The following is a 55,596-nucleotide window of genomic DNA, read 5'->3' as shown; positions in this document are numbered from 1 at the left end:
GCCGTCACCGGCGCCCGGCTCCACCTCGTGGAGCCGCTCGGGTTCGACCTGTCCGAGGCGAAGCTCAGGCGTGCGGGGCTGGACTACCACGACCTCGCGGTGATGGACGTGCATCCCTCGTTCGACGCCGCCCTCGACGCCCTGCCGGACGCGCGGGTCTTCGCGTTCACGGCGCACACGACGACGTCGTACACGGACGTCGCCTACACCTCGGGCGACGTCCTGCTCTTCGGCCCCGAGCCGACAGGGCTGCCGGAGGAGGTGATGCGCCACCCGCGCGTCACCGACCGGGTCCGGATCCCGATGCTGGCGGGCCGGCGCTCGCTCAACCTCACCAACGCCGCGTCGATCGTCGTCTACGAGGCGTGGCGGCAGTCGGGGTTCGCCGGCGCCGCGACGTCCTAGACGGAGCCGGCACGCCCCTCGGCGGCCGGTGCCTCGTCGCCCTCCCCGGCCGGGCCGGTGACGCTCTCCGACCGCCGCCGGTCCAGCGCGACCACCGTGACGAGTCCCGCCACGGCGCCCAGGAGCGCCGGCGTGGTGACGGCGAGCCCGGCGGAGCCGGTGAGGGCCACGGCGAGCAGCGCGGCGGTGAAGGGCAGGCGGAGCACCGCGGCGGTCGCGGCCGCCATGGCCGCCGCCGCCAGGGCGGGCATCGCGGCGCCGTCCACGACCTGTGACGCCGCGACCGCGACCCCGAGGCCGACCGTCACGGCGGGGAAGACCGGGCCGCCGCGGAACGCTCCGACGCACAGCGCGTAGGCCGCCGTCTTCGCCAGGACGGCGACGACCACCAGGGACAGCGACGTCTCCGTGAAGAGCGTCGGGATGGCGTCCTGCCCGGAGAAGAGGACGAGGTCGTAGGGGACGCCGGCGAGCCACTGGGCGCCCACCGTGACTCCCGCGGTCCCCAGGGCCGCGACGACCAGCGGGAGGACCGCCGGGCGGCCGGACCCCCAGGCGACCAGCCGCCGCCCGACCGTGAGCACGCCCTGCATGAGCAGGGCGACCACGACGCCGAGGGCGAGCGCCAGCCCGAGATCCTCCGCGCGGATGTCCGTGTAGGCGGGGAGGTCGGGCACGGTGATCGCGACCGTGCCGAGACCCGGCCAGTCGGCGATCCCCACCTGCACCACGTACGCGAGCCCGAGCGTGACGGCGACGGGCGCGAGCGCCACCGGCCGCACGCCGGCACGGCGCGAGACCAGGCCGGCCTCGGCCATGAGCAGCGCGAGGACCAGGGGGTTGCCGAGGATGGCGGAGAACGCGGCGAGGCCGCCGCTGAGCATGAGCACCGAGCGCTCCGCCTCGCGCGCCCCGCCGGACCGCGGACCGCCCCAGGACGCCACGTACCCGAGCGCGGTGCCGACGGCGAGGGCCACGGCGCAGGGGCCCAGGACGGCGCCGAACGCGATCGTCGCGAGGCCGGCCCCCAGCACGGAGAACACCTCGCGCAGCCCCACCGAGAAGTTGAACCCGTCCACCGCCGGCGGCCCGCCACCGCCGGGCAGCCGCATGAACAGCGCGCACAGCCCGGCACCGACGAGCAGGAGCACGGGCACCCACCACGCGGGGGCGGTGTCGTACCCCATCCAGGACGGCACGGTCGTCCACAGCGCGTTCTGCGTGTTGGTGGTCAGCCGCACGAAGCCCGTGGCGGCGAGGGCGGCGGCCGGCCCGAGCACGGCCGCGCGCACCAGCAGGAGCAGCAGGGTCCGCCCCGGTCGTGCCGGCCCACCGGCGGCGTCGGCCCCCGCGAGGGACGCCATCGCCTCATCGTCGGAGGCCCCGCGGGGCCCGGCAAGCCCGGCGGGCCCTGTCGCCGGGTGATTCCGGCACGGATCCGGGATCGTCGTGCAGGCGCCCGAGGGGCAGCACCCGCTGCCGACGGAGCAGCAGCGGGCCGGCTCAGCCCAGCAGCCAGGTCGCCGCCCGCAGCAGCAGGTCGGCGTGCGCCGGCGAGTCGTAGCTGCGGGCGTCGTGGCCGAGCGCGCTGTACACGGTGCGCCCGCCGTGCCGCTCCGTGACCCACAGGGCGGGCTGACGCTCGCCGTCGTCGTCGGTGAGCCAGCCCAGCACCTGCGACGTCGGGGCGACCCGCAGCCCGCAGTAGCGTTCGTCGAGCACGTCGACGGCGCCGGGCGCACCGGCGACCATCGGGTGCCCGCCCGAGGCGAGCGCCAGGCGCGCCTCGCCGAAGGGCGGGTGGTACGACGTGCCCGGCACCCACCGGCCGCCGAGCACCTCCTCCCACTCGGGGCGGTCGCCGAAGGTGTTCGCCGACTGGTGCACGGCCAGGATGCGGCCGTCGTCCCGCGCCCAGGCGTCCAGGGTGGCGTGGAACGGCTCCCAGGCGTCGTCGTCGGGCCCGATGCCGGCCTCGCGGAACCCGGGCCACGGCGTGCCGGCGTTGACGACGAGGAGGTCGACGTCGTCCAGGTCACCCAGCGCGTCGGGGAACGTGGAGCGCACGACGACGTCGGACGGCCTCCCGTCGACCTCCAGTCCGGCGAGCAGCAGCGCGAGCCGGTGGCTGGTGGCGGCGTGGTCGTGCCAGGGGTCTTCGTGCCGGCCGCGGCCGGTGAGGATCAGGATGCGCGTCGTCACGGGACACCATCATGCCGTGTCGCCGAGCACGACATGGAGGCCCTTACCCGCTCGGGTGGCGACCCCCAGGTTGTGCTCGGCGGGAGGAGTCGTGCGCCTCTCGCACGTGCCCCAGCCCGTCCCGGATGGCGCGCAGCTGCTCCCCGGTCAGGTGGCGCCCGAACTCGGCCTCGATCGCCGCGAGGTAGGTCGGCGCGACGCGGCGTTGCCGGTTCGCGCCCTCCGGCGTGAGGACGGCGTAGGAGACGCGCCGGTCGTGCGGGTCGGGCTCCTTGGCGACCAGCCCGGCTCGCGCCATGTCGTCGACGACGCGGCTGACCCGGGTCCGGCTCAGGACGACCCTCTCGCCGAGGTCCTGCATGCGCAGGCGGCGCCCGGGCGCGGCGCGCAGCTCGAGCAGGACGTCGTACCAGGACAGCGGGAGCCCGCTCGCGCGCTCCACGACGGCGGCCACCCGGGGCACCACGACGGCGTAGGTGCGCAGGATCTCTCCCCAGGCGTCCGCCCCGAGCCGCTTCTCGCCCTCGCTCACGACGCACAGCCTACTTGCGGACCCGGCAGGCAGGGTCCACACTTATGTGCGTGCGCACGCAATTTCCATCGACCCAGGAGAGTCTCATGACCAGCACGTCCGTCGAGTTCCAGGTCCTGTCCACCGAGGAGACCGCCGCACGCATCGCGACCGGTCACCCGATCGTCGTCGAGGCGCTCGGACCGGAGTACTACCGCGCCGAGCGCCTGCCCGGCGCGATCAACATCCCGCACACCGAGGTGGACCGGCTCGCGCCCGAGGTCCTGCCGGACAAGGAGGCGGAGATCATCGTCTACTGCGCCAGCGGCCCGTGCCAGAACTCCGCCGTCGCCGCCCGCCGCCTCGTCGAGCTCGGCTACCGGAACGTCTTCGACTTCGCCGGCGGCAAGGAGGACTGGATGGCCTCGGGGCGCCCGCTCGTGTCCTGACCGCCACGAGGAGCGGCGCGGTCGGCGCGGGCCGGTCGGCACGCCACCGTGCCGGCCGGCCCGCGCCGGCCGCGCCGTCCCTCACGCCTCCAGCAGCACCGCCGAGCCCTGGCCACCGCCGCCGCAGAGCGCCGCCGCCCCGACGGCACCGGAGCCGAGGGCGGCCAGCCGCCGGGCCAGGTGACCGACCACCCGGGCGCCGGAGGCGCCGATCGGGTGCCCGAGCGCGATGGCGCCGCCGTTCGTGTTCACCAGGTCCGGTTCGAGGCCCAGCCGGTCCACGGACGCGAGGACGACGACGGCGAACGCCTCGTTGATCTCCACCGCCGCCAGGTCGCCGGCGTCGAGGCCGGCTCGCCCGCAGGCCGTCGCGATCGCGTTCGCGGGCTGGTGGTGCAGCCCGACGTCGGGGCCCGCCACCAGGGCGTGCGAGCGCAGGCGCGGCCCCGTCACGCCGCGGGCGGCGGCGACGTCGTCGCTCATCAGCACCAGGGCCGCCGCGCCGTCGGAGATCTGGGACGCGTTGCCCGCCGTGATCGTGCCGTCGGGCGCGAACGCCGGGCGCAGCCGGCCCAACCCGTCGACGGTCGAGTCCGCGCGCACGCCGTCGTCGGCGTCCACGACGACGGTCCCCCGCCTGCCCGACACCTCGTACGGCGCGATCTCCTCCTTGAGCAGGGGCGCGGCCGCCGCGGCCCGCTCGTGCGACGCGACGGCGAACGCGTCCTGCGCCTCCCGCGTGGCCCACGCCGCGCCGCCGAACGGCTCGCCGTGCCGCTCCGTGCTCAGGCCCATCGAGTCCCGCTCGAACGCGTCGGTCAGCCCGTCGTGCGCCATCGTGTCGAGCAGCTCGACCGGGCCGAACTTCTTCCCCGACCGCGACCCGACCCACGCGTGCGGGGCGAGCGTCATCGACTCCATCCCGAGTGCGACGACGACGTCCGCCTCCCCCGCCGTGATGACGCGGTGCGCCTGCACCACGGCCTCCGCGCCGGACAGGCACACGGCGTTGAGGGTCACGGCCGGCACCGTCATGGGCACGCCGGCCCCGACGGCGGCCTGCCGCGCCGGGTTCTGGCCGGCGCCGCCCTGCAGCACCTGGCCGCCGAGGGTGAGCTCCACCTCGGCGGGCTCCACGCCCGCGTCCGCGAGCGCCGCCGCCACGGCGTGCGCCCCCAGCGCCGTCGCCGGCACGGACGCGAACGCCCCGTTGGCCTTGACGAAGGGGGTTCGCCGGTACCCCGCGACGGTCGTCATGACGCCACCTCCTCGCTGCTGTCCTCGAGGTCGACGACGAGGTCCGCGTCCGTGGCCTCGCGCACCTCCTCCACGCTCACGCCGGGAGCGACGCGGCGCAGCACCAGCCCGTCCGTCCCGACGTCGAGCACCGCCCGGTCGGTGATGATCCGGTTCACCACGCCCTCGCCGGTGAGCGGCAGCGTGCAGGCGCGGCGCAGCTTGGGTGAGCCGTCGCGTGCCACGTGGTCCATGAGGACGACGATCCGCCGCGCCCCGACGACGAGGTCCATCGCCCCACCCATGCCCTTGACGAGCTTGCCGGGCACGGTCCAGCTCGCGAGGTCGCCGGTGGCAGAGACCTCCAGCGCGCCGAGGATCGCGAGGTCGATGTGCCCGCCGCGGATCATCGCGAACGACTCCGCGCCGTCGAAGAAGCTCGCGCCCGGCATCGCCGTCACGGTCTGCTTGCCGGCGTTGATGAGGTCGGCGTCCTCCTCGCCGTCGTACGGGAACGGCCCGATGCCGAGCAGCCCGTTCTCGCTCTGCAGCGTGATCCGCACCCCGGGTGGGACGTGGTTGGCGACCAGGGTGGGGATGCCGATGCCCAGGTTGACGTAGTCGCCGTCGTGCAGCTCGCCGGCAGCCATGGCCGCCATCTCGTCGCGTGTCCAGGTCATGACGCACCTCCCGCCGGTGCGGGGGCCTCGGCCCGCTCGCGCACCGTCCGCTTCTCGATGTCCTTGACGCGCTCGCGCGCCGCCACCAGCCGGTGGGTGTAGATGCCGGGGGTGACGACGACGTCGGGGTCGATCGGCTCGTCGGTGATCTGCTCGGCCTCGACGACGGTCACGCGCCCGGCCGTGGCGATCACGGGGTTGAAGTTGCGGGCCGTGTACCGGTAGACGAGGTTGCCGTACCGGTCGGCGCGGCGGGCGTGCACCAGCGACAGGTCCGCCACGACGGCCCGTTCGAGCACGTACCGGCGGCCGTCGAACTCCTCGACGGGCTTGCCCTCGGCCACGGGTGTGCCTACGCCGGTGGGTGTGTAGAACGCGGGGATGCCGGCGCCCCCGGCGCGCAGGCGCTCGCCGAGCGTGCCCTGCGGCACGAACTCGACCTCGAGCTCGCCGTCGAGGTACCGCTGCGCGAACAGCTTGTTCTCCCCCACGTACGAGGCCAGCACGCGCCGCACCTGGTCGTTCTCCAGCAGGATGCCGAGGCCCTTGCCGTCGACGCCCATGTTGTTGGACACCACGGTCAGGTCCTTCACGCCGGAGTCCCGGACCGCCTCGATGAGGTCGTTCGGGTTGCCGCACAGCCCGAACCCGCCCACGGCGAGCGTCATGCCGTCGTGCAGCAGCCCGTCCAGGGCGTCTCGTGCGTGGCGATACTCCACCGTCATGGTCGTTCCCCGTCCCTCTCGACAGTACGCCCGGCGGGCACCCCGCCGGGCCGTGCGTGCGTGTGCTCGCCGAGGCTCTCACCCGCACGCCGCAGCACGGCCTCGGCGTGCCGGAGCGCGGGCGCGTCCACCATCTGCCCGCCCACCGTCAGCACGCCCGGGTCGGCGCCGGGCGTGCCGTCCTCGGCCTCCGTGAGCGCCGCCGTCCGCCCGGCCGCCGCGGCGAGCACCTCGCGGGCGCGCTCCACCTCCGCCTGCGACGGCGCGTAGGCGGCGCGCAGCACGGGCACGTGGGACGGGTGGACGCACATCGTGGCGGCGAAGCCGCACGCCGCGGCGTCCAGGGCCTCGTCGCGCAGGCCGTCCAGGTCGTCCAGGTCCAGGTGGACGGCGTCGATCGCGGCCTTGCCGGACGCGGCGGCGGCGAGCAGCACCGCCGAGCGGGCGTGCCGCGCGACGTCCCTGTACAGGCCGTCGGCCCCCCGGCTGGAGGTGCCGCCGAGCGAGGCGACCAGGTCCTCCGCGCCCCACGCCAGCGCGACGACGTCGGGGCGGGCGGCGAGCGCCGGGGCGGCGAGCACCCCGGCGGCCGTCTCGCACAGGGCGACGACGGCGTACGGGGCGCCGTCGGGCGCGAGCAGCGGGCCGACGAAGTGCCCGTCCGCCTTGGGCAGCATCACCGTGCGGTAGGTGGTGCGGGCGAGCGCCGCGAGGTCGGCGTCGTGGTCGGGCGTGCCGACGGCGTTGACCCGCACCACCACGCGGGCCGGGTCGAGCGCCGTGCCGACCAGCGCCGCGCGGGCGGCCTCCTTGCGCCCGACCGCGACGGCGTCCTCGAGGTCGAGGATCACCGCGTCGGCGCGGTCCAGCGCCTTCGCGTAGCGGTCGGGGCGGTCGGCGGGGCAGAACAGCAGCGCTGGGCCGAGCGTGAAGGGCGCCGGGCTCACGTCGTCCCTCCCTCCTGCTGTGCGTGGCCCTCGCGGGTCCACATCAGCACCGTGCGGGTGGCGCGCGCCACGACGTCGCCGTCCTGGTTGTGCCCGGTGTGCTCCAGGGTGACGACGCCGGTGCCGGGCCGCGACGCGGACAGCCGCCGGCCGGCGACCGTCGTCGAGCCGTACAACGTGTCGCCGTGGAACATCGGGTGCGGGAACGCGACCTCCGTGAAGCCGAGGTTGGCGACGATCGTGCCGCGCGTCAGGTGCGCCACCGACAGCCCCACCAGCGTGGCGAGCGTGAGCATCGAGTTCACCAGCGGCTTGCCGAACGGCTGGGTGGCGGCCCACGCGGCGTCCAGGTGCAACGCCTGCGGGTTCATCGTCACGGACGTGAACAGCACGTCGTCGGCCTCGGTCATGGTGCGCCCCGGCCGGTGCACGTACCGCACGTCCGGCTCGAGGTCGTCGTAGTACAGCCCCTGCTGCACCTCCTCACGCATGGTGCTCCCCCTCCGTCCCGCCGGGCGCTGCCCGGGTCATGACGCCAGCCCCAGGTCGCGGGCGATGACCATGAGCTGCACCTCGGTGGTGCCCTCGCCCACCTCCAGCACCTTGGAGTCGCGGTAGTGCCGGGCCACCGGGTTCTCGTTGAGGAAGCCGTACCCGCCGAAGATCTGCGACGCGTCGCGCGCGTTCGCCATCGCGGCCTCCGACCCGACGAGCTTCGCGACCGACGCCTCGGCCTTGAACGACATGCCGCGGGTCTGCTTGAGCGCGGCGTCGAGCCAGCACAGGCGCGCCGAGTGCACTCGCGCCTGCATGCGCGCCAGGGTGAACGCGACGTGCTGGTGGCCGCCGATGGAGTGCCCGAAGACGTGCCGCTCGCGCGAGTACCGCAGCGCCTCCTCCAGGCAGCCCTGGGCGGCGCCGGTCGCCAGGGCCGCGAACGCGATCCGGCCCTCGTCCAGCGCGTGCAGGAAGTTCGCGAACCCGCGCCCGCGCCGACCGAGCAGGTTCGACTCCGGTACGCGCACCCCCTCCAGGGTCAGCGGGTGCGTGTCGGAGGTGTGCCAGCCGACCTTGTCGTAGCTCGGCCCGACCGTCAGGCCGGGCGTCCCCGCGGGGACGAGGAAGGACGAGAGCTCCTTGTGCACGGTGCCGTCCGCCTCGACGCGCTCGGCCGTCACCGCGGTGACGGTGACGACGCTCGTGATCGGCGTGCCGGAGTTGGTGATGAACTGCTTCGACCCGTCGATCACCCACTCGCCGGCCCCCTCGTCGAGACGGGCCGTCGTCCGCGTCGCGGCGGCGTCGGACCCGGCGCCCGCCTCGGTCAGGCCGAACGCGGCCAGGGCCCGCCCGGTCACGAGGTCGGGCAGCCACCGCTCCTTCTGCTCCTGGGTGCCGTGGCGGAAGATCGGCATGATGCCGAGGCCGACGCCGGCCTCCAGCGTGACGGCGATGGACTGGTCCACGCGGGCCAGCGCCTCGACGGCGAGGCACAGCGAGACGTAGTCCTTGCCCTGGCCGCCGACGTCGGTGGGGAACGGCAGCCCGAACAGTCCCGTCTCGCCCATCTGGGCGATGATCTCGACGGGAAGCCGCCGCTCGGTGTCGTACCGGTAGGCCGCCGGGGCGACCACCTCGTCGGCGAACTCGCGCACCGTCGCGCTGAGCTTGCGCTGCTCGTCGGTGAGCACGGTCGAGTGGGTCTCGCTGATCATGTCGCTCCTCGGGTGGCGGGGTCGGCACTGGGGTGCGCTCCCGCGGCGGCGGGGTGTGCCGCGGCGGGCGCGGAGGACTCGGGCGCGGGGTGTGCCGCGTCCGAGCCGTCGGAGGTGTCAGGGGCGTCGGAGGTGTCGGCCGGCTCGACGACGGCGACCACCTGGTCGCGCCGCACCTGGTCGCCGGGGCGCACGGAGTGGTGGACGACGCCGTCCGCTGGGGCGACCAGGGCGTGCTCCATCTTCATGGCCTCGACCACGACGACGGTCTGCCCGGCCGTGACGGCGTCGCCGTCGGCGGCGGGCACGGCGGTGACGGTGCCGGGCATGTCGACGCGCACCTGCGTGCTGGCCGGCCCGGCGCCGGACGACCCGGCGGCGTCGCGCCGCTCGGCCGCGCGCGCCGCCCGGTCGAGCACCGTGAACGACGCCGTCCGCCCGTCGACGTGCACCCACACCTGCGTGGTGGGTACGGAGGTACCCACCACGACGCGGGTGGTGGCGTCGAGGGTGAGGGACCAGCGGTGGTCGCCCGGGGCGGGGCGCACGGCGGCGCGCACCGGGTCGCCCTCGTCCACCGTCACCTCGGCGCCGTCGGGCCGGCCGCGGACGACGACGTCGTGCTCGGTGCCGTCGGCGTCCCGCAGCACGACGGTCCGCGCGGCGGCGGGCGCGTTGAGCCGCCAGCCGTCGGGCGCCCACGGCCCGCGACCGCCGTCGTCGGACCCGGCGAGCGCGAGCAGCGCCGCCGCCACGACCGCCGAGTTGTCAGGCTCAGCGCGAGGCATACGTCGCGCAGAGCCTGACAACTCGGGGGCGGAGGCCAGGTGGCGTTCGATGAGCCCGGTGTCGAGGCGCCCGGCACGCACGTCGGGGTCGGCGAGCAGGTCGCGCAGGAACCCGGCGTTGGTCTCCACGCCGAGCACGACGACGTCGCCGAGCAGCCCGTCGAGGCGGGCGAGCGCCTGCTCGCGGTCCGCGCCGTGCGCCACGGCCTTGGCGAGCATCGGGTCGTAGTCCCCCGTCACCTCGGACCCGGCGTCGACGCCGCTGTCGAGGCGCAGCGGCGCGGCCCCCGGTCCGGCGCCCGCACCGGCGTCGTCGTAGACGGCGACCCGCCCGGTGGCGGGCAGGAACCCCCGCGCGGGCGACTCGGCGTACAGGCGGGCCTCGATCGCGTGCCCGGTCAGGCGGACGTCGTCCTGGGCGAACCACAACGGCTCGCCCGCCGCGACGCGCAGCTGGGCCTCCACCAGGTCGACGCCGGTGACGAGCTCCGTGACCGGGTGCTCCACCTGCAGGCGCGTGTTCATCTCGATGAACGCGAACGAGGCCGGGTCGTCGGCCGGGACGAGGAACTCCACGGTGCCGGCCCCCACGTACCCGACGGCGCGCGCCACCTGGCACGCGGCGTCGCCCATGCGGGCGCGGGTGGCGTCGTCGAGCGCGGGCGACGGCGCCTCCTCGACGACCTTCTGGTGGCGGCGCTGCAGCGTGCACTCACGCTCGCCCAGGTGCACGACGGTGCCGTGGGCGTCCGCGAGCACCTGCACCTCGACGTGCCGGGGGCGGTCGACGAGCCGTTCGAGCAGCAGGCCGTCGTCGCCGAACGACGACGCCGCGACCCGCCGCGCCGAGGCGAGGGCGTCGGGCAGCTCGGCAGCCGACCGCACCACGACCATCCCCTTGCCCCCGCCGCCCGCGACGGGCTTGACCAGCAGCGGGAGCCCGACGTCCTCGGCGGCGGCCAGGAGCGCGGCGTCGTCGAGGCCGTCGTCGCCTCCCTCTTGCATGGTGCCCGCGAGCACGGGCACGCCGTGGTCGGCGACGAGCCGCTTGGCCGCCGCCTTGTCGGCCATGGCCGTCATCGCCGCGGCGGGCGGCCCGACGAACGCGATCCCGGCCCGCTCGCACGCGCGGACCAGGGCGGGGTTCTCGGACAGGAAGCCGTACCCGGGGTGGATCGCCTCGGCGCCCGTGGCGACGGCGGCCGCGACGACGGCCTCGACGTCGAGGTAGCTGCGCACCGCGAGGGCCGGCCCGATCCGGACGGCGACGTCGGCCTCGCGCACGTGGCGGGCGTCGGCGTCCGCGTCGGAGTGCACGGCCACGGACCGGACGCCGAGGCGCCGCAGCGTGCCGATGACGCGGCAGGCGATCTCGCCGCGGTTGGCGACCAGGACGGAGCTGAACGGGGTCGACACCACGGCGATCACATCCGGAAGAGTCCGAAGGCGGGCTCGGTCAGGGGGGTGCGCGAGCACACCGCGAGGGCCATGCCGAGCACCCGGCGGGTGTCGGGCGGGTCGACGATGCCGTCGTCCCAGAGCCGCGACGTGGCGTGGTACGGGTCGCCCGCGGCCTCGTAGTCGTCCCGGATCGACGTGCGGAACGCCTCCTCCTCCGCGGCGTCCCACTCCTCGCCGCGACGGGCGAGCTGGTCGCGCTTCACGGTGGCGAGCACCGACGACGCCTGCTGCCCGCCCATCACGGAGATCCGCGAGCCGGGCCACGACCACAGGAAGCGCGGGCCGTACGCCCGCCCGCACATGGCGTAGTTCCCGGCGCCGAACGAGCCGCCGACGATCACGGTCAGCTTGGGCACGCGGGTGGTGGCGACGGCGGTGACCATCTTGGCGCCGTCCTTGGCGATGCCGCCGGCCTCCGCGTCGGTGCCGACCATGAACCCGGAGATGTTCTGCAGGAACACCAGGGGGATGCCGCGCTGGTCGCACAGCTCGACGAAGTGCGCGCCCTTGAGCGCCGACTCGCGCAGCAGCACGCCGTGGTTGGCGAGGATGCCCACGGGGTGGCCGTGGATCCGCGCGAAGCCCGTGACGAGGGTGCTGCCGTACTCGCGCTTGAACTCGTGCAGGTCGCTGCCGTCGACGAGGCGGGCGATCACCTCGCGCGGGTCGTAGGGCTGCTGCACGTCGGTGGGCACGGCGGCGTACAGTCCCGCGGGGTCGACGGCGGGCTCGACGCTCTCGGCGACCTCCCACGCGGGCTCCGGGTCGGGCGGCAGCGTGGCGACGATGTCGCGCACGATGTCGAGCGCGTGCTCGTCGTCGTCGGCGAGGTGGTCGACGACGCCGGAGCGGCGCGCGTGCAGGTCTCCCCCGCCGAGCTCCTCGGCGGTGACGTCCTCGCCGATGGCGGCCTTCACCAGCGGCGGGCCGCCGAGGAAGATCGTGCCCTGGCCGGCCACGATGACCGTCTCGTCGCTCATGGCGGGCACGTAGGCCCCGCCGGCGGTGCAGGAGCCGAGGACCGCGGAGATCTGCGGGATCCCCGCCGCCGACAGGCGCGCCTGGTGGTAGAAGATGCGCCCGAAGTGGTCGCGGTCCGGGAACACCTCGTCCTGCCGGGGCAGGAACGCCCCGCCCGAGTCCACCAGGTAGACGCACGGCAGGCGGTTCTCCAGCGCGATCTCCTGCGCCCGCAGGTGCTTCTTCACCGTGAGCGGGTGGTAGGTGCCGCCCTTGACCGTGGCGTCGTTGCAGACCACCATCACCTGCCGCCCGGCGACGACGCCGATGCCGGCGACCACCCCGGCGCCCGGCCACTGACCGGCCTCGCCCGGGTCGGCGTCCACCCCGTAGGCGGCGAGGGGAGCGATCTCCAGGAAGGGGCTGCCCTCGTCGAGCAGCCGGTCGACCCGGTCGCGGGGCAGCAGCTTGCCGCGGCCGGTGTGCTGCGCGCGGGCGCGCTCGGTCCCGCCCGCCGCGGCGATCTCGGTGCGCTCGCGCAGCCGGTCGGCCAGGCCCCGCTGGGCCGCCTCGTTGGCCCGCGCGGCGTCGGCGCGGGCGTCGACGGCGCTGGTCAGGGCGGTCATGCGGCACCTCCCTCGGTCGTGACGTCCCCGCCGTGCAGGAGCGCGAGCGCCGGGTCGGCGAGCAGCCCGCCGAGGTCGGCGAGGAAGCGGGCGCCCTGCTCGCCGTCGACCACCCGGTGGTCGAACGTGAGGCTCAGCGTGGTCACCTGCCGCAGCGCCACCTGCCCGTCGTGCTCCCAGGGGCGGCGGACCACCTGCCCCAGCCCGAGGATCGCGGGCTCGCCCGGGTTGAGGATGGGAGTGCCGGCGTCCACGCCGAACACCCCGACGTTGGTGATGGTCAGGGTGCCCCCGCTCAGCCGCTCCGGGGCCGTGCGCCCGGCGCGGGCGGTGGTGACCAGGTCGCCGAGCGCGGCGGCGAGGTCGGGCAGCGCCATCGTGTCGGCGGCGGGCACGTGCGGGACGACGAGGCCCCGGTCGGTCGCCACGGCGATGCCGAGGTTCACGTGCGCGGGCCGCACGATCTCGGCGCCGCCGTCCGGCAGGTCCTCCCACCGGCTGGTCAGCGACGGGTGGTCGGGCAGCAGCACGCACAGCGCGCGGGCGACGAGCGCGAGCACGGTGACCCGGGTCCCGCGGGTGCGCGGGTGGTCGCGCAGCCGCTCCAGCAGCTCCATGCTGCGAGTGACGTCCACGGTGAGGAACACCGACGCCTGCGGCGCGGTCCGCACGCTGTCCACCATCGCGGCGGCGGTGTGCTTGCGCACGCTCCGCACGGGGGTGCGGGTCTCGGTGGCCCCGTTCGACGACGACTCCGGCGCGGGCACGGCCGCCTCGACGTCGGCCCGGGTGACGCGCCCGTGCGGGCCCGAGCCGGCGACCGACGCGAGGTCGATGCCGCGCTGCCGGGCGAGCGTGCGCACGACCGGGGTCGAGCGGGGACGCTCACCGGCGGCCGGCGCGGGGGCGAGGGTCGCGGCCGCTGCGGCGTCGGCGTAGCGGCGCGGACGACGGCGGGGCCGCCCCTGCCGCTCGGGCCGGGCGCCGTACCCGACGAGGTTCGGCTCGCCCGGGCTCTCCTCCCCCGAGTTGTCAGACTCTCCGCGAGGTATCTCCCGCGCTGGACCTGACAACTCGGAGGCTGTGGAGTTGTCAGACTCAGCGCCTGGTATACCCCGCGGAGAGACTGACAACTCGTCGGCGGGGAGCTCGAAGGTGACCAGCGGCTCGCCGACGTCGACGGTCTCCCCCGCATCGGCGTGCAGCGCCTGCACGACGCCCGCGACCGGGGACGGCAGGTCGACGATCGCCTTGGCGGTCTCGACCTCCGCGATCACCTGGTTCAGCTCGACGGTGTCGCCGACGGCGACGCGCCACTCGACCACCTCGGACTCCGTGAGGCCCTCGCCGAGGTCGGGGAGCCGGAAGACCCGTGTCGTCGTCATGCCCCCACCTCCGTGCGCTGTGCCCGGGCAGGCAGCGCGACGCGCCCCAGCGCGCGGTCGACGCCGTCGAGGATGCGGTCGAGGTCCGGCACCTGGTGTCCCTCCAGCTTGGCGGGCGGGTACGGCACGTCGTGGCCGGTGACCCGCACGGGCGCGGCCTCGAGGAACTCGAAGCAGCGCTCGGTGATCGTCGCGGCGGCCTCGGCACCGAGCCCGGCCTGCCGCGGCCCCTCGTGCACGACGACGAGGCGCCCGGTGCGCCGCACCGACGCCGCCACCGCGTCGTGGTCGATCGGCGACAGCGACCGCAGGTCGATCACCTCGACGCCCACGCCCTCGTCGGACGCGGCGACGGCGGCGTCCAGGGCGGTCGCGACCTGCGAGCCCCAGGTGACGAGGGTGACGTCGTCGCCGTGCGCCGCGACGCGCGCGGCGCTCATCGGGTCGGCCGTCGCGAGGTCGACGTCGGGGTCGACCTCGCCCTTGACGTGGTACCGCCGCTTGGGCTCGAAGAAGACGACGGGGTCGTCGCAGGCGACGGCCTGGCGCAGCACCGTCGCGGCGTCCTGCGGGGTCGCGACGGACACGACCCGCAGCCCGGCCGTGTGCGCGAAGTAGGCCTCGGGCGACTCGGAGTGGTGCTCGGCCGCCCCGATGCCGCCCGCCACGGGGATGCGGATCGTCACCGGCAGGGTCACGGCCCCGAGGGTGCGGGCGCGCATCTTGGCGAGCTGGCTGACGATCTGGTCGAACGCGACGTAGACGAAGCCGTCGAACTGGATCTCCACCACGGGCCGGTACCCGCGGTACGCGAGGCCGATCGCGGTGCCGAGGATGCCCGACTCGGCGAGCGGCGTGTCGACCACGCGACGCGGGCCGAACTCGGCCTGCAGCCCGTCGGTGACGCGGTAGACGCCGCCGAGGCGGCCGATGTCCTCGCCGAGCACCATCACGGACGGGTCGTCGGTCATGGCGCGGCGCAGGCCGGCGCCCAGCGCCTTCGCGAGCGTCATGGTCGTCGTCATCGGGCACCTCCCTCGGCCTCGGCCGGCGCCTCGTCGCCGAGCGTCGCCAGGTAGTCCGCGTACGCGTCCCGCTCCGCGGCGAGGGCCGCGTGCGGCTCGGCGTACACGTGCTCGAAGATCCGCGACGCCGGCGGGTCGGTCAGCGCGAGGCACCCGGCGCGCAGCTCGGCGGCGGTCCGGTCCGCCGTCTCGCGGACCTCCTGCTCGACGGCGTCGGTGAGGGTGCCGCGGGCCCGCAGCCAGGCGGCATACCGCTCGATCGGGTCGCGCCGGCGCCAGGACTCGACCTCCTCCGTGCTGCGGTAGCGGGTGGGGTCGTCGGCCGTCGTGTGCGGGCCCATGCGGTAGGTGACCGCCTCGATGAGCGTCGGGCCGCCGCCCGTGCGCGCCCGGTGCAGCGCCTCGCGCGTCACGGCGAGCACGGCGAGCACGTCGTTGCCGTCCACGCGCACGCCGGGGACGCCGAAGCCGGTGCCGCGCTCCGCCAGCGGCACGGGCGCCTGCAGGGACACCGGCTCGGAGATCGCCCACTGGTTGTTCTGGCAGACGAAGACGGTGGGCGTGGACCAGGTGGCCGCGAACAGCAGGGCCTCGCTCACGTCGCCCTGGCTCATCGCGCCGTCGCCGACGTACGCGACGGTGGCCGCCGTCCCTCCGTCGGGCACCCGCCCCGGGTCGCGCTCCGCATCGCACAGGATCCCGAACGCGTACCCGACGGCGTGCAGCGCCTGCGCGCCGATGATGACCTGGGGCGTCGCCATGCCGACGTCGTACGGGTTCCATCCGGAGGCCGCGACGCCGCGCCACACGGGCGTGACCTGCTCGGGCCGCACACCGCGGATCATCGCGACCGCGTGCTCCCGGTAGCTGGAGAAGACGAAGTCGTCGTCCCGCAGCGCGCGGGCCGACCCGACCTGGGCGGCCTCCTGGCCGAGCAGCGGCGGCCACAGGGCCAGCTCGCCCTGCCGCTGCAGGGCCGTGGCCTCCGCGTCCAGGCGCCGGGACACGACCATGTCGGCGTACATGCGCCGCAGCAGCGTCTCGGCCGCCTCGTCGCCGGCGTCGACGTCGGCCAGCCAGCGGTCGAGCGCCGGGTCCGGGTGCCGGGCCCCGGTCCGGTCGAGCAGGCGCCGGACGTCGTCCGTCCCGGCGGGCGCGCCCGTGTCGGTGTCGTCGTGGACCGCCGGCGTGCTGGTGCGCTCGCCGGCCTCGTGCTCCCGCGCCGTGCCCGCTCGTGACGGGTCGACGCGGGCCTTCGAACCCATGGTGCTGGGCATCGTCGCCTCACCTCGCGTCGGGTGGTGCGCTCGTCGTCGAGCGCCCGATACGGCGAACGTAACGCCGCTCACAGCCACCGACCAGCACTCCGCTCCCGGCTGCGCGGTGTGCTCAACCGGGCGCCGCTACGCTGAGCGATGTGCCCCGCTACGACGCCGTGGACCTGAGGATTCTGACGGCCCTCGCCGACGACCCGCGAGCGCCGATCGCCGCCCTGGCGGAGCGGCTGCGGGTCTCGCGCAACACGGTGCACGCCCGCCTCGCCCGGCTGGAGGAGGCCGGCGCCTTCCTCGACTTCGACCGGCGGATCGACCCGCACTACCTGGGGCACCCGCTCGCCGCCTTCATCGAGGTCACGGTGCGTCAGCAGCAGCTCGCCCGGATCGTCGAGGACCTCGCCCGCATCCCCGAGGTCGTCCAGGCGTACGGCCACAGCGGCGCCGCGGACCTGCGCGTGCACGTCGTCTGCCGCGACACGGACCACCTGTTCCGCATCGACGCCGCCATCCTCGCGATCGAGGGCGTCGAGCGCACCGAGACGTCGCTGTCCATGGGCGAGCTCATCCCCTACCGCATCCGCCCGCTCATCGAACGGGCGCAGCGGGACCTCTGACCGCGCTCCGCGCCACCGGTCGTTCAGGTTCGATCGTTTCCGTGCACCGTCGGCCGGCAGCCCGTACGCTCCCTCGCCATGGACGACCGAGGAGGAGCGCGGCTCGCCGCCGAGCGGCACGAGATGATCCTCAACGAGGCCCGGCTGCGCGGGTTCGTCAAGGTGGTCGACATGGCCCAGCGCCTGGGTGTCTCGGTCGTCACCGTCCGCCGGGACATCACCGCGCTGGTGGAGGCGGGCGAGCTCGCGCGCGTGCACGGCGGCGCCACCCTGCCCGCCGCACCCGCGGCGGGCGCGGCCCGGCGCCCGCTGGCCACCGTCGGGATGATCCTGCCGGCCTCGCGGTACTACTACCGGAGCGTGGTCGCCGGGGCGGAGGAGGCCGCGTCCCGGGCGGGGATGCGCCTCGTCCTCGCCGTGTCGCACTACGACCCTGCCGAGGAGGAGCGGCTCGTGGGGCGCATGCTGCGCGCCGGCGTCGACGCGCTGCTGGTCGCGACGGCGGAGCCGCCGCGTGACGCGCCGCCCGGGTGGCTGGGGACGGTCGGGGTCCCGACCGTCCTCGTCGAGCGCCGCTGGGACGGCCCGGAGGCCGAGTACGTCCGCTCCGACCACGGGGCGGGCGCACGCCTGGCCGTCGAGCACCTCGCGGCGCACGGTCACGCCCGTGTCGGGCTTGCCGTGCGCACCTCGACCCCGACGTCGCCCTGGCTCGTCCAAGGTTTCCGCGAGGCGACGGGGCCCGGCGGGCCGGCCGCCGCCGGCTTCGACCCGGTCGACCTGGTCAGGCCCGCGGACGGTGTCGCGGTCCGGGACCGCGGCCTCTCGGAGCTCCTGGACCGCTGCGGCGCGACGGGCACGCGGGCGGTGCTGGTGCACACCGACGAGGACGCCGTCGCGCTGCTCGGCCTCGCGAACGACCGCGGGCTCCGGGTGCCCGAGGATCTCGCGATCGTCGCCTACGACGACGAGATCGCGGCGCTGGCTCCGGTGCCGCTCACCGCGGTCGCGCCGCCGAAGCGCGACGTCGGGCGGGCGGCCGTGGACCTCGCGGTCCGGCGCCTCTCGTCGTCCGGGGACCTCGCGACGCAGCAGGTCACGCTCCTGCCACGGCTGGTCGCGCGCGACTCCGTCACCGGATGACCGGTTCTGTTCGCTCTGGTCGATGCGGCTTGACCGTGATCGGGTCGCCCGACGAACAATGACGGTCAGCCGGCGACGACGAGGAGCAGCCATGCCACGACCCAGCACACGCCCCACGGTGGCGTTCGCGATGGCGCCCGGCCTGCGGGGACGGCTGTTCGCGCCCGCGGACCTGGCGCGGCTCGCCGAGCTCGCGGAGGTCGAGGACGGCGTGCTGGACGAGTTCGGGTCCGCCGCCGCGCGCGCCGTCCTGGCGCGGACCGAGGTGCTGGTGACCGGCTGGGGCAGCCCGTCCGTGACCCGCGCGGTGCTCGACGGCGCGCCCCGGCTGCGCGCCGTCGTGCACGCCGCGGGCTCGGTGAAGCACCACCTGCCGGACGAGTTCTGGGACGCGGGCGTCGCCGTCAGCACGGCCGCGGACGTCAACGCGGTCCCCGTCGCGGAGTACACCGTGGCCATGATCGTGCTCGCCAACAAGCGCGTCGGCGACATGGCACGGCGCTACCGCGAGCACCGGCGGGACGAGGACTGGAACGGCCTGTTCCCCGACGCGGGGAACTACCGCCGGACCGTCGGGGTGGTGGGCGCCTCGAAGATCGGGCGCCGCGTCCTGCGGCTGCTGGCCGCGTACGACCTGGACGTGCTGCTCGCCGACCCGTACGTCGACGAGACGGAGGCCGCCTCCCTGGGTGCGCGGCTCGTGGACCTGGACACCCTGGCCGCCGCCAGCGACGTCGTCTCGCTGCACGCCCCCGCGCTGCCCGAGACCGAGCACCTGGTCGACGCCCGCCGGCTCGCCCTCATGCGCGACGGAGCGACGCTGGTGAACACGGCGCGCGGGTCCCTCGTGGACACGGCGGCCCTCACGGACGCCGTCGTGGCCGGGCGCCTGCACGCCGTGCTCGACGTGACGACGCCCGAGGTGCTGCCACCCGACTCCCCGCTGTACGACCACCCGCACGTGGTGCTGACCCCGCACGTCGCGGGGTCGGTCGGTGCCGAGCTGCACCGCATGGGCGCCTTCGCCGTCGACGAGGTGGGCCGGCTCGCGCGCGGCGAGGCGCTCGCCGCGCCCGTGGACGCCGCGTCCCTGCACCGCACGGCCTGACCACGCCGGCCCGTCAGGGTGGCGGCTGCATGCTCCGACGCTCCGTGGGGAGGAACAAGCCGACGAGCCCTGCCGTCGCGATCAGTCCCGCCATGACGAGAAAGGCCTCTTGCCCCCCAGGCGGTGCCGGAAGTGCGACGAGAGCGGCGAGCCCGATCGCTCCGCCGAACTGCTTGGCCGTGTTCATCAGTCCAGCGGCCGCACCCGCGTCGCGCCCGCCGACACCGTGCGTGACCGCGGCCGCGAGCGGGGTACCGAGCAGCCCGCCGCCGGTCCCGACGAGCAGCGAGGGGACGAGGACCGTGACCGGATAGCTCGTCACGGGCACGAGCCCCTGGACAAGGAACCCGAGGGCGGCGATGCCTGAGCCGGCAGCGACCAGCGCCCGCACCGAGCAGCGCCGCAGCAGCCACGGAGTCCCCCATGTGGTCACGGCCAGCATCACGACCGTGAGAGGGACGAATCCCAGGCCGGTCGCTGCCGCCGAGAACCCCATGCCCTCCTGCATGAGGAAGGTCAGGAAGTACCAGACCGACACCTGGAGACAGGTGCCCGCGAGCAACGTCGCGGCGTTGCCCGTCAGGACGGTTCGGTTGAGCCACAACCGCAACGGCACCAGCCTTTCCGACGCGGCGCGCTGCTGGAGCGCCAAGGCGACGAACAGCGCGGCCCCGACGGCGACCGACGGCACGACCTCGCGTACCGCCCCACCGTCACCGAGGCGCGACACCGCGTAGGTGACCGCCGTGAACGCGCCCACGACGAGCATCGACCCCAGGGCGTCGACGCGCCCCCGCACCGTCTCACGACGACGGACCAGTCGGCGCGAGCCGACGAGCACGACGAGACCGATCGGCAGATTGACGAGCAGCACGGCGCGCCACGAGACGTACTCGGTCAGCACCCCGCTGAGGACGTTCCCGACACCACCGCCCGCCAGGCTCGCACCCGTCCAGATCGCCATGGCGCGCACCCGCGGCGGCCCCTCGGCGAACCAGATCGTCAGGAGCGCGAACGTGGCGGGCGAGACCACCGCGGCGGACACCCCCTGCACGGCGCGCGCCGCCGTCAGGACACCCCCGTCCGGCGCGACACCGCCGAGCACGCCGGCGGCGGTGAACGCCCCGATGCCCCAGACCAGCGCTCGTCCCGCGCCGACGACGTCGCCGAGGCGCGCGCCGGCCAGGATCGTCCCGGCAAACCCCAGTGTGTAGGCCAGCGCCACCCACGACGTGCCGCTGTCGGTCAGTGTCAGCTCGTCCCGGATCGCGGGGAGAGCGACGTTCAGCACGGACGCGTCGAGGACGACCAGCACCTGCGCCACGCAGGCCACCCACAGAACCGTGTGCTCCAATGAACGTCTTTGATACACCTGTATCATCGTGCGACCGTATCAACAGCTGCGAGGGATGTCGGTGAGCGAGCAGGAACGTCGGTCCCAGATCGTCGAGGCGGTCGAGCGGGTCATGGCGCGCGACGGCGTCGACGCCGTGACCATGCGAGCCGTCGCGGCTGAGGCGGGGGTCTCGCTCCGCCTGGTGCAGTACTACGGGAAGTCCAAGGACGAGCTGCTCCTGACCGCGCTGCACCACATGTCCGACCGCAGCGTCAGGCACTGGCACGACTTGATCGCGGCCGCGGGGGACGACTCCCGAAAGGCGCTGCGAGCCTTCTTCGACGCGGCGCTGCCGACCGACCCTCAGAGTCGCGCCTTCCACCGCCTGGGCGTCTCGCTCGAACAGCTCGCGATCGCCGACCCGGACGGTGTCGGCGCCGTCTATCAGAACCACCTGCGTCAACTGGCCGACGCGCTGGTCCCGCACCTCCGCACCACCGAAGGCCTCGGCCGGGAGCGGGCGTACGAGGTCATGGCGCTGTCGCACGGCCTCGGCACCCTCGTCATGACCGACGTCCTGACGCCCGAGCAAGCGCGATGGGTCGCGGCCGCCTACCTGGACCGCTGAGCGTCCGCGGGACCCCCCAATCGCCTCGGGCCCGTGCGTCCACCCGCCGGTCTCGAACTCCGGAGCGGGTCAGGCCCCGGACCGCTGGGGGGCCGGCCCTCCCCGACCACGAGCAGGTCGGCGGCGTCGCGGGTGCGGGCGATCAGGTCCGCGTTCGCCTGGTCCGAGCCGCGCGCCCACCGGTGGGCGTCGTCGGGGCTCTTGCCGAAGGCGCGGTGCCGCTCGGTCAGCCGCGCGAGGCGCACGTCGTCCGGCACGTCGACGTACCAGACCTCCGCCATGCGGGCGCGCGCCCGCGGCCACGCGCCGGACGCCGCGAGCAGGTAGTTGCCCTCCGTGACGACGAGCGGCACGTCCGCGCGCACCTCGACGCCGGCCGCGACCGGCTCCTCGATCTCGCGGCGGAACACGGGGGCGTAGACGGGCGGGTCGCCCGGGCGCGCGTCGGCCAGCCGGTCGACCAGCGCCGCGTACCCGGCGTCGTCGAACGTGTCGATCGCGCCCTTGCGCTCGCGGCTGCCGTGCGCGGCCAGGACCGCGTCCGACAGGTGGAAGCCGTCCATGCCGACCTCGACGGCGCGCTCCGGCCCGAGCACGTCGACGAGCGCCCGCGCGAGCGTGGACTTGCCCGCGCCGGGCGGGCCGGTGATCCCGAGGACCGCGCGGCGGCCGGGGACGGCGAGCGCGCGGGCGCGCCGCACGAGCTCGTCCGGGACCGGGGTGCCGCCTCCGAGGACGCCGTCGGGGCTGCCGCTCATCGGATGGCCGCCGGCAGGTGGTCCAGCCAGGAGCGCGGGCCGACGTGCGCGACCCGCGCGGACGCGACGCCGGCGGCGACGGCGCACGCCTCGGGCAGCGCCTCGCCCCGCGCGAGGGCCGCGGCGAGCGCTCCGTGGAACGCGTCGCCGGCGCCGAGCGTGTCCCGCGCCTCGACGCGCGGCACGTCGACCGTGCCGGACCGTCCGCCGGCGGACCACTCCACCGGGTCCGGCCCGTGCGTGACGACAACCTGGCGCGCCCCGAGCGCGCGGGCGCCCGCCGCGGCGTCGTCGTGGCCCGGGACGGCGAACACCGCGGACAGCGCGGCGACGTCCGCCGCAGGCAGCAGGTCGGCGAAGACGGGCCGCCACCGGCCGGCGTCGAGCACGACACGGGGCCGGGACTGCGCCGCCTCGCCGACCGCCAGCACGGCGCGCGCGAGGGCGGGATGGTGCCCGTCCAGCAGGACGACGTCCGGGGCGGGCAGCGCGGCGAGGCCGCCCGGGGCGGGCGCGGGGGCGGTGGCGAGCGCCGCGTCGGCGGAGACGACGGACCGCTCGCCCGTCGCGTGGTCGACGAGCACGGCCGAGACCGCCAGGGGGAAGTCCTCGCCGGGCGCGACGACGTCGTGCACCCGGACGCCGTGCGCCTCCAGGTCGCCGCGGGCGGCGGTGGCGACCGGGCCGCTCCCGAGCGCGGTGACGAGCACGGCGTCGGCGCCGAGCGCCGCCGCCGTCACGGCCGCGTTGGCGGCGGGGCCGCCCGCGGCGACGTCCTGCCGCGTGGCGGTGACCTTCTCGTCCCGCCCGGGCCGCGCCGGCGCGCGGTGCACGACGTCGAGCGTCGTCAGACCGACGCACCAGACGACTGCCATCAGCTCTCCTCCTCTTCCTTTGCGGGCGCCCACAACATCTCAGCGGCCGGTGCCGTCCACGGCGTGCGGCTCGATGGCGGCAATCTCGTCCTCCGTGAGCGGCCCGGCGGCGAGCGCGCCGACGTTGTCCTCGAGCTGCGCCACGGAGGACGCGCCGATCAGCGCGGACGTCACCCGCGGGTCGCGCAGCACCCACGCGAGCGCGAGCTGGGCGAGCGTCTGCCCGCGGCCCTCCGCGATCTCGTTCAGCGCGCGGGCGCGGGCCAGGTACGTCTCGCTCAGCGCCTCGGCGGACAGGAACGGCGAGTCGCTGCGTGCGGCGCGCGAGCCGGCGGGCGCCTCGCCGGAGAGGTACCGGCCGGTCAGCAGGCCCTGGGACAGCGGGGAGAACACGATCGTGCCGACGCCCAGGTCCTCGACGGCGTCGAGCAGCGACTCGCTCTGGCGCCCGTCGTACGGGTCCTCGCGGTCGGCGATCTCGACGTGCCGGTTGAACATCGAGTAGCTGGGCTGGTGGATGAGCATCGGGGTGCCCAGGTCCTCCAGGATGCGCGCGGCCTCGCGGGTGCGCGACGGCGAGTAGTTGGACACGCCCACGTACAGCGCCTTGCCCTGCTGGACGGCGGACGCGAGCGCGCCCATCGTCTCGGCCAGCGGCGTCGACGGGTCCGGCCGGTGATGGTAGAAGACGTCCACGTGGTCCAGGCCCATGCGGGTCAGCGACTGGTCGAGCGAGGAGAGCAGGTACTTGCGCGACCCGTGGTCGCCGTACGGGCCGGGCCACATGTCGTAGCCGGCCTTCGTGGAGATGACGAGCTCGTCGCGGTAGGGGCGGAAGTCCTTGGCCAGGTGGCGGCCGAAGTTCTCCTCGGCGCTGCCGTAGGGCGGGCCGTAGTTGTTCGCCAGGTCGAAGTGCGTGACGCCGAGGTCGAACGAGCGGCGCAGCACCGCCCGCTGGGTGTCGAACGGGTTCACGTCGCCGAAGTTGTGCCACAGGCCCAGCGACAGCGCGGGCAGGTCCAGGCCGGAGCGGCCGGTGCGGCGGTAGGTCATGGTGTCGTACCGGCCGTCGTCGGCCAGGTAACGAGGAGCGAGAGGCATGGCCCCATCCTGGCAGCACTCACCGACGGGCACGGGCCGGGACAGGTGCGACGAGTCGAGGCGCCGGGGCCGGCCCGTCCCGGTGGGGCCCCGTGCCCGCCGTCGGTCATCATGGGAGGCGACGCGGGCCCCAGTCCCGCACGACGTGCGGGAGGACCGGGTGGACGACGACCGGGGGGCGCGCCGCGACGCGCCCCGCACCACGGAGTGGGCGGTCGCCCTGGGCGTCGCCGCGCTGGTCTGCGCCCTGCTGCCGGTGGTGGGCGACTGGGTGTCGGGGCCGCTCGGCGTCGTGGCCCTGGCGCTGGGCACGCTCGGCGTGCACGCCGCCGAGCGGGACGGCCGCCCGGGGGTCGCCCGGGGGCTCGTCGGGGCGACGCTCGGGCTGGTCGCGGTCGCCGTCGTGGCGTTCTCCGTGGTGGCGGGCCTGGGGCACGACGGCGGCGTGTGAACCGGCCGGGACGGTCCGCCGTCGTCACCGCGCCGGCGGCACGGGGAAGTTGGCCCGGAACACGTTGTGCGGGTCCCAGTCGCACTTGACCTCGCGGAGCCGCGAGAGCGTCGGCTCGGGGAAGGCGTCGGCGACCCGCTCGGGGCGGGTGTCGGTGTCGAACGACAGGTAGAGCCCGTCGGTGTGCGGCGCCATGGTCGTGTCCCAGGCGGCGTCGAGCCGCCCCTGGTCGGCGGCCATGGCCGACAGCAGGAAGCTCTGGTGCCGGTGCGCGTAGGCCGTCGCGGCGGGGTCGACGTCGTTCCCGGCCCCACCCGTGGCCCGGATCTGCAGGAAGTAGGCCTCGCCCGACAGCGCGAGCCGCTCGAATGCCCGGGCGGTCGCGGTGTCCAGGTGGTCGACGAGACCCGACCGCACGGCCGGGTCGCCGCCGCCCGCGTGCTGCTTGTCGCCCGCCTGGACGACGCCCGCGTACGGCAGCAGGTACGCCTGGTGGCCGAGCAGCGGGCCCGTGGCCGCGAGGCGCTCGAGCTGCTCGACGGCGGCGTCGGTGTCGTCCCCGGCCCAGACACGGTCATGAGCTGGGCGACCGGGCCCTGCTGGTCCGACCGGCCGTCGCTGCCGTCGGCCAGGCGGCCGCGGCGTCCCGGCGACAGGATCAGGAAGCTCGTCAGCTCGCGCGGCGCGGACTCGACGGCCGCGCCCCAGCGCTCCAGCAGCCCCGCGACGTCGCCGGCGTCGAGCGTCATCTGGGAGAAGACGACGTCGCCCAGCTCCATGGCCTCGATCTCCACCCACGTGACGACGCCGAGGTTGCCGCCCGCGCCGCGCAGGCCCCAGAACAGGTCGGGGTGCTCGTCGGCGGACGCGCGCACGACGCGCCCGTCGGCCGTGACGACCTCCGCGGCGACGACGTGGTCGATCGTCAGGCCGTACGTGCGGCCGAGGAAGCCGACGCCGCCGGCCGTGGCGAGCCCGCCGACGCCGACGCCGCCGTAGTCACCGGAGCTGATCGCCCAGCCGTGCGGGGCGAGGGTCTCGGCGACCTGGCCCCAGGTGGCCCCGGCGCCGACCCGGACGCGGCGGGTCGCCTCGTCGACGACCTCGACGGCGGCCAGCGCCCCGAGGTCGACGACGATGCCGCCGTCGTTGGTGGAGCGGCCGCTGATCCCGTGCCCGCCCGAGCGGACGCCGAGCGGTACGTCCTGGGTGCGCGCCCAGGTCACGGCCTGGGCGACCTCCGCCGCGGTGCGCGGGCGCAGCACGAGGCCGGGCGCGCCGGAGCGCAGGTAGTTGTGGCGGACGGCGTCGTACCCGCGGTCGCCGGGCTCGACGGCGGTCGCGGCCAGCGCGGCGGGCACGGCCCCGTAGTCGATGCCCGGCCGGCGCAGCGCGACGGCCCGCTCCCCGCGCCGGGTGGCGGCGGGGGCGGTCCCGGCGGAGGCCCGCTCGCGGGCGACCGCCTCGCGCACGGCCGGCGCGATCTCGTGGCCGTAGACCTCGATGAGCCGCGGGTCGTCGGCGGCCAGCACGAACGTGCCGGTGCCCTCGGTCAGCGCGAGCTCGGTGAGCTCGTCGACCCACTGCTCGACGGGCCCGCGGAGGTGGCCCTCGCGGCGCGGGGTGACCGCGCCCGCGACGTTCAGGAGGCGGCGCACCTCGGCCGGGTGCCGCCCGGCGCCCTCGGCGGCCTCGTCGATGACGGCGTTGCCGCGGGCGAGGTCGCCGTCCTTCAGGTACGCCAGGGACGGGAGCCATCCGTCGGCCTCGCGGCCGATGAGGCGCAGCATGCGGGGCTTGAGCGCGCCGAGCCAGATCGGGACGTCGTGGGCGGGTGCCGGGCCGCGCTTGGCCCCGGCGACGTGGTGGTGGGTGCCGTCCACCCGCAGCCCGCGCCGCTCGGTGGTGTCCCACAGGCCGCGGATGATCGCCAGGGCCTCGCCGAGGGCGTCGACGGACTCGCCCGGCGTCAGCCGGGTGCCGCCCATCCCGACGATCGGGTCCCAGAACCCGCCCGCGCCGAGCCCGAGGGCGGCGCGCCCGCCCGAGAGCAGGTCGAGCGAGGCGACGGCGCGGGCGAGCACGGCGGGCTGGCGCAGCGGCAGGTTGAGCACGTTGCCGGCGACGGTGACGTGCTCGGTCCGCGCGGCGACCCACGACAGCAGCGTCCAGGTGTCGAGGAAGGCCGGCTGGTACGGGTGGTCCTGGAACGTGACCAGGTCCAGCCCCGCCGCCTCGGTGACCTGCGCGAGCCGCACCGGCGCCTGCGGGTCGCGGTTGGTCGGGGTGAGGAACGTGCCGAAGGCCAGGTCGTGGCCGTAGTCCGTCATGCGGGACCTTTCGCGGGAGTGCCGCTCCCGCGCCCGGCGGGAGATCGTCTGCTGGACAGACGATATCAGCGACAACCCTTCTCGACGACCACGCATTCCGGGCTACGATGGCGGCGTGAGCACCACCCCGGCACGCACCGCCCCGGCACCCGGGGCCGCCGCGCACGACGGCGGCCGCGACCCGCTGGGCTGGCCGCTCGCCGCGCTCCTGCGCGAGTGGAGCGCCCGCGTCGCCGCCACCTGCGCCGAGCTGCCGCACGGCCCGCGCGGCTACGAGGTGCTCGCCGCCGTCACCCGCGACACCCCGCCCACGCAGGCCGCCCTCGCGTCCCGGCTCGGGATCGACCGCACCGTGATGACCTACCTGCTCGACGAGCTCGTCGGCGCGGGACTGGTCGAGCGCCGGCAGGACCCCGCCGACCGGCGCGCGCGCCGGATCGTGCCCACCGGGCTCGGGCGCGAGGTCCTCGCCGGGCTGGACGCCCGGGTCGCACGGGCCGAGGACGAGCTGCTGTCGGGCCTCGACGAGCGGGAGCGCGCGACGCTGCGCCACCTCCTGGAGCGCGCCGCGAGCGACGCCGCACCCCACGACGACCGCTGCGCCGTCGTCGCCCGCACCGTGCCCGCCGAGTGACGACCGCGCGCCGAGACTCACCCCGAGAAACCGGTTTCTTGGTGTAGAGTCGTCCTGTGCATCGGCGCGACGACGCGCCACCCGGGCAGGCGCCGTGCGCGGCACCCGTCCACGACGAAGGAGGGCTCCGTTGGCCGGGGTGAACGTCCGACCATCCGCCGTGACCATCGCGGACGTCGCGAACGCCGCGGGCGTCTCGCGCGCCACCGTCTCGCGAGTGATGAACGGGCGGCGCACCGTCGACCCGGCGATCACCGCGCGGGTGCAGGAAGCCGCGATCGAGCTCAACTACCGGCCCAGCAACGTCGCGCGCAGCCTGTCGATCGGCCGCACCACGACGGTCGCCCTGGTCGTGCCCGACCTCGGCAACCCCGTCTTCCAGGAGATCCTGCGCGGCGTGACGGCGGCCGCCGACGCCGACGACTACCGGGTGCTCGTCGCCGACACCGCCGAGGACCCCGCGCAGGAGGCCGCGATCGCCCGCGACGCACGCCGCCGCTGCGACGCGCTCGTGCTCGTCTCCCCGCGCATGCCCGCTGCCGAGCTCGACGCCCTGCTGGCCGACGTCGAGCCCGCCGTCGTCATCAACCGGGAGGTGGGGCGCCCCGGCGTCCCCAGCCTGGTGGTCGACTACGCCGACGCGACCCGCCAGGTCGTCGAGCACCTCGTGTCCCTGGGCCACCGGCACCTGGTCTACCTGGCGGGCCCGCGGCCCGCGGCGACGGACGCGGCCCGGCGCCGCGCGCTCGCCGACGCCCGCGACCGGCACCCCGGGCTGGAGATCGTCGAGGTGGAGGCCGGCAGCACCGTCGCGGCCGGGCACGCCGCCGTCGGCGCCGTCCTCGCGTCGCGCGCCACCGCCGTCGTCGCCTTCAACGACCTGGTCGCCTTCGGCCTGCTCGCCGCCCTGAACGAGGCCGGCGTCGCCGTCCCCCAGGACGTCTCCGTCGCCGGCTTCGACGACATCGACCTCGCCCGCTACGCCACGCCCGGCCTCACGACGGCGGCCGTCCCCCAGGACGAGCTGGGCCGCCACGCCTGGCGCGAGCTGCACGCGATGGTCGACGGCGTCCACCCCGCCAGCACCACCCGGTTCGGCGCGCACCTGCAGGTCCGGTCCAGCACCGGGCCCGTGCCCCGCGAGACCACGCGGGCGCACGTCGTCGAGGCCCCGCCGGCCGCGGCGACGGACGGGGCGACCGGGGCCGAGCGGGGGCCCGCCTGGACGTCCGAGGGCCCGGCGGGCGCCACCACGACGGTGCTGCGCCGGTCGCTCGACGGGATGCCGCTGGCCCGGTACGTCGACGGCTCCCGGCTGCCGACGATCCACTCGCCCCGGCCCTACCTGCACCCGCTGCACTCCCTCGCCGGGGTGCCGCTGACCGAGTCCGAGCCGGTGGACCACCGCCACCACTACGGCCTCGGCGTGGCGGTGCCCGACGTGAACGGCACCAGCTACTGGGGCGGGCGCACGTTCGTGGCCGACGCCGGGCCGACGCTCCTGGCGAACCACGGCCGGCAGGTCAGCACGGGGGTGACGATCGACCCCATGGCCCCGCACCAGCTGGTGGACACCCTCGAGTGGCGCGACGAGCACGGCGCGCCGCAGCTCGACGAGCGGCGCCGGATCGGGGCACGCCTGCTCGACGACGACGGCTGGGTGCTCGAGTGGCGCACCACGCTGCACGCGACGCACGGCCCGCTGGAGATCCGCTCCCCCGCGACGAACGGGCGCCCGGGCGCCGGGTACGGCGGCGTGTTCTGGCGGCTGCCGACGGCGGCGGAGACGACGGTCCTCTCCGCGGGCGGCACGGGCGAGGACGTCGCCCACGGCAGCACGTCGCCGTGGGTCGCGTTCGTGCAGCACCACCGCGACCGCGACGGCGAGCGCACGACGACGACGCTGCTCACCCAGACGTCGCCCGCCCGCCACTGGTTCCTGCGGGCGGCCGACTACCCTGGCGCGTGTCCCGCCCTGGTGTGGGACACGCCGCTGGTCGTCCCGGCCAGCGGGACGGTGGAGACGGGTGTCGTCGCGGCGCTCCTCGACCGCGAGCTGGACCTCGACGAGGCGGCGCGGCTCGCGACGAGCCTGCGCTGAGCCCCGACCCCGACGCCACGAACCGCGCACGACGGACAGGACGACGATGACCACCACCTCTGCCGGCCACACCTCCGACACCCGGAGGAAAGCGCTACCCCGCATCGCGGTCGTGGGGATCCACGGCCACGGCGCGTCCCACGTGCGGCGCGTCCTGGAGCTGGAGGGCGCGGGACAGGCCCTCCTGGCGGCCGTGGTCGACCCCCGCGAGCCCGGGCTCGACCACGCCGCCCGCGGGAGCGACGCCCTGTGGTTCCCCACGCTCGACGACCTGCTCTCGGAGGCGGGCCCGCACCCCGACGTCGTCGTGCTGAGCACCCCCATCCCGACGCACCTGCCGCTCGCCCGGGCCGCCATGGAGGCGGGGATGGACGTGCTCCTGGAGAAGCCGACGACGGCGTCGCTCGCCGAGCACACGGAGCTGGTCGCCGTCGCCGAGCGCACCGGGCGGCGCTGCCAGGTGGGCTTCCAGACGTTCGGCTCCCGCGCCCTGCCCGCGGCCGCGGACCTCGTCGCCCGCGGGGAGATCGGCGAGGTGCAGGGCGTGGGCGCCGTCGGCACCTGGGTGCGCACGGCCGCCTACTGGGGCCGGGCCCCCTGGGCCGGACGCCGCCGGCTGGACGGGCGCGACGTCGTCGACGGCGTCGTGACGAACCCGCTCGCGCACGCCGTCGCGACGGCCCTGCGGATCGGCGGCGCGACGCGGGCCGAGGACGTCGCGGCCGTCGACACCGACCTGTTCCGCGCCAACCCCATCGAGGCCGACGACACGTCGTCCGTCCGCGTCGTCGGCACGGATGGCACCCGGTACGGCTTCGGGCTCACCCTGTGCGCCCCCGAGCGCTCGCCCGCGCGGGTGCTCGTGCTGGGCACCCGCGGCGAGCTCGTGCTGGAGTACGAGCACGACCGCCTGCTGCTGCGCACCGACCGGCGCACCGTGGACAAGACCTACGACCGGGCGCCGCTGCTCGACGACCTGCTGGCCGCCCGCCAGGACCCGGACCGGCCGCTGCTGTGCGACGTGGCAGACACCGGGGCGTTCATGCGGGTGATGGAGGCCGTGCGCACGGGTCCCGACCCGGCACCGGTCGCGGGGTCCGCGGTCGAGTGGCGGGGCGAGGGCGACGAGCGCCGCCCCGTGGTGCACGACGTCGAGCGCTGGTGCGAGGAGGTCGCCCGCACGCAGCGCACCTTCACCGAGCTCGGCGCCCCCTGGGCTGGCTGAGCTGTGGGTACGAAGATGGCGAGAGATCGAGGTCGATCTCTCGCCATCTTCGTACCCACAGCTCGGGCAGGACTGGTCAGAGGTCGACGCCGAGGCCCAGGTCCGCGAGGCGCACCGGGTCGCCGGTCTCGAGCGACCGGTTGCCCGCGTAGCCGACGCCGGAGGCCCGCAGGCCGTCGACGAACCCCGCGGCGCGGCCCAGCGGGTCGGCCTCCGTGCGGCCGCGGAACACCTCGGCCAGGAGCAGGGTGTCGCCGCCGCCGTGCCCGCCGGGCCCGACCTCGACGATCGGCCGCTCCTCGGCACGCTCCCAGTGCCGCTGCACGACGAGTCGCTCGCCCTCGGGGCGAACGGTGTCCTCGCCGAACGTGGCGGTGAAGCTCGGGTCCACGGTGGCCTTGCCGTCCGCGCCGAAGACGACGGATCCCCGCTCGACGACCTCCAGCTCGGCGCGGCCGCGCGTGCCGTTGACGACCACCCGGTAGCCCTCCCAGGGCGCGCTGGCGGTCAGCGAGTAGGTGAGCACGGGTCCGCCGGCGTACTCGACGACGAGCCCGAGGGTGTCCTCGGTGGTGATGCCCGGGTCAAAGACGCTGCGGTCACGCCGGTAGCCGTCGTGCTCCTGGGCGTCGGCCCCGTAGAGCCGGTCCAGGTACGGGTCGTTGGCGACGTCGATCCGCCAGGGGTCCACGCCCTGCTCGTTCAGCGCCCGCTCCCCCGCGGTGGGCTCGTAGCCCGTGGCGTGGCCGGCGTCGTCGCCGTAGAAGCGCCGGCCGCCGCTGGCGAAGACGCGCTGCGGGACGGCGTCGATCCACCAGTTGACGAGGTCGAAGTGGTGGCTGGACTTGTGCACCAGCAGGCCGCCGTTGTTGGTCTTCTCACGGTGCCAGCGGCGGAAGTAGTCGGCGCCGTGCACCGTGTCGAGCGCCCAGTCGAAGTGCACCGACAGCACGCGCCCGATCTCGCCCGACGCGATCACCTCGCGCAGCGCGGAGTTTCGCGGCGCGTACCGGTAGTTGAACGTCATCGTGAGGTCGCGGCCGGTCTCGGCCACCGCGTCGGCGATCTGCCGCGCCTCCGCCGCCGTGGCGGCGATCGGCTTCTCGACGACGACGTCGACGCCGGCGCGCAGCGACCGCGACACCATGTCCGCGTGCGTGTTGTCCACGGACGTGACGACGACGCGGTCGACCCGCTCGACGTCGAGCGCCTTCTCCAGGTCGTCGGGGTGGAACACAGGCCGGCTGCCGCCGACCGCGGCGGCGACCTTCTCCTCGTGCACGGCGGCGCGCACGGGGTTGGGCTCCACCCACGCCACGATCTCGCCGTCCTCGGCGTGGTCGCCGATCAGCGCGTTCACGTACATCCCGGCCCGGTGCCCGGCGCCGACCACGGCGTAGCGCGTGCGGGGATTCTCGGAGGGCATCGTCGATCTCCTTGCGTCGGGGCCCGGGCGACGCAGCCCGGGAAGCGGTTTCCCGCCCCAGCATACCCGCCAGATGCCGCGCGAGAGACGGCGGTGCACCACCGGAGCGAGAGGGCGCGGTCCTCGTGTCGAGAGGCTGGATGGGTCTGGCGGGAGGTCGCGAGGAACGAGCGACCGAGTGGACGCCTCGCGACACGAGGACCGCGCCCTCTCGCGACCCCCGAGGGTTACCGCTCCGGAGTGAGCACGACCTGCCCCGCCCAGGTGAAGCCACCGCCGAAGCCGAAGAGCAGGGCCGGGGTGCCCGCCGGGACGTCGCCGGCGTGCCACCACTTGGACAGGCCCAGCGGGATGGACGCGGCGGAGGTGTTGCCCGACTCGGTGATGTCGCTGACCACGACGCGGTCCTCGAGCCCGAGATTCTTCGCCAGCGGCTCGATGATGCGCAGGTTCGCCTGGTGGGCGACCAGCACCCCGATGTCGTCCAGCGTCAGCCCGGACGCGTCGACGACCCGGCGCGCACGGTCGGCCGCCCGCGTGATCGCCCACTTGAACACCGCCCGCCCGTCCTGGGCGAACTTCTCCGCGGGCGCCTCGATGCGGACGGCCGGGGTCAGCTCGGGCTCCGAGCCCCACACGACCGGCCCGACGGCGGGCGCGTCCGCGGCCTGCAGCACCGCCGCGCCCGCGCCGTCGGCGGTGAGGATGCAGGTGCTGCGGTCGGTCCAGTCCGTGACCGAGGTGAGCTTCTCGGAGCCGACGACCACGGCGGTACGTGCCGAGCCGGCACGGATCGCCTGGTCCGCGATGCCCACCGCGTACGCGAAGCCGGAGCAGGCCGTGTTGACGTCGATGACGGCGGGCCCCACGACGTCGCGCAGGTCCGGCTCGTCCTCGCCCTCGGGGGTGCTGGCCCCGGGCTGCACGCCGGTGCGCAGCGCGTACGCCACCCGCCCGGCGGTGTTCGGCGAACGGTCGGTCGCCGTCGTCGTCGCCACGACGACCAGGTCGACGTCGGTGCCCGCGACGCCGGCGTCGGCAAGCGCGTGCCGGGCCGCCCCGGTCGCCATGTCCGCGACCGTCACGTCTTCGGCGGCCACGTGACGGGTGACGATGCCGGTCCGCGACCGGATCCACTCGTCGTTCGTCTCGACGAACCGCGCGACGTCGTCGTTCGTCATGACCTTCTCGGGCTGGTGGTGCCCCAGGCCGACGATCCGAGAGCCGGCGGCACCGGCAGGCAGCGTCAGGGCGGGGACGGTGGGCTGACTCATGGGAAAGATCATCCCACCGGCCCCGCCCCGGGTTCACCCGTGTGTCGGACGCTGGTCAGCGGCCGGCGCGACGGCCCGGGAACCTCGTGGTCGCGATCTCCCGCACGCCGGCCCCTCGCCTGCGACGACGTCGCCGGGGCGCTCGACGAGCCCGAACGGGACGGTGAGCACGCCCGCGGCGACGCGGAGGTGGAAACGCGTCCGGCCGCGCTTCACCACCTCCCCGACCACGCCCTCGTACCGCCCGGGCGCAGCCACCCGCAGGGTCTCGCCCACGCGGACCGACGCGGGGTCCACGACGGGCGCGCGCCGCGGCCCCGCGGGCTCGCCGAGCGCGGGCACGGGCACGCCCCGGTGCGTCCACGCCAGCAGGTGGCGTCGGTCGAACACGGGCGAGCACCGCCCGCACGCCTGCTCCCGCGCCGGGCGGCGGAACCGGGTCACGCGGTGGCCCGCCGGGCACACCCCCACCCAGTCGCCCTCCACCTCCGGGCTGCCCTCGCGCACGACGCGCCGCCCGCTCGCCCCGAGGCGCCGCGCCGTCGCTCGCCAGACGCGGTCGTGGCCGTGTCGCGCGCCCACGAGGGCGTGCGCGATCTCGTGCAGCACCACCTCGCGCACGTCCGCCTCGTCGTACAGGGCGGCCAAGGGCCCGGAGACGCTGATCTCCCGCCGGTCGTACCGGCACAGCCCCGCGCGCCGGCGGGCCCGGTCGAACCGGAACGACCACCCGCGCAGGCCGTGCTCGGCTATGAGTGCGCGCGCGAGCCGCGCCGCGGCGTCCAGGTCCATCGCTCTCCCCCGCGTCGCCCCGCGCTCACTGCGCGGCGGCGAGGCCCGTCTCGGCGTAGAAGCCCCAGATGTGCCGGTGCGCCGCGCGCTCCGCCCCCTCGGCGTCCCCGGTGGCCACCGCGTCGAGGATCTCGGCGTGCTCGCCGCAGAGCCGCACCGCCGTCGCCGACCAGGACGGCAGCCGCTCGGCGCCGTCCGCGACGTACGAGCCGATGGCGGACCGCAGGCCGCCGAGGATCGCCTCGACCAGCTGGTTCTCCGCGAGCCGCACCAGCTCGAGGTGGAAGTCCTGGTCGAGCGCGATGAAGTCACCCACCGCGAGCGCCGGGTCGTCCATGGCGGCCAGCAGGCGCCGTGCCTCGACCAGGCGCGCCTGGGGCACGCCGGGCGGCGTCGGCTCGTCGGGCAGGAGCGGCGAGGCCGCGACGACCCGGCCCGCGGCCTGGCGCATGGCCCACGTCTCGAGGGCCGCCCGGGTCGCGACGACGTCGCCGACCGGCAGCGTGCCGGTCGCGACGTGCAGCCGCACCGCGGTACCGAGGCCGGCCGCGGGGCGGTCGATGACGATCGCGCCGGCGTCGGGCCCGGAGCCGACCCCGCTGCGGACGATGCCCAGCGCCTCGAGGATGCGCATCGCCTCACGGACCGAGGGGCGGGAGACCCCGAGCTCCTCCGCCAGGGCCCGCTCACCGGGCAGGCGCGCACCGAGCGGCCACCGCCCGGCGGCGATGCCGTCCTCGAGGTGGGCCAGGACGCGTTCGTGGGTGCGCACCGGCCCAGCGTAGTCGCCCGGGCTCCCTGTGGCCTGACCTCATCGGGTACAGTCCTCGGCAGTGGTCTGGCCACACGTGCGACGGGGCACCGGCGTCCCCGTGGCACCGCCGGCCGGGCCCCGCCATGCTGGACCACGCCACTGCTGGACGAACCATCGAGCAGCAGCTCCGAGGAGTCGTATGCGTATCGCTCTCGCCGCCACCTGTCTCGCCGACACCCTCTTCCCCGGAGCGCCGCGCGCCACCGTGCGGCTGCTCGAGCGCCTCGGCCACGAGGTCGTCTTCCCGGCGGGGCAGGCATGCTGCGGGCAGATGCACGTCAACACCGGGTACTTCCGCGAGGCGGTCCCGGTGATCCGCAACCACGTGGAGACCTTCGCTCCCGTGGCTGACGGCGAGTGGGACGCCGTCGTGATCCCGTCCGGCTCCTGCACCGGGTCGGTGCGCCACCAGCACGGCATGGTCTGCCGCCGCGAGGGCCACGACGACCTGGCGACGACGGCGGAGGCGGTCGCCGCGAAGACGTACGAGCTGTCCGAGCTGCTGGTCGACGTGCTCGGGCTCACCGACGTCGGCGCCTGGTTCCCCCACCACGTCACCTACCACCCCACCTGCCACTCGCTGCGGATGCTGCACGTGGGCGACCGGCCCCTGCGCCTGCTGCGGGCGGTGACGGGCATCGACCTCGTCGAGCTCCCGGCCGCGGACTCGTGCTGCGGGTTCGGCGGCACGTTCGCCCTGAAGAACGCGGACACGTCGTCGGCGATGCTCGCCGACAAGACGGCGCACGTCCGCTCCACCGGGGCCGAGGTGCTCGCCGCCGGGGACATGTCCTGCCTCATGCACATCGGCGGCGGGCTGTCGCGGCAGTCGTCCGGCGTCGGCGTGCTGCACCTGGCCGAGATCCTCGCGTCGACCCGCGAGGACCCGACCCCGTTGCCGGCACACACGTTCTCCCGCGAGAGCAGGCCCGCGACGACCACGGAGGCGGCCCGATGAGCACGTTCCTCGGCCTGCCCGGCGTCCGCGGCCGGAACCCCGACGCCCCCGACGAGCCGTTCGGCCCCGTCCCGCACCCGGACACCCCGCTGCGCTGGGGCGACGCGTTCCCCGCCGCCGCGCGGCAGACGCTCACGAACGACCAGCTGCGCCGCAACCTCGGCCACGCGACGCAGGTCATCCGCGCCAAGCGGGCCTCCGTCGTCGGCGAGGTGCCCGACTGGGAGGCGCTGCGCGACGCCGGCTCCGCGGTCAAGGATCAGGTCATGGCGAACCTGCCCGAGCTGCTCCAGCAGCTCGAGGAGAACGTCACCGCACGCGGCGGCGTCGTGCACTGGGCGCGCGACGCGGCGGAGGCCAACCGGATCGTCGCCGACATCGCGAAGGCCAAGGGCGCCGACGAGGTCGTCAAGGTCAAGTCCATGGCCACCCAGGAGATCGGGCTCAACGAGGCACTGGCGGACGAGGGCGTCGCGGCGATCGAGACGGACCTGGCCGAGCTCATCGTGCAGCTCGCCGACGACATGCCGTCGCACATCCTCGTGCCCGCGATCCACCGCAACCGGTCCGAGATCCGCGACATCTTCCTCGCCCGCATGGGCGACGCCCCGCCCGACCTGTCCGACGTGCCGCGCGAGCTCGCGATGGCGGCCCGCGCGCACCTGCGGCGCAAGTTCCTGTCCGCGAAGGTCGCGGTGAGCGGCGCCAACTTCGCCGTCGCCGACTCCGGCACGCTCGCCGTCGTGGAGTCGGAGGGCAACGGGCGCATGTGCCTCACGCTGCCCGAGACGCTCGTGACCGTGATGGGCATCGAGAAGCTCGTGCCGACGTTCGACGACCTGGAGGTCTTCCTGCAGCTCCTGCCCCGGTCGTCGACCGGCGAGCGCATGAACCCGTACACGTCGATGTGGACGGGCGTGACGGAGGGTGACGGGCCGAGCGAGTTCCACCTGGTGCTGCTCGACAACGGCCGCACCGACGTCCTGGCCGACGAGGTCGGGCGCAGCGCGCTGCACTGCATCCGCTGCTCGGCCTGCCTCAACGTGTGCCCCGTGTACGAGCGGGTGGGCGGCCACGCGTACGGGTCGGTGTACCCCGGCCCGATCGGCGCGATCCTCACGCCCCAGCTCACCGCGTCCTCGGGCGGCGTGTCCGGGCACGACGACGTCAACGCGTCGCTGCCGTACGCGTCGACCCTGTGCGGCGCCTGCTACGACGTGTGCCCGGTGAAGATCGACATCCCGTCGATCCTCGTGGACCTGCGCGCCCGCGAGGTCGACGCGGACCGGTCGCGCCGCGGCACCGACCCGTGGGCGGCCGCGATGAAGGCGGCGTCGTGGGTGATGGCCGACGGCGGCCGGTTCGCGCTCGCCGGGAAGGCGGCCACGCTGGGCCGCGGCCTGGGCGGGCGGGACCACATGATCTCGACCGCTCCCCCGCCGGCCTCCGGCTGGACGCGGTCGCGGGACCTGCCCGCCCCGCCCGCGCGCACGTTCCGGCAGTGGTGGGCGGGCGAGCACGACGCCGCACCGGCCGAGCCCGAGGAGGACGCCCGATGACCGACGCCCGCACCGACGTCCTCGCCCGCGTGCGCGCCGCGCTGGGCGCCTCCGGCAGCGGCACGACGCCGTCCGGCCGGGTCGGCTCCCGTCCCCAGCCGGCGCCGGTGCCCCGGGAGTACCGCCCCGCGGGCGAGCACGCGCCGGGCTCCGCCGAGGTCCTCGACCAGCTCGTCGACCGGCTGGAGGACTACAAGGCGCACGTGCACCGCGTCACCGAGGCGGAGATCCCCGCGCTGCTCGCCGAGTTGTCAGACTCAGCGCGAGGTATACGCCGCGCAGAGCCTGACAACTCCCCGCGGATGGTGGTGCCCGCCGGGCTCGACGGCGCGTGGCTGACGGCGCTGGACGGCGTCGCCGAGGTCGTGCGCGACTCGCGCGAGGAGCCGCTCGCCGCGTCGGAGCTGGACGCCGTGGACGCCGTCGTCACCGCCGCACGGGTCGCGATCTCCGAGACCGGCACGATCGTGCTCGACGGCGCGCCGGACCAGGGCCGGCGGGCGATCTCGCTGGTGCCCGACGTGCACCTGTGCGTCGTGCGGGCCGACCAGGTGGTGCAGACCGTGCCCGAGGCCGTCAGGCTCCTCGGCGAGCACCCCGAGCGGCCGCTCACCTGGATCTCCGGGCCCAGCGCGACGTCGGACATCGAGCTCGACCGCGTCGAGGGCGTGCACGGCCCGCGCACCCTGCACGTGCTGCTCGTCCCGCCGGGCCCCTGAGCACGACGACGGCGGCGTGCGGGCCCGTGCCCGCACGCCGCCGTCCCGGTGACAGGTCCTACGAGCTCAGGCCCGGCGGCGTGCGCGGGGACGTGCCCGGCGTGGCGTCGGTGAGGCCGTCGAGCAGCGCGACGTACGACGGCTTCTTCTCGAAGTCCTCGGTCATGATCGTGGCGTAGCCCTCGTCGAAGACGCCAGGGACCCAGGACCGTCCGTCGTCGAAGCCCCAGACCGTGAAGCTGGTGCAGGCGGAGACGTTCAGGCACGCCTGGAGCAGCCCGTCGTACCGCTCGGCCTGCAGTGCGATCTGCTCGGCCGTCGGCTCGCCGTCCTCACCGAGGGGCATGCGGACGTCGGCCTCCGTGACGGCGACCTTCAGCCCGAGGTCGGCGAACCGCTCGAAGTTCGCCTGCATCGACTCGTCGAAGCCGTACTGGAGGCTGAGGTGGCTCTGCGCGCCGAAGCCCTGCAGCGGCGCGCCGTCGGCGAGCAGCTCCTGGGCCAGCGCGTAGTAGGCGTCCGTCTTGGCGTTGACGCCCTCGGCGTTGTAGTCGTTCATGAAGAGCAGCGCCTCGGGGTCCGCCTCGTGCGCCCACCGGAAGACGTCGCCGATGAGGCCCACCGGGTCGTCCGAGCACGCCGCGAGGAAGGGGTTCGCCTCGGTGCGCAGGCGCACGCCGCCGGCGTCCCACGTGTCCTGCATGACCTCGTTGACCACGTCCCACTCGTAGATCTCGCCGGCGTAGCGGCCGACGACGGTGCGGACGTGGTCCTCGAGGACGTCGCGCGCCTCGGCGCAGGTCCAGGTGGCGGCGGCGTCGGTGACCCACTGCGGGTTCTGGCTGTGCCACAGCAGCGTGTGCCCGCGCACCTCCTGGCCGTGAGCCTTCGCGAACGCCACGACGGCGTCCGCGCCCGAGAAGTCGTAGACGTCCGGCTCGGGGTGGATCTCCGCCCACTTCATGTCGTTCTCGGGCGTGAGCGAGCCGAACTCCGCCCCGAGGAGGCGCTGGAACTCGGTCGGGGCCTTGCGGTCGTGGTCGAGCAGCTCGTTCTGGCCCCACACGGCGCTGCCGATCTCGAGGTCGCGCGGCGCCTCGGAGCGCAGGGTGGGCCCGGACGGGTCGGCCTGGGCCGCGGGGACGGCGAGGGCGAGGACGGCGACCGCCGCCGCGACGCCGGCCGCCCTCGTCGTGCTGGTGGAATGGGACATCGTTGTTCCTCTCCGATCGGTTCCCGACGGCTCGGGCGAGCCGCCGGACGGGTCCGACGTGGCTGGAGGATAACGTTGTCGATAACGTTTTCGCAATGACTAGACCTGGGTGCCGAGGACAACCTGGCGGCCGTCACCGCCACGGGTGACGGCCGCCAGGTTGTCCTCGTGGAGAATGGTCACTCGTGTCCGAAGCCCTCTTCGACGTGCCGCCCGGCGCCCGCCGCCCGGAGCGCCGCATCGTCCTGCTCACGGGACCGTCCGGGTCGGGCAAGACGGCCCTCACCCGCCGCCTCGGCCTGCCGGTGATCAACCTCGACGACTTCTACCGCGACGTCGACCACCCCGGGATGCCGATGCGCTACGGCATCGTCGACTGGGACGACCCGGCGAGCTGGGACCGGGAGGGAGCGCTCGACGCGCTGCGCGATGTGGTCCGCACGGGGCGCGTCGACGTGCCCGTGTACGACATCCCGACGTCGCGGCGCACGGGGTCGGCCGTCGTCGAGACCGCGGGCGCGCCGGTCGTCGTCGCCGAAGGCATCTTCGCCGCCGAGCTCGTCACCGCCTGCCGCGCCGAGGGCTTCCTCGCGGACGCCATCTGCCTCACGCAGCCGCGGCTGGTGACGTTCTGGTTCCGGCTGCTGCGCGACGTCGCGGAGTCCCGCAAGCCGCTGCCCACGCTGCTGCGCCGGGGCTGGGGCCTGCTCCGCGCCGAGCCCGCCCTCGTGCGGCGGTGGACGGACCTCGGCTGCCGTGCCGCCTCCCCCGCCCAGGCGGAGCGCGACGTCCGCGCGCTGCTGTGAGCTGTCCGCGTCGGGTCGGCACTCCGTCCCCGGGTCGGCACACATTCCTGCCGACCTGGGAACGGAGTGCCGACCTGGCGGGCCGTCCCCTGCCCGCGGTCAGCGCACGAGCACGAACTCGATCGTCGTGCCCGCCGTGTCGCGCGTGTCGATCGTGAGACGCACACCGGAACCGTCACGCTCGAGCGTGACCCGCGCGGCGTCGGTGCCACGGACCCGGGTCGCCGCCGTGCCCGCGACCCGCAGGACGACCAGGTCCCGCGCTCGCGTCGGCTCGCTGACCGCCACGTGCGTGACGCCGGGAGTGTCGCGGACGAGCACGCACGCCGGCCCGTCGGTCGAGACGTCCTCGACGGCACCGGCCGCCCAGAACACCGCGGCCAGCAGGTGGCCCGGCGCGCGCACCGCCTGCACGCCGTCGTCGTTGCGCAGCACCTCGACGCCCGGCGAGCGCGCCGCGTCCGCCGTCTGCGTCGCATCCGCACCCGGGAGCACGGCGTACGCGTACCGGGCCCCGGCGACCGCGGCGCCCGCGCCGTGCGTGAGTGCGAGGGTGCCGTACTGCCGGCGGCGCGTCTCCCCCGTCCCCGCCGCGGTGGAGGTGTTGTTGCGCTGCCACGTGCCCGCACGTTCCTCGACGCCCGCGACCAGGTCCGCCCCGCCCTCGAGGACCAGGTAGCCGCCCACCCCGTCGAGGTGCGCCCAGCGCGCCCCGCTCACCGTCCGCTCGGTCGTGACCTCCGCGCCGTCGACCAGCAGCGTCCGGGGCGACTCCCCCAGGTTCCGGTGCTCCACGACCGTGCGGACCTCACCGTCGCTACCGGTGGCGATGTCGCTGCCCAGCGCGACCACGCGGTCCGGCAGCGTGATCCACACCTTGCGTGCCGTGAGCCCCGTGCCGCCGGGCCCGACCAGGTGCATGGCCGCCAGCCCGGCGTCCCCGAGGACGGCCCCGCCGGTCCACTCGTTGTCCGGGGTGCCCTCGCCCCACGTGCCCTCGGGGTTCGGCGGCAGCGGGGTGAGGTCGACGGTGGTCCCGGGCGGCGCGGTGAGGTCGGACGTCGCCCAGAAGTGGTCGTCGTAGTGGTCGTCGTCGTCCGCGAGGTAGAGGTACGTCATGCCCTGGCTCGTGCGGACGCCCTCGAAGTTCTCGGCGCCGGTGCCCTCGTGCCAGGCGATGCGGTCGGAGCACATGGCCACGGCCATCGCCCACGTGCCGTCGGCGCCACGGTGCACGAGCCGGTCCATCGCCGGGAAGTGGCGGGGGCCGGTGGGGTCGGCGACGGCGGGCACCGACGAGTGGAGCAGCTCGGTCACGAGGGCCAGGCGCACGATGTTCGTCGTGTCGGTGATGGTGGCCGCGTCGTCGGACTCGATCCACTGCCGGCACAGGCCACGCCACCGCGCTGCGGTGTCGGGGTCCGCCGCCTCGGCGAGCCGCAGCACGTGCTCGATCAGCAGGTTGCCGTCGTCGATGCTGCGCTCGGCGTACCGCGAGACCGCACGACCACGGACGGCGTCCATCATCTGGCCGTTGAACACGAACGGCGCGAACGACGCCTCCACGACGCCGGTGACGTTGCTCCTGCTCGGGTCGGTGACGTCGAACGACGAGCCGGCGAGCAGCGCGAACAGCTCGGCGAGCCCGCCCAGCAGCACGAGCCCGTAGGTTCCCGTGTACGGGATCGTCGAGTGCTGGACGAACGAGCCGTCACGGTAGAAGCCGTTGCCCTCGGTGACGTACTGCCAGGTCGGGCTGAGCGCGTCGACGGCGGCGCGGAGCAGCGTCGGGTCGGGCTGCACGATGGACCGGACGATGTACGCCTGGCAGATGTCGACCCGGTTGGCGCCCTCGGACTCCTGCACCCCGGACGGGTGGATCTGCAGGCGCGGGTCACGGTCCGGCAGGAAGTGGTCCATCGCCGCGCAGTAGTCGTCGACCTCCGCCTGCGAGAGCTCGTCGCGCACGATCGCCATGACGTTCGCGAGCGGCTTCGTCACGCCGATGAGCCAGGACCACCAGTTGCCCCACCAGCTCGTCCCCGGGTGGTAGATGGTCGAGTGCAGGTGGGCCAGACCGGTGGTGATGGTGTCCAGCACCTCGGCGGACGCCTCGTGCCGCGAGCCGGGCGTCGCCCAGGCGACGGCGAGCGTCTCGAGGCGCACGTAGTTCATGCGCATCTCGTTCGACCTCGCGATCTCGGTCGCGCCCACGGACCAGTCGTGGGAGGTGAAGAACCGTGTCGGGGTCGGGCTCACCTGCGCGAGCAGCCCGTCGGCGGCCCGGTCCAGGCGGCCGATCGCGTCGGCGAACGTCGCCGGCGACGCGGCGACGTTGGCGCGGCCGGTGAGCGCGTCGACCCAGCGGGCGCGCAGCGCCTCCGTCCCGGTGGCCCCCGCGGCGAGCGGTGTCGCCAGGGCGGGCCTGCCGAGATCGGCCAGCAGTGCGGTCGCGAACGCTGTGCCGCCGAGTCGCAGCACGGTACGGCGGGTGGTGACGAACATTCGAGCTCCTTCGGTCGATGTCGTGACAGGGAGAAGGGAAATGACGAGGTCAGCGAGGACTCGGTGGACCGGGCGTCACCCGCCCGAGGACATGGCTCCGGTACCACGCGGCGGCGGCCGGGAGCGCGACGTCGAGGGGCGCCAGGTGCGGGTGCCAGGCGCGCTCCCACTCGAACGACCACCAGCGCTCCCCGACGAGGGCCGCGATCTCGTCGAGCGGGACGGTTCCGTCGCCGAGGGGGGTCACGCCGTCCGGCGTGCCGTCCTTGAACTGCACGTACTCGAGCCAGGGGCGCAGCGCCGCGGCCGTGTGGTCCGGGGCCTCGCCGTCCCGCCACGGGTGCAGGACGTCCCAGATCGCGCCGCACGGGTGGCCAGGCGCCACGCCGTCCAGAGCTGCCAGGACGGCGCGGACGTCGGCTCCGCGCGGGTGCGAGTCGTGCGTCTCCAGCAGGATCCGCGGGCCGGCGGGGTCCGCGAGCGCCGCGAACCGGGAGAGCCGGGCCACCGCTCGCCGGTCCCCCTCCCGGCCCGCACCGGCGGCACCGGGGAACACGCGGAGCGCGCCCGCGCCGAGGGCGGCGGCCAGGTCGGCGTGCCGCCGCAGCGTGTCGACGACCTCGTGGTCGGGCCCTGGGTCGCAGACGCGGACGTAGCTCGCCACCGCGAGCACGGTGATGCCGGCGCCGTCGAACACGCCGCGGACGGCGGCACGACGAGCGGCGGGTGTCGCCACGTCGACCGGCTGGTCGGCGCCGGCGCGGAGCTCGACGCCGGCTGCGCCGTTCCGCAGCGCGAGACGGACGATCTCGTCGGGGCCGGCGCCGGGAGCACCGAGCGTGGAGAACGCGAGGGGCACGGTCACTCCTCCGTGCCGCGACGCGAGTGCCCGGCGGCGGCGCGTCGGCCGTCCGGGGCCGTCACTTGCCCATACCCAGCGTCAGGCCCTCGGTCAGCCGGCGGCCGAGCCACAGGTAGACCGCGAGCATCGGCAGGACCACGATGCACAGGCCGGCGAAGAGCCCGCCCCAGTCCGCGCCCGAGTACGTCTGCTGCTGGATGAAAGAGATGAGCGCGACCGGCAGGGTGTACCGGTCGGTCGACTGCAGCAGCGTGAGCGCCAGCAGCGTCTCGTTCCAGTGGGCGATCACCTGCAGCACGAAGGCGGTGAGGATGCCGCCCTTGGCGAGGGGCAGCGTGATGCGCAGGAACGTCCTGGCCGCGGTGAGCCCGTCGAGCGCCGCCGCCTCCTCGAGCTCGCGCGGCAGCGACCGGAAGAACGCGATGAGGAGGAAGACGGTGAACGGCATCGAGACGCCGATGTACACGAGGTTGAGGCCGACCAGGCTGTCCGTGAGGTAGACCGCGTTGAGCATCACGAAGAGCGGGATGACGATGACCTGGGCGGGGATGCCGAGCCCGAGCACGAAGTAGACCGTCAGCGAGCCGGTGAACCTGTTCTCCACCCGGGCCAGGTAGTACGCGGCGGGCGCGGCGAAGGCGACCGTGAGGAACGAGGAGACGACGGTCGTCACCACGCTGTTCATCGTGGCCGTCGCGAAGTCGCCCACGGTCCACGCCGTCACGAAGTTGACGGGGTCGAGGGACGTCGGCAGCCCCCACGGGTCGTCGAGGATGGAGCGGGTGTCGCGGAACGCCTGGACGACCATCCAGACCATCCAGGCGACGTTGAGGGCGACGAAGGCCCACAGCAGCACGAGGCCGGCGCCTCGCAGCAGGCCACGTTCGCGGCCGATCGCCGCGCCCCCGCGGCGGCGCCGGGGCACCCGTCGCGGTGCGGGGACGGGCGCGTGCGCGGCAGGCCGCGCGATGTCGGTGGTCGTCAACGTTCCTCCTCAGAACTCGACCGCGTCGCGCTTCATCACGCGGCGGAGCAGCAGCACGAGCACGGACACGACGGCGAGCGACAGCACGGCGGAGGCTGTCGCGGCGCCGTAGGCGGGCACCGACTCGCCGGAGAACGCGGTCACGAAGGTGTAGACGGCGGTGGTCCAGGTCTGCGTGGGCGGGATGCCCTGGCCGGTCGAGCCGCCGAAGACCCAGACGATCTCGAAGATCTTCACCGACGAGATGGTCCACAGGACGGCGCAGGTGCCGAACACGTCCCAGGTGAGCGGGAGGATCAGGTAGCGGAGTCGCTGGAGCGCGTTCGCCCCGGCGAGCGCGCAGTCCTCGTAGTAGTACCGCGGGATCCGGTCGACGCCGGCCATGAGGATCGTGGTGAAGTACCCGGTGGTGATCCAGGTCATCATCACCATGATCAGGGGGAACAGGTTGTCCTGCGCCAGCCAGGCGGGCGGTTCCTCGACGCCGAGCCCGCCGAGCAGCGTGTTGACGAGCCCGCCCGGGTTGAAGACGAAGCCGGCCAGCACCCCGAAGATCATCGCGTTCACCAGGTGCGGGAAGAAGATGACCGACCGGGCGACCTTGCGGCCCACCATGTCGCGCAGCACGAGCGTGAGCCCGAAGGCGATCACGAAGATGGCCGCGCCGACGACGAACAGCAGGAGCAGCGTGTTGCCGAACGACCTCAGGAACAGGTCGTCCGAGAAGAGGCGACGGTAGTTCCCGAGGCCGACGAGCTTCATGGGACCGGCGCCCGCCCACTCGTGGAGGCTGATCCACACCGCGTACACGGCGGGCCCGACGAAGAGCACCGTGTACAGGAGGAACGCCGGGCCGACGAACGGGACGAGGAGCCGCCGGCGCCCCCGGTCGACGGCGTTGCCGTGTCGCCGCGCGGGCGGCGCCGGGGCCGCGGTGCCGTCCTCGGCCGCGGGGCGCGCGGCGAGGGCCGTCGGGGTCATGAGCTCTGCTCCCAGTAGTCGGCCTGCCCGGCCTTCATGAGGTCGACGAACTCCTGGGCGGAGATCTCCCCGAGCACGAGCTTGTCGAGGGTCGGCCACAGGAGCTTCTCGGTGTAGCCGGGGAAGGTGATGCCGTCGTTCTGCCGGTAGTACCCGTCGGCGGCGTCGAGCGCGTCCTTGACGGTGCTCAGGTCGGGACTCACGGCGGCGTCGGACCGGACCGGGAGGACCCGCGCCTCGGTGCCGAGGGCGTCCTGGTACTCCTTGCCGAGGACGTACGCGGCGAGCTGCTGCGCGGCGTCCGCGTTCGCCGCCTTGCCCGGCACGGTGAACCCGATGAAGTCGGCACGCTGGGCCATCTCCCCGTCGCCGACCCGGGGGAAGGGGAACGAGGAGTACTCGAAGCCGTCCGCCGCGTACGAGGCGGTCTCGGTCGGGATCCAGCTGCCGTTGAACAGCAGCGCGGACTCGTTGTCGGCCCAGGCCTGCTGCTGCGCCGGCCACTTGCTCGCGTTGTAGCCGTCGACGAAGTAGTCCCCGTCGACGAGCTGCTGGACGAGCTCGGCGGCCTCGAGCGCCTCGGGCGCGTCCCACGCCGCGCCCGTCTCGTCGGAGGCGATCTCCTTGAGCGCCCCGGGCCCGCCGAGGCGCACCATCGCCATCGTGTACCAGTACGCGTTGTACCCGGCGACGTCGCCGTCGACAGCGAGCGGCGCCTGTCCGGACGCCCTGAGGTCGTCGAGGGTGTCGATGAACTCCTCCCAGGTGGTGGGCGGGGCGTCCACGAGCTCGGGATGGTCGGTGGCGTTGAACCAGATCGCGTTGCTGGTGAGCGAGTAGGGCAGCATCCAGGGCGCGTCGGCGCCCTCGACGGACAGCTCCTCGGCGTCGAGGTAGGTGCTCGGGATCAGCTCGGAGGCCGTGGTCCCGTCGACCTCGGCCGCGTACGCCTCGGTCAGCGCCTTCGCCTGCCCGGTCTCCGCGAGGACGGGGGCGAGCTTCGCGAACGAGCCGTCGACGAGGTCTGGCACGGTGTGCGTGTTGAGCGTGGGCACGACCTTCTTGACGTTGTCCCGCCCCTGCCACTGCACGTCCACCGTGATGCCGGTGTCCTCCTCGAAGTCGGCGATGGCGCGGGCGAGGACCTTCTGCTGCGCCTCGCCCTCCTTCCACATCGACCAGTACGTCAGGGAGTCGTTCGAGCCCTCGCCCGGGCCCGCGCACCCGCCCGCCGAGACGGCGAGCGCACCGCCCGCGACGAGCGCGGCGAGCGTTCGGATCTTCGCCATCGGTTCACCTTCCTGCCGAGAGCGGCACCTTCGGCCCCTCGAGTGGCGCCACTCTCACAAGGCCGAAAGTGAGCATTCAAGGAGTAATCCCGACCCCATTTCCTGCGGATTCCCCTGACGTGCGGGACCCATCGCCCGCGCCCGGGCACCGATCCGGGAAGTACTTCTTTATTCCTCTCTTCGCAGGCAACAGAATCAGCAGTGAGAGACAGGAGAAAGGGGTGCGGATGGCGGGCAGGAGAGAGGGCGCGGTCCGAGACACCGAGACCAAGGCGCTGAAGTTCGAGGCACTGGCGGACGAGCTCAAGCGCGGGATCATCGCGGGCACGTGGACCGCGGGACAGAAGCTCCCGACCGAGCAGCACCTCGCCGCCGAGACCGGGCTCTCGCTCACGACCGTGCGTCGCGCCTTCGACGAGCTCGTCGCGCAGGACCTCGTCGTCCGCAGGCAGGGCGCGGGCAGCTTCGTCGCGGCGCGCCGTCCGCGCGAGGAGCGGGCGCGCCGGCGCGTGGGCGTCCTCCTGCCGGACACGCAGCTGTACTACCCGCGGGTGCTCCAGGGGATCGAGGAGGGCCTGTCCGCGGCCGGCGCCTCTCTGCACCTGTCGACCTACCGGTACGACCCGTCCCTCGAGGACGGCAGCATCGAGTTCCTGCTGGACGCCGGGGTCGACGGCCTCCTGCTGGTGCCGACCCTGACGACCATCGAGGACCCGGCCGGGCGGGCGCAGCAGCTCATGGACCTGCCGGTCCCGGTCGTGCTCCTCGAGCGCAGCCTCATCGACGCCGGGCCGGGCGACCGCACGGAGCACGTCTGCTCCGACCACCAGGGCGGCGCCTACGACGCTGTCCGCCACCTGGCCGCCCTCGGCCATCGCCGGGTCGCGCTGCTCACCCGCGACCACGGCCCCACGGCGCCGGCGGTGGTGCTCGGCTACCGGCACGCCGTCGCCGATCTGGGGCTGGCCGTCGACCTCGAGTTCGCCCAGGTCAAGGAGGCCTGGTCGGCCGACTCCGCCGAGGCCGCGTGGGCGCGGCTGCGCGACTTCGAGGCGACGGCGGCTCTCGTCTTCGGCGACCGCGAGGCGACCCTGCTCCAAGGCGCGATCCGCCGCGCGGGGCTCTCCGTGCCGGACGACATGGCGCTGGTCTCCTACGACGACGAGACCGCCGACCTCGCGGAGGTCCCGCTCACGGCCGTCTCGCCGCCCAAGTACCGGGTCGGCCGCATGGCTGCCGACGTGCTCGCGCGGCGGCTCGTGGAGCGGGACGACTGCCCGCTGCACCAGATCCGGCTCCGCCCCCGCATCGTCGTGCGCCGCTCGTGCGGCACCGGCGGGGCGCCATCGCACGAAGGAGGACCATGCGTATCGGACTGATCGGCGCGGGCGCCGTCGCCGGGTTCCACGCGACCGCCGCGGAGGTGCTGGACGGCACCGCGCTCACCGCCGTCTGCGACCTCGACGAGGCGGCGGCGCGGCGCGCCGCCGCCCTCGCCCCGGGCGCCGCGGTGTTCACCGACCACCGCGCCATGCTCGACAGCGGCCTGGTCGACGGCGTGATCGTGAACACCCCGCACGCGCTGCACCTGCCCATGGCGCTCGACGCCGCCGACCGCGGTCTGCACGTGCTCGTGGAGAAGCCGATGGCCACGACGGTGGCGGACTGCGAGACCATGCTCGCGGGGTGCGCGGACGCCGGCGTGTCGCTCGCGATCGGGCACATCCAGCACTTCTTCCCCGACAAGGTCGCCGCCCACGACCTCGTCGCCTCGGGCGGTCTGGGCCGGGTCGTCATGGTCCGCGACCACCGGAGCACGGACTACCGGCCGGGCACGCGCCCGGACTGGTTCTTCTCGCCCGAGGTGTCCGGCGGGGGCGCGCTCATGAACATCGGCGGGCACTGCCTCGACCGGACGCTGTGGTTCGGCGGCGGCCGCGCCGTCGAGATCTCCGCCTCGACCGCACACCGCTTCGGCTCGGCCGTGGAGACCGACGGGGTGATCTCCCTGCGTCTGGACTCGGGCGTCGGGGCGTCGATCGCGGTCGTGAGCGACCCCCCGACCAGGGTCGACCGCCTCGCCGTCGTGGGCGAGCGCGGGGTCCTGGAGGCCGGCCCGAGGACGGGCGTCGCGGTGCAGGTCGACGGGCGGCGACGGGTCGTGCGAGAGCCCGAGGAGGGCGACATCCAGCGGGCGTTCACGGCCCAGCTCGCCGACTTCCTGGCGGTCGCCGACGGCGCCGAGCCCTCGGTGCCGCTCGCGCACGCCCGGCACGTGGTCGAGCTCGTCGTGGAGAGCTACCGGTCGGCGGCGGGGGGCGCCGCGCGGCGCGTGCCCGAGCGCTCCCCGGTAGGGAGCTCCCCGCGATGAGCGGGAGCCGCACCGGACCGGGTTCCCGACCGAACCTGCTGATGATCGTGAGCGACGACCAGGGGCCCTGGGCGCTGGGCTGCGCGGGCAACCCGGAGATCCGCACGCCCGTGCTCGACGCTCTCGCGGACGGCGGCACCCGGCTCGACCGCTTCTTCTGCGCGTCCCCCGTGTGCTCGCCGGCCCGGGCCAGCCTGCTCTCCGGCCGCATCCCGTCCGCGCACGGGGTGCACGACTACCTCGACGGCGCGCACTCCGGCCCGGCGAGCACCGACTACCTCGCCGGCGTCCTGACGTTCCCCGACGCCCTCGCCGAGGCCGGCTACCGCCTGGGCATGTCCGGCAAGTGGCATCTCGGGGCGAGCGACGTGCCCCGTGCCGGGTTCGTGCACTGGTTCGCCCTCGACGGCGGCGGCAGCCCGTACCGCGGAGCGTTGATGCACCGCGACGGCGTCCCCGAGCGGGTGGACGGCTACCTCACCGACGTGATCGCCGACGACGCGGCGGGCTTCCTCGACGACGCGGCCGGGCGCGACGACCCGTTCTTCCTGGCCGTGAACTTCACGGCGCCCCACAAGCCGTTCGCCGGACAGCACCCCGCCGAGTACACCGAGCCGTACCGCGACTGCGCGTTCGCGTCGTGCCCGCAGGACGAGTCCCACCCGTGGCAGCCGACCGTGGACGGCGTCCCGATCGGCGGCGAGGCGGACGCCCGAGAGGCCCTCGTGGGCTACTTCGCGGCCGTGACCGCGATGGACGCGGCGATCGGCAGGATCCTCGCGCGCCTCGACCACCACGGCCTGGCGGACGACACGGTCGTCGTCTTCACGAGCGACAACGGGTTCAGCTGCGGGCACCACGGCATCTGGGGCAAGGGCAACGGCACCTTCCCGCAGAACATGTACGACGAGTCGGTGATGGTGCCGTTCCTCGTCCGCGGGCCGGGGATCGCCGCCGGCGCGGTCCACGACGACCTGGTCTCGGCGTACGACCTGCCGGCCACGCTGCTGGACCTGGTCGGGCTCGACGCGGCCCCGTTCGAGCGCGGCCCGGGGCGGAGCGTCGCGGGGCTCCTGCGCGGGACCGCGCCCGCGGCCGCGCGGGACGTCGTCGTGCAGAACGAGTACGGGCCGGTGCGGATGATCCGTACCCGCGACCGCAAGTACGTCCACCGGCACCCGTTCGGGCCGCACGAGCTCTACGACCTCACCGCCGACCCGGGGGAACGTGTGAACCTCGTGGACGACCCGGGGCGTTCGGCGGAGGTGGCAGGGCTCCGACGCCGCCTGCACCGCTGGTTCGCCGAGCATGCCGACCCCGCGGCGGACGGCGCGGCGCTGCCGGTGTTCGGCGCGGGGCAGGTCGCCCCGCTCGGCGACGACCCGCTGGGCGCCTTCGCCCCGCCCGCCTGGGACGGGTTCGTGGGCGACCCCGCCTGACGGACTGAGAGCCCGCCCGGCGGGCACTCAGGCAGCGACGTCGAGGGCGCGGCGGAGCGCGGCGACACCTGGCCAGTCGTCGCCGTCGTCGGCCAGCCGGGTCAGCAGCCGGCGCGCGAGGACCCTGACCGCGGGGTGGCCGGGGTCGCTGCTCCGCTCGTACGGGTCGGCGACGAGGTCGTAGAAGTCCACGGCGAGGTCGCGGCCGGGGTGCCAGGTCGCGACGAGCTTGTGGTTCCGGGTGCGCAGCCCGCGCGCCGCCGTGGGGTCGCTGCGCGAGGCGTAGCGGTAGTAGACGGCGGCCGGGTCCGCCGTGGGGGCACCGCGGCCGGTGAGCGCCGCCGAGCGGTCCGCCCCACGCATGGCGGCGGGGACCGCCGCGGAGAGCCCGGCGAGACCGAGGAGGGTCGGCGCGACGTCGAGGGAGCCGACGAGCTCGCTGGACGGGCCGGCGGGGATCCGGCCGGGGCAGTGCAGCACCAGCGGGACGCGCATCGACTCCTCGTACGGCACGTTCTTGTACAGCAGGCCGTGGCTGCCGAGCTGCATGCCGTGGTCGGAGGTGAGCACGACGATCGTGTCCCGGCCGGTCCCGGCGTCCGCGAGCGCGTCGACCAGCCGACCGACCTGGTCGTCGACCCCGGTGACGGCGGCGAAGTAGTCGCGGGCGATCGCCACCGCCTCGTCGGCCACGGGCGTGCCGCGGGGCACGTTCGGACGGGCCAGCAGCTCGTCCGCGGCCCGTGCGGCGTAGCGGGCGCGGTAGCGCTCCGGCACCTGGTCGAACGGCTGGTGCGGCGGGTTCAGCGAGACCATCAGCGCGAACGGCTCCGCCGCGCCCGCGGCCCGCGTCACGAAGTCGATCGCGACGTCCACCTCGTGCTCGGCCGACCACCGGTCGACGTCGAGCCGCTCGGACCGGGCGGCGTCCCCGACCCAGTAGTGGGGCGCGAGGTGCCGGTCGGCCGCGCCGTAGGCGTGCCAGAAGTCGAAGCCGAAGCGCCGCTCCGGCGGCGACCACGCGTCCCACACCTTGCCGTCGTCGCGGCGTCCCTCGCCGTGGTGCTCGTCGGCCGCCACCGGCGGCTCGAGGTGCCACTTGCCCACGTACCCCGTGCGATAGCCGTGGTCGCGCAGCACGCTCGCCCACGTCGGGAGCCCGTCGCGCAGCCCGACGCCGTCCGCCGCCGTCTCGGAGTTCACGTTGAGCGTGACCCCGTTCTCGGCGGGCGGACGGCCGGTGAGGAACATCGCGCGGTGCGGGCTGCAGACCGGGTAGCTGCTCACCGCGTGGGTCACGCGGCACCCGGTCGCGGCCAGCCGGTCCAGCCGCGGCGTCGCGACGGGGTCCGTGGCGGCCGGGTCGGCCGCCGTGCCGACCGCCGCCGCGCGGAGCTGGTCGGCCATCACGATCACGAGGTTCGGCGGGGCTCCCATCGGCCCTCCTTCCGGGGCTGCGGTACGTCGAGGCGAGTCAACGCGGGGGCGAGAGGAGGAATCAACACCCGATCGGGATCCGGAGGGTCGTGGCCCTCCGGGAGCAGAAGTCACACGACCGTCACCTGGCGGTGACCGCCACCACATCCGGGCCGCGCACGCTGGCCGCAGGAGGTGGTCCGATGTCGGAGCGTGACGCGACGCGCGTCCTGTCCCTGTACGAGGGGTTCTTCAGCGGTGGCGCCCGGGTGGTGCACTCGACGGTGGTGGCGGGGCTGCACGCGCAGGGGCGCCAGCGGCACTCGGTGCTGAGCATCCACCACGAGGTGCGGCGCGAGTCGACGCTGCAGTCGATGGCGGACGACCAGCGGTACCGCACGCTGCTGGCGGCGGGCGTCCGCGTGGCTTCCCTCGGCCGGCCCGCGGACACCCCGCTCTCGGCCGGCGTCACGGAGGCGGAGGCCGAGGCCGCGGCCCGCCGCGCGAGCGCCGCGCACGTCGTGCTGTCGCTGAAGGAGCAGCCGCTGGGGCTGGTCGACCACCCCGCGTTCCCGGACCGGCCGGTGGTCGTGGCGCTGCACCGCTCCGACCCGGAGCACCAGGGCCCGGCGCTCGACCACCTGCGGCGTGCGGCCCGCACCGGGCGGGTCGCGGCAGTCGTGTGCTGCGCCGAGTCCACCAGCGACGCGTACCGGGCGGCAGGCGTCCCGGCGCACCTGCTGCGCGTGATCCCGAACGGCGTGAACCTCGCACGGTTCCGCCCGGTGACGGGCGCCCGGCGGCTCGCGCTGCGCGGGGCCCGCGGGCTGCCGCCCGACGCGGTCGTCGTCACGTACGCCGCCCGCTACGACCCGATGAAGGACCCGCGCCTGTTCCTGGCGGCCGCGCGCCGGTTCGTCGAGGGGTCGCGCGCGGGGCACGTGGTGATGTGCGGCGCGGGGATGAGCGCCGCCAACGCCGACCTGCGCCGCGACCTGGACGCGACGTTCGGCGACCGCCCGGACCTGCTCGCCCGGGTGCACCTGCTCGGGATCCGGCAGGACCCGGAGCTCGTGCTCGCGGTGTCCGACGTCGTGGCGCTGACGTCCTCGTTCGGCGAGGCGGCGCCGCTGTGCCTCATCGAGGGGGCCATGTGCGGCGCCGTCCCGGTGACGACGGCCGTGGGCGACAGCGCCCGCCTGGTCGAGGGCATCGGCCTGGTCACGGGCACCGACCCGGGCGAGATCGCGGCCGCGTGGGCGGAGGCCGCGATGCGCCGCGCGGAGCTCGCCCCGGCGCTCGTCGCGGCCCGGCCACGGTTCAGCCACGTGCGGATGCTCTCGGCGTACGCGAGCACCATCGACCGGGCGCGCCGCGGGGCGGGGCTGACGGTGGCGGTGTGACCGCGGTCGCGCTCGCCCTCGTCGTGGTCGTCAGGCGTCGGCGGTGCTCTCCCGCAGCACGACGTCGTAGCCGACCTCGACCACGTCGGGCGCCTCCTCGGCCACCGCCGCGCTGACCGCGAGCCGGCCCATCTCCTCCAGCGGGATGCGCACGGTGGTCAGCGCGGGGACGTGGTCACGCAGGGTCGGGATGTCGTCGAACCCGGCGACACGCACGTCGCGGGGCACGTCGAGGCCCAGCTCACGCAGCCGGGCGATGAGCCCGATGGCGATGACGTCGGCGACCGCGAACACGCACAGCGGCGGGTCGGTGTGCGCCCTCGCGAGGGCCGCGACCTCCTCACCGGCCGCGTGGCCGCCGTCGCGGGAGAACTCCGTGTCGACGACGTCGACGACCTCCCCGCCCCCCGCGCGCACGGCCTCGACGAAGGCGTCGGTGCGCTCGCGCGAGGTCACGACGAGGCCCGACCCGCCGACGACGGCGAACCGTCGCCACCCCTGGTCGAGCAGGGCCTCGGCCAGGGCCCGTGAGCCCGTCGAGTTCGGCGGCCGCACCACCCGTCCGTCGCCGACCGGCTGGCCGACGATGACCGACCGGCCGCCGGCCGCCTCGTAGGTGCTCAGCGCGCCCGCGAGCGCCTCGTCGTCCTCGGGCGTCCACCGGGTGCCGGCGACCACGAGGGCGTCGACCCGGTGGGCGGCGAAGGCCGCGACGGCCTCCCGCTCCACCTCGGGGTCGCGCCCGGTCGACGCCAGGAGCACCAGGCTGCCGTGCTCGCGGGCCGCGGCCTGCGCACCCGCGGCGATCGAGGAGAAGTACGGGTCGGAGATGTCGTGCACGACCAGCCCCAGCAGCCCGCTGCGGGACCGGGCGAGCGCCTGCGCCTGGGCGTTGACCACGTAGCCCAGCTCGGCGGCAGCGCTGCGCACGCGGTCCACGAGCTCGGGCCCGGGTTGCCGGGACGACCCGTTGAGCACGCGGGACGCGGTGGCCAGCGAGACCCCCGCGCGGTCGGCGACGTCCTGCAGCCGCGGTCGGGCCACGTCCTCCACCTCCAAGTTCCTGGGCGGCCGGAACCCGCCCGAGACCGGCGCTCCGGACACGCCCGTCGGGCACCAGCGTACCGGCGCCAGGAAACCGCCTTCCGGTGCACGGCTCCCCCGGGGCGCCGGACCCGCGCGCCGATAGAATCGGCGCGTGCCCAGGACCAGCGCTCCGCCCGCCGCCCCCCTCCGACGGCAGGTGCTCGCCGACCACGTGTTCGACGAGCTGCTCTCGCGGCTCATGGACGGCACCCTGTCGGCCGGGAGCAGCCTCAACATCGACGGCATCGCGCGCGAGCTCGACGTCTCCCCCACACCCGTGCGCGAGGCGCTCGCCCGCCTGGAGTCGACCGGCATGGTGCGGCGGGTGGCGCTGCGCGGGTACTTCGTCACCCCCGCGCCGACGCCGAAGGAGCTGGCGGACCTCATGGACGCGCGGCTCGCCGTCGAACCCGCGACGGCGTACTTCGCCTGCACGCGCGGCGACGACGAGTTCCTCGCGGCGCTGGAGCAGGCCGTGGCGGCGCTGGAGGCGGCCCCCAACGGGCCCACGTACCCGGAGTTCCGCGCCTACTGGGAGGCCGACGAGCGGTTCCACGCCCTCGTGGCCGAGGCCGCGGACAACACGTACCTGCAGGCCGCCTTCGCGGCGCTCGGCGGGCTGGCGCAGCGCTTCCGCCAGTTCTCCGGGACGGGCGTGACCGACAAGGAGGTGGCCGTCCGCGAGCACCGGGCGGTCCTGGAGGCCATGCGTTCCGGGGTGCCGGCGCGCGCGGAGGAGCTCATGCGCCGGCACATCGAGGGCGTGCGCTCGCGGTCGCTGGCGGAGCACGACGCCCCGTCGTCGCCCCAGGACGCGTAGCCACCGCCCGGACGGCCCGCGCCCGGGGTGCCCGGGCGGCGGAGCGTGCCCGGGGCGTCAGGCCGGGGCGGGGCCGAGCGAGCGGACGAGGCGCCCCATCTCGCTGTACGCCTTGTTGCGGTGCGCGACGAGCGCCTTGACCTGCTCGGGCGTGTAGTCCTTCAGCAGCCCCTTGCCGTTCT

General features: G+C 75.0%; 50 protein-coding genes and 1 pseudogene (2 of these 51 cut by a window edge). 18 read left to right on the top strand and 33 right to left on the bottom strand.

Annotated features, from left to right (window positions below):
- Positions 1–405 carry the 3' portion of a tRNA (cytidine(34)-2'-O)-methyltransferase gene (locus EYB28_RS04990; RefSeq protein WP_205710990.1) on the top strand. Its footprint begins 57 nt before the window's first position, so only the last 405 of its 462 coding nucleotides appear in the window; the start codon falls outside the window, past its left edge; the stop codon is at positions 403–405.
- On the opposite strand, the gene EYB28_RS04985 is transcribed toward EYB28_RS04990, so the two are convergent.
- From EYB28_RS04985 to EYB28_RS04975, 3 genes are all read right to left on the bottom strand, one after another.
- Positions 402–1,769: a chloride channel protein gene (locus tag EYB28_RS04985; protein WP_166845355.1), complete on the bottom strand. Its 1,368-nt coding sequence runs from the start codon at positions 1,767–1,769 to the stop codon at positions 402–404. The genes EYB28_RS04990 and EYB28_RS04985 overlap by 4 nt on opposite strands.
- A gap of 139 nt (positions 1,770–1,908) precedes the next feature.
- Positions 1,909–2,607, bottom strand: a complete 699-nt coding sequence (locus EYB28_RS04980) for a ThuA domain-containing protein (protein WP_166845353.1) — start codon at positions 2,605–2,607, stop codon at positions 1,909–1,911.
- Between the two features lie 43 nt (positions 2,608–2,650).
- Positions 2,651–3,139, bottom strand: a complete 489-nt coding sequence (locus tag EYB28_RS04975; protein ID WP_166845352.1) for a MarR family winged helix-turn-helix transcriptional regulator — start codon at positions 3,137–3,139, stop codon at positions 2,651–2,653.
- Between the two features lie 86 nt (positions 3,140–3,225).
- On the opposite strand from EYB28_RS04975, the gene EYB28_RS04970 reads away from it, so the two are divergent.
- Positions 3,226–3,567 (top strand): rhodanese-like domain-containing protein, encoded by a 342-nt coding sequence (locus EYB28_RS04970; protein ID WP_166845351.1) that lies wholly within the window; start codon positions 3,226–3,228, stop codon positions 3,565–3,567.
- A gap of 81 nt (positions 3,568–3,648) precedes the next feature.
- Here the strand turns inward: EYB28_RS04970 and EYB28_RS04965 are convergent, their stop codons facing one another.
- Genes EYB28_RS04965 through pdhA form a run of 11 tightly spaced genes read right to left on the bottom strand, consistent with a single transcriptional unit; the run spans position 3,649 to position 16,392 of the window.
- Positions 3,649–4,824 carry an acetyl-CoA C-acyltransferase gene (locus tag EYB28_RS04965; protein ID WP_166845350.1) on the bottom strand — a complete coding sequence of 392 codons (1,176 nt, stop codon included), beginning with the start codon at positions 4,822–4,824 and terminating at the stop codon, positions 3,649–3,651.
- Positions 4,821–5,483, bottom strand: a complete 663-nt coding sequence (locus EYB28_RS04960) for a CoA transferase subunit B (protein ID WP_166845349.1) — start codon at positions 5,481–5,483, stop codon at positions 4,821–4,823. The genes EYB28_RS04965 and EYB28_RS04960 overlap by 4 nt, the downstream gene beginning before the upstream one ends.
- Positions 5,480–6,208, bottom strand: coding sequence for a CoA transferase subunit A (locus EYB28_RS04955; RefSeq protein ID WP_166845348.1), 729 nt, complete (start codon positions 6,206–6,208; stop codon positions 5,480–5,482). The genes EYB28_RS04960 and EYB28_RS04955 overlap by 4 nt, the downstream gene beginning before the upstream one ends.
- The gene (locus EYB28_RS04950; protein ID WP_166845347.1) at positions 6,205–7,155 is read right to left on the bottom strand and encodes a CoA ester lyase; all 951 of its coding nucleotides are present in this window, start codon (positions 7,153–7,155) and stop codon (positions 6,205–6,207) included. Before EYB28_RS04950 ends, EYB28_RS04955 begins: the two co-directional genes overlap by 4 nt.
- On the bottom strand, positions 7,152–7,646 hold the full coding sequence (locus tag EYB28_RS04945) for a MaoC family dehydratase (RefSeq protein WP_166845346.1): 495 nt from the start codon (positions 7,644–7,646) through the stop codon (positions 7,152–7,154). Before EYB28_RS04945 ends, EYB28_RS04950 begins: the two co-directional genes overlap by 4 nt.
- Before the next feature lie 36 nt (positions 7,647–7,682).
- Positions 7,683–8,870, bottom strand: coding sequence for an acyl-CoA dehydrogenase family protein (locus EYB28_RS04940; protein ID WP_166845345.1), 1,188 nt, complete (start codon positions 8,868–8,870; stop codon positions 7,683–7,685).
- Entirely contained in the window at positions 8,867–11,077 is a 2,211-nt protein-coding gene (locus EYB28_RS04935; protein WP_166851706.1) for a biotin carboxylase N-terminal domain-containing protein, read from the bottom strand. Before EYB28_RS04935 ends, EYB28_RS04940 begins: the two co-directional genes overlap by 4 nt.
- Positions 11,078–11,082: 5 nt before the next feature.
- Positions 11,083–12,705, bottom strand: a complete 1,623-nt coding sequence (locus EYB28_RS04930; RefSeq protein WP_166845344.1) for a carboxyl transferase domain-containing protein — start codon at positions 12,703–12,705, stop codon at positions 11,083–11,085.
- Positions 12,702–14,090 carry a dihydrolipoamide acetyltransferase family protein gene (locus tag EYB28_RS04925; protein ID WP_166845343.1) on the bottom strand — a complete coding sequence of 463 codons (1,389 nt, stop codon included), beginning with the start codon at positions 14,088–14,090 and terminating at the stop codon, positions 12,702–12,704. Before EYB28_RS04925 ends, EYB28_RS04930 begins: the two co-directional genes overlap by 4 nt.
- Entirely contained in the window at positions 14,087–15,115 is a 1,029-nt protein-coding gene (locus tag EYB28_RS04920) for an alpha-ketoacid dehydrogenase subunit beta (protein ID WP_240930393.1), read from the bottom strand. Before EYB28_RS04920 ends, EYB28_RS04925 begins: the two co-directional genes overlap by 4 nt.
- The gene (gene pdhA / locus EYB28_RS04915; RefSeq protein WP_166845341.1) at positions 15,112–16,392 is read right to left on the bottom strand and encodes a pyruvate dehydrogenase (acetyl-transferring) E1 component subunit alpha; all 1,281 of its coding nucleotides are present in this window, start codon (positions 16,390–16,392) and stop codon (positions 15,112–15,114) included. The genes EYB28_RS04920 and pdhA overlap by 4 nt, the downstream gene beginning before the upstream one ends.
- A gap of 140 nt (positions 16,393–16,532) precedes the next feature.
- Between pdhA and EYB28_RS04910 the strand changes: the two genes are divergently transcribed.
- The 3 genes from EYB28_RS04910 to EYB28_RS04900 all read left to right on the top strand — a co-directional run bounded on the left by EYB28_RS04910 (position 16,533) and on the right by EYB28_RS04900 (position 19,257).
- Positions 16,533–17,006 carry an Lrp/AsnC family transcriptional regulator gene (locus EYB28_RS04910; protein WP_166845340.1) on the top strand — a complete coding sequence of 158 codons (474 nt, stop codon included), beginning with the start codon at positions 16,533–16,535 and terminating at the stop codon, positions 17,004–17,006.
- 78 nt (positions 17,007–17,084) lie between these two features.
- Positions 17,085–18,149, top strand: coding sequence for a substrate-binding domain-containing protein (locus tag EYB28_RS04905; protein WP_166845338.1), 1,065 nt, complete (start codon positions 17,085–17,087; stop codon positions 18,147–18,149).
- Positions 18,150–18,240: 91 nt separating this feature from the next.
- The gene (locus EYB28_RS04900) at positions 18,241–19,257 is read left to right on the top strand and encodes a hydroxyacid dehydrogenase (protein ID WP_240930392.1); all 1,017 of its coding nucleotides are present in this window, start codon (positions 18,241–18,243) and stop codon (positions 19,255–19,257) included.
- A 13-nt stretch (positions 19,258–19,270) separates the two neighbouring features.
- Here EYB28_RS04900 and EYB28_RS04895 read toward each other — a convergent pair whose 3' ends face one another.
- A complete protein-coding gene (locus EYB28_RS04895; RefSeq protein ID WP_205710842.1) occupies positions 19,271–20,611 on the bottom strand; it encodes an MFS transporter in 1,341 nt (446 codons plus the stop codon).
- Between the two features lie 61 nt (positions 20,612–20,672).
- Between EYB28_RS04895 and EYB28_RS04890 the strand changes: the two genes are divergently transcribed.
- Positions 20,673–21,221, top strand: a complete 549-nt coding sequence (locus EYB28_RS04890; protein ID WP_166845336.1) for a TetR/AcrR family transcriptional regulator — start codon at positions 20,673–20,675, stop codon at positions 21,219–21,221.
- Here the strand turns inward: EYB28_RS04890 and EYB28_RS04885 are convergent.
- The 5 genes and pseudogenes from EYB28_RS04885 to EYB28_RS20585 form a co-directional block, all read right to left on the bottom strand.
- Positions 21,206–21,979: a nucleoside/nucleotide kinase family protein gene (locus EYB28_RS04885; protein ID WP_166845334.1), complete on the bottom strand. Its 774-nt coding sequence runs from the start codon at positions 21,977–21,979 to the stop codon at positions 21,206–21,208. The genes EYB28_RS04890 and EYB28_RS04885 overlap by 16 nt on opposite strands.
- Positions 21,976–22,854, bottom strand: coding sequence for a PfkB family carbohydrate kinase (locus tag EYB28_RS04880; RefSeq protein WP_166845333.1), 879 nt, complete (start codon positions 22,852–22,854; stop codon positions 21,976–21,978). Before EYB28_RS04880 ends, EYB28_RS04885 begins: the two co-directional genes overlap by 4 nt.
- A gap of 39 nt (positions 22,855–22,893) precedes the next feature.
- Complete coding sequence (gene mgrA, locus EYB28_RS04875) at positions 22,894–23,955, bottom strand: L-glyceraldehyde 3-phosphate reductase (RefSeq protein ID WP_166845332.1); 1,062 nt, start codon at positions 23,953–23,955, stop codon at positions 22,894–22,896.
- Between the two features lie 475 nt (positions 23,956–24,430).
- A complete protein-coding gene (locus EYB28_RS20590) occupies positions 24,431–24,601 on the bottom strand; it encodes a BBE domain-containing protein (RefSeq protein WP_370459501.1) in 171 nt (56 codons plus the stop codon).
- Positions 24,602–25,329: 728 nt separating this feature from the next.
- Positions 25,330–26,736, bottom strand: a pseudogene (locus EYB28_RS20585) (LLM class flavin-dependent oxidoreductase); the annotation flags it as partial.
- A gap of 115 nt (positions 26,737–26,851) precedes the next feature.
- On the opposite strand from EYB28_RS20585, the gene EYB28_RS04860 reads away from it, so the two are divergent.
- From EYB28_RS04860 to EYB28_RS04850, 3 genes are all read left to right on the top strand, one after another.
- Positions 26,852–27,370: a MarR family winged helix-turn-helix transcriptional regulator gene (locus EYB28_RS04860; RefSeq protein ID WP_240930391.1), complete on the top strand. Its 519-nt coding sequence runs from the start codon at positions 26,852–26,854 to the stop codon at positions 27,368–27,370.
- 160 nt (positions 27,371–27,530) lie between these two features.
- Positions 27,531–29,471, top strand: coding sequence for a DUF6807 family protein (locus EYB28_RS04855; RefSeq protein WP_240930390.1), 1,941 nt, complete (start codon positions 27,531–27,533; stop codon positions 29,469–29,471).
- 46 nt (positions 29,472–29,517) lie between these two features.
- On the top strand, positions 29,518–30,696 hold the full coding sequence (locus tag EYB28_RS04850) for a Gfo/Idh/MocA family protein (protein WP_166845326.1): 1,179 nt from the start codon (positions 29,518–29,520) through the stop codon (positions 30,694–30,696).
- Between the two features lie 76 nt (positions 30,697–30,772).
- On the opposite strand, the gene EYB28_RS04845 is transcribed toward EYB28_RS04850, so the two are convergent.
- From EYB28_RS04845 to EYB28_RS04830, 4 genes are all read right to left on the bottom strand, one after another.
- Positions 30,773–32,122 carry a Gfo/Idh/MocA family protein gene (locus tag EYB28_RS04845; RefSeq protein ID WP_166845325.1) on the bottom strand — a complete coding sequence of 450 codons (1,350 nt, stop codon included), beginning with the start codon at positions 32,120–32,122 and terminating at the stop codon, positions 30,773–30,775.
- Positions 32,123–32,349: 227 nt separating this feature from the next.
- On the bottom strand, positions 32,350–33,396 hold the full coding sequence (locus tag EYB28_RS04840) for a ketoacyl-ACP synthase III (RefSeq protein ID WP_240930389.1): 1,047 nt from the start codon (positions 33,394–33,396) through the stop codon (positions 32,350–32,352).
- A 33-nt stretch (positions 33,397–33,429) separates the two neighbouring features.
- The gene (locus EYB28_RS04835) at positions 33,430–34,188 is read right to left on the bottom strand and encodes a SprT-like domain-containing protein (protein ID WP_166845322.1); all 759 of its coding nucleotides are present in this window, start codon (positions 34,186–34,188) and stop codon (positions 33,430–33,432) included.
- Positions 34,189–34,213: 25 nt separating this feature from the next.
- A complete protein-coding gene (locus tag EYB28_RS04830) occupies positions 34,214–34,960 on the bottom strand; it encodes a FadR/GntR family transcriptional regulator (protein WP_166845321.1) in 747 nt (248 codons plus the stop codon).
- 181 nt (positions 34,961–35,141) lie between these two features.
- Here EYB28_RS04830 and EYB28_RS04825 point away from each other — a divergent pair, with 181 nt between their 5' ends.
- From EYB28_RS04825 to EYB28_RS04815, 3 genes are read left to right on the top strand one after another with little or no spacing between them, the layout of a single operon-like run.
- Positions 35,142–35,960 (top strand): (Fe-S)-binding protein, encoded by an 819-nt coding sequence (locus EYB28_RS04825; protein ID WP_166845319.1) that lies wholly within the window; start codon positions 35,142–35,144, stop codon positions 35,958–35,960.
- A complete protein-coding gene (locus EYB28_RS04820) occupies positions 35,957–37,519 on the top strand; it encodes a LutB/LldF family L-lactate oxidation iron-sulfur protein (protein ID WP_205710840.1) in 1,563 nt (520 codons plus the stop codon). Before EYB28_RS04825 ends, EYB28_RS04820 begins: the two co-directional genes overlap by 4 nt.
- Positions 37,516–38,238 carry a lactate utilization protein C gene (locus EYB28_RS04815; protein WP_166845317.1) on the top strand — a complete coding sequence of 241 codons (723 nt, stop codon included), beginning with the start codon at positions 37,516–37,518 and terminating at the stop codon, positions 38,236–38,238. The genes EYB28_RS04820 and EYB28_RS04815 overlap by 4 nt, the downstream gene beginning before the upstream one ends.
- Before the next feature lie 58 nt (positions 38,239–38,296).
- On the opposite strand, the gene EYB28_RS04810 is transcribed toward EYB28_RS04815, so the two are convergent.
- Complete coding sequence (locus EYB28_RS04810) at positions 38,297–39,451, bottom strand: endo-1,4-beta-xylanase (RefSeq protein ID WP_166845315.1); 1,155 nt, start codon at positions 39,449–39,451, stop codon at positions 38,297–38,299.
- Between the two features lie 185 nt (positions 39,452–39,636).
- Here EYB28_RS04810 and EYB28_RS04805 point away from each other — a divergent pair, with 185 nt between their 5' ends.
- Positions 39,637–40,257 carry a uridine kinase gene (locus EYB28_RS04805; RefSeq protein ID WP_166845313.1) on the top strand — a complete coding sequence of 207 codons (621 nt, stop codon included), beginning with the start codon at positions 39,637–39,639 and terminating at the stop codon, positions 40,255–40,257.
- A gap of 99 nt (positions 40,258–40,356) precedes the next feature.
- On the opposite strand, the gene EYB28_RS04800 is transcribed toward EYB28_RS04805, so the two are convergent.
- From EYB28_RS04800 to EYB28_RS04780, 5 genes are all read right to left on the bottom strand, one after another.
- The gene (locus tag EYB28_RS04800) at positions 40,357–42,762 is read right to left on the bottom strand and encodes a polysaccharide lyase 8 family protein (protein WP_166845311.1); all 2,406 of its coding nucleotides are present in this window, start codon (positions 42,760–42,762) and stop codon (positions 40,357–40,359) included.
- Between the two features lie 49 nt (positions 42,763–42,811).
- Positions 42,812–43,621 carry a sugar phosphate isomerase/epimerase gene (locus tag EYB28_RS04795; RefSeq protein ID WP_166845309.1) on the bottom strand — a complete coding sequence of 270 codons (810 nt, stop codon included), beginning with the start codon at positions 43,619–43,621 and terminating at the stop codon, positions 42,812–42,814.
- A gap of 61 nt (positions 43,622–43,682) precedes the next feature.
- The gene (locus tag EYB28_RS04790) at positions 43,683–44,609 is read right to left on the bottom strand and encodes a carbohydrate ABC transporter permease (protein ID WP_240930388.1); all 927 of its coding nucleotides are present in this window, start codon (positions 44,607–44,609) and stop codon (positions 43,683–43,685) included.
- A gap of 9 nt (positions 44,610–44,618) precedes the next feature.
- Positions 44,619–45,590 (bottom strand): carbohydrate ABC transporter permease, encoded by a 972-nt coding sequence (locus EYB28_RS04785; RefSeq protein ID WP_166845307.1) that lies wholly within the window; start codon positions 45,588–45,590, stop codon positions 44,619–44,621.
- Complete coding sequence (locus EYB28_RS04780) at positions 45,587–46,879, bottom strand: ABC transporter substrate-binding protein (RefSeq protein WP_166845305.1); 1,293 nt, start codon at positions 46,877–46,879, stop codon at positions 45,587–45,589. Before EYB28_RS04780 ends, EYB28_RS04785 begins: the two co-directional genes overlap by 4 nt.
- A gap of 227 nt (positions 46,880–47,106) precedes the next feature.
- Here EYB28_RS04780 and EYB28_RS04775 point away from each other — a divergent pair, with 227 nt between their 5' ends.
- From EYB28_RS04775 to EYB28_RS04765, 3 genes are read left to right on the top strand one after another with little or no spacing between them, the layout of a single operon-like run.
- Positions 47,107–48,258, top strand: a complete 1,152-nt coding sequence (locus EYB28_RS04775; protein ID WP_166845303.1) for a substrate-binding domain-containing protein — start codon at positions 47,107–47,109, stop codon at positions 48,256–48,258.
- A complete protein-coding gene (locus EYB28_RS04770; protein WP_166845301.1) occupies positions 48,243–49,250 on the top strand; it encodes a Gfo/Idh/MocA family protein in 1,008 nt (335 codons plus the stop codon). The genes EYB28_RS04775 and EYB28_RS04770 overlap by 16 nt, the downstream gene beginning before the upstream one ends.
- Positions 49,247–50,689: a sulfatase-like hydrolase/transferase gene (locus tag EYB28_RS04765; protein WP_166845299.1), complete on the top strand. Its 1,443-nt coding sequence runs from the start codon at positions 49,247–49,249 to the stop codon at positions 50,687–50,689. The genes EYB28_RS04770 and EYB28_RS04765 overlap by 4 nt, the downstream gene beginning before the upstream one ends.
- Positions 50,690–50,716: 27 nt before the next feature.
- Here EYB28_RS04765 and EYB28_RS04760 read toward each other — a convergent pair whose 3' ends face one another.
- Positions 50,717–52,126 carry a sulfatase gene (locus EYB28_RS04760; protein WP_166845297.1) on the bottom strand — a complete coding sequence of 470 codons (1,410 nt, stop codon included), beginning with the start codon at positions 52,124–52,126 and terminating at the stop codon, positions 50,717–50,719.
- 182 nt (positions 52,127–52,308) lie between these two features.
- On the opposite strand from EYB28_RS04760, the gene EYB28_RS04755 reads away from it, so the two are divergent.
- Positions 52,309–53,508: a glycosyltransferase gene (locus EYB28_RS04755; RefSeq protein WP_166845295.1), complete on the top strand. Its 1,200-nt coding sequence runs from the start codon at positions 52,309–52,311 to the stop codon at positions 53,506–53,508.
- 30 nt (positions 53,509–53,538) lie between these two features.
- Here EYB28_RS04755 and EYB28_RS04750 read toward each other — a convergent pair whose 3' ends face one another.
- Complete coding sequence (locus tag EYB28_RS04750) at positions 53,539–54,552, bottom strand: LacI family DNA-binding transcriptional regulator (RefSeq protein ID WP_166845293.1); 1,014 nt, start codon at positions 54,550–54,552, stop codon at positions 53,539–53,541.
- Between the two features lie 154 nt (positions 54,553–54,706).
- On the opposite strand from EYB28_RS04750, the gene EYB28_RS04745 reads away from it, so the two are divergent.
- Entirely contained in the window at positions 54,707–55,414 is a 708-nt protein-coding gene (locus EYB28_RS04745; RefSeq protein ID WP_240930387.1) for a GntR family transcriptional regulator, read from the top strand.
- A gap of 57 nt (positions 55,415–55,471) precedes the next feature.
- On the opposite strand, the gene EYB28_RS04740 is transcribed toward EYB28_RS04745, so the two are convergent.
- On the bottom strand, positions 55,472–55,596 hold the final stretch of the coding sequence (locus EYB28_RS04740) for a 3-hydroxyacyl-CoA dehydrogenase family protein (RefSeq protein WP_166845291.1). Its footprint extends 835 nt past the window's final position; 125 of the gene's 960 nt are visible here — the last part of the coding sequence; its start codon lies beyond the right edge, outside the window; the stop codon is at positions 55,472–55,474.

Source organism: Isoptericola sp. BMS4 (assembly GCF_011634835.1).
Lineage (GTDB): Bacteria > Actinomycetota > Actinomycetes > Actinomycetales > Cellulomonadaceae > Isoptericola.
This window is presented reverse-complemented; position numbering and strand designations above follow the sequence as displayed.

What these genes read in the sequence shown, in the direction of transcription:
- EYB28_RS04920 (WP_240930393.1), bottom strand. Translation starts at nt 15,115, where the DNA reads ATGACGACGACCATGACGCTCGCGAAGGCGCTGGGCGCCGGCCTGCGC.
- EYB28_RS04960 (WP_166845349.1), bottom strand. Translation starts at nt 5,483, where the DNA reads ATGACCTGGACACGCGACGAGATGGCGGCCATGGCTGCCGGCGAGCTG.
- EYB28_RS04800 (WP_166845311.1), bottom strand. Translation starts at nt 42,762, where the DNA reads ATGTTCGTCACCACCCGCCGTACCGTGCTGCGACTCGGCGGCACAGCG.
- EYB28_RS04885 (WP_166845334.1), bottom strand. Translation starts at nt 21,979, where the DNA reads ATGAGCGGCAGCCCCGACGGCGTCCTCGGAGGCGGCACCCCGGTCCCG.
- EYB28_RS04775 (WP_166845303.1), top strand. Translation starts at nt 47,107, where the DNA reads ATGGCGGGCAGGAGAGAGGGCGCGGTCCGAGACACCGAGACCAAGGCG.
- EYB28_RS04840 (WP_240930389.1), bottom strand. Translation starts at nt 33,396, where the DNA reads ATGAGTCAGCCCACCGTCCCCGCCCTGACGCTGCCTGCCGGTGCCGCC.
- EYB28_RS04955 (WP_166845348.1), bottom strand. Translation starts at nt 6,208, where the DNA reads ATGACGGTGGAGTATCGCCACGCACGAGACGCCCTGGACGGGCTGCTG.
- EYB28_RS20590 (WP_370459501.1), bottom strand. Translation starts at nt 24,601, where the DNA reads ATGGCGCCGCACACCGACGGGCTCTACCTGTCGTTCGACACCGACACC.
- EYB28_RS04880 (WP_166845333.1), bottom strand. Translation starts at nt 22,854, where the DNA reads ATGGCAGTCGTCTGGTGCGTCGGTCTGACGACGCTCGACGTCGTGCAC.
- EYB28_RS04930 (WP_166845344.1), bottom strand. Translation starts at nt 12,705, where the DNA reads ATGACCGCCCTGACCAGCGCCGTCGACGCCCGCGCCGACGCCGCGCGG.
- EYB28_RS04940 (WP_166845345.1), bottom strand. Translation starts at nt 8,870, where the DNA reads ATGATCAGCGAGACCCACTCGACCGTGCTCACCGACGAGCAGCGCAAG.
- EYB28_RS04850 (WP_166845326.1), top strand. Translation starts at nt 29,518, where the DNA reads ATGACCACCACCTCTGCCGGCCACACCTCCGACACCCGGAGGAAAGCG.
- EYB28_RS04905 (WP_166845338.1), top strand. Translation starts at nt 17,085, where the DNA reads ATGGACGACCGAGGAGGAGCGCGGCTCGCCGCCGAGCGGCACGAGATG.
- EYB28_RS04755 (WP_166845295.1), top strand. Translation starts at nt 52,309, where the DNA reads ATGTCGGAGCGTGACGCGACGCGCGTCCTGTCCCTGTACGAGGGGTTC.
- EYB28_RS04765 (WP_166845299.1), top strand. Translation starts at nt 49,247, where the DNA reads ATGAGCGGGAGCCGCACCGGACCGGGTTCCCGACCGAACCTGCTGATG.
- EYB28_RS04835 (WP_166845322.1), bottom strand. Translation starts at nt 34,188, where the DNA reads ATGGACCTGGACGCCGCGGCGCGGCTCGCGCGCGCACTCATAGCCGAG.
- EYB28_RS04845 (WP_166845325.1), bottom strand. Translation starts at nt 32,122, where the DNA reads ATGCCCTCCGAGAATCCCCGCACGCGCTACGCCGTGGTCGGCGCCGGG.
- EYB28_RS04810 (WP_166845315.1), bottom strand. Translation starts at nt 39,451, where the DNA reads ATGTCCCATTCCACCAGCACGACGAGGGCGGCCGGCGTCGCGGCGGCG.
- EYB28_RS04770 (WP_166845301.1), top strand. Translation starts at nt 48,243, where the DNA reads ATGCGTATCGGACTGATCGGCGCGGGCGCCGTCGCCGGGTTCCACGCG.
- EYB28_RS04900 (WP_240930392.1), top strand. Translation starts at nt 18,241, where the DNA reads ATGCCACGACCCAGCACACGCCCCACGGTGGCGTTCGCGATGGCGCCC.
- EYB28_RS04785 (WP_166845307.1), bottom strand. Translation starts at nt 45,590, where the DNA reads ATGACCCCGACGGCCCTCGCCGCGCGCCCCGCGGCCGAGGACGGCACC.
- EYB28_RS04825 (WP_166845319.1), top strand. Translation starts at nt 35,142, where the DNA reads ATGCGTATCGCTCTCGCCGCCACCTGTCTCGCCGACACCCTCTTCCCC.
- EYB28_RS04965 (WP_166845350.1), bottom strand. Translation starts at nt 4,824, where the DNA reads ATGACGACCGTCGCGGGGTACCGGCGAACCCCCTTCGTCAAGGCCAAC.
- pdhA (WP_166845341.1), bottom strand. Translation starts at nt 16,392, where the DNA reads ATGCCCAGCACCATGGGTTCGAAGGCCCGCGTCGACCCGTCACGAGCG.
- mgrA (WP_166845332.1), bottom strand. Translation starts at nt 23,955, where the DNA reads ATGCCTCTCGCTCCTCGTTACCTGGCCGACGACGGCCGGTACGACACC.
- EYB28_RS04970 (WP_166845351.1), top strand. Translation starts at nt 3,226, where the DNA reads ATGACCAGCACGTCCGTCGAGTTCCAGGTCCTGTCCACCGAGGAGACC.
- EYB28_RS04815 (WP_166845317.1), top strand. Translation starts at nt 37,516, where the DNA reads ATGACCGACGCCCGCACCGACGTCCTCGCCCGCGTGCGCGCCGCGCTG.
- EYB28_RS04945 (WP_166845346.1), bottom strand. Translation starts at nt 7,646, where the DNA reads ATGCGTGAGGAGGTGCAGCAGGGGCTGTACTACGACGACCTCGAGCCG.
- EYB28_RS04925 (WP_166845343.1), bottom strand. Translation starts at nt 14,090, where the DNA reads ATGACGACGACACGGGTCTTCCGGCTCCCCGACCTCGGCGAGGGCCTC.
- EYB28_RS04780 (WP_166845305.1), bottom strand. Translation starts at nt 46,879, where the DNA reads ATGGCGAAGATCCGAACGCTCGCCGCGCTCGTCGCGGGCGGTGCGCTC.
- EYB28_RS04760 (WP_166845297.1), bottom strand. Translation starts at nt 52,126, where the DNA reads ATGGGAGCCCCGCCGAACCTCGTGATCGTGATGGCCGACCAGCTCCGC.
- EYB28_RS04820 (WP_205710840.1), top strand. Translation starts at nt 35,957, where the DNA reads ATGAGCACGTTCCTCGGCCTGCCCGGCGTCCGCGGCCGGAACCCCGAC.
- EYB28_RS04985 (WP_166845355.1), bottom strand. Translation starts at nt 1,769, where the DNA reads ATGGCGTCCCTCGCGGGGGCCGACGCCGCCGGTGGGCCGGCACGACCG.